45 protein-coding genes and 1 riboswitch (1 of these 46 running past the window's edge) are annotated in these 57,671 nt (G+C 73.0%); of the genes, 27 read left to right on the plus strand and 18 right to left on the minus strand.

Features of this window, described 5'->3' with window-relative positions:
• The coding region (locus tag ACIBEJ_RS00005) for an ABC transporter substrate-binding protein (protein ID WP_397180306.1) at positions 1 to 509 on the minus strand (509 nt) is incomplete at its 3' end.
• A 94-nt stretch (positions 510 to 603) separates the two neighbouring features.
• Between ACIBEJ_RS00005 and ACIBEJ_RS00010 the strand changes: the two genes are divergently transcribed.
• Positions 604 to 1,704 carry an ROK family transcriptional regulator gene (locus ACIBEJ_RS00010; protein ID WP_397180307.1) on the plus strand — a complete coding sequence of 367 codons (1,101 nt, stop codon included), beginning with the start codon at positions 604 to 606 and terminating at the stop codon, positions 1,702 to 1,704.
• 7 nt (positions 1,705 to 1,711) lie between these two features.
• Here ACIBEJ_RS00010 and ACIBEJ_RS00015 read toward each other — a convergent pair whose 3' ends face one another.
• The 11 genes from ACIBEJ_RS00015 to ACIBEJ_RS00065 form a co-directional block, all read right to left on the minus strand.
• On the minus strand, positions 1,712 to 2,197 hold the full coding sequence (locus ACIBEJ_RS00015) for a GNAT family N-acetyltransferase (RefSeq protein ID WP_397180308.1): 486 nt from the start codon (positions 2,195 to 2,197) through the stop codon (positions 1,712 to 1,714).
• Between the two features lie 18 nt (positions 2,198 to 2,215).
• The gene (locus tag ACIBEJ_RS00020; RefSeq protein WP_397180309.1) at positions 2,216 to 3,112 is read right to left on the minus strand and encodes a M56 family metallopeptidase; all 897 of its coding nucleotides are present in this window, start codon (positions 3,110 to 3,112) and stop codon (positions 2,216 to 2,218) included.
• Positions 3,109 to 3,474 (minus strand): BlaI/MecI/CopY family transcriptional regulator, encoded by a 366-nt coding sequence (locus ACIBEJ_RS00025; RefSeq protein ID WP_397180310.1) that lies wholly within the window; start codon positions 3,472 to 3,474, stop codon positions 3,109 to 3,111. Before ACIBEJ_RS00025 ends, ACIBEJ_RS00020 begins: the two co-directional genes overlap by 4 nt.
• Entirely contained in the window at positions 3,471 to 4,604 is a 1,134-nt protein-coding gene (locus tag ACIBEJ_RS00030; protein WP_397180311.1) for an MFS transporter, read from the minus strand. The genes ACIBEJ_RS00025 and ACIBEJ_RS00030 overlap by 4 nt, the downstream gene beginning before the upstream one ends.
• A gap of 70 nt (positions 4,605 to 4,674) precedes the next feature.
• Complete coding sequence (locus ACIBEJ_RS00035; RefSeq protein ID WP_397180312.1) at positions 4,675 to 5,598, minus strand: ABC transporter ATP-binding protein; 924 nt, start codon at positions 5,596 to 5,598, stop codon at positions 4,675 to 4,677.
• Positions 5,595 to 6,539 (minus strand): ABC transporter ATP-binding protein, encoded by a 945-nt coding sequence (locus tag ACIBEJ_RS00040; protein WP_397180313.1) that lies wholly within the window; start codon positions 6,537 to 6,539, stop codon positions 5,595 to 5,597. Before ACIBEJ_RS00040 ends, ACIBEJ_RS00035 begins: the two co-directional genes overlap by 4 nt.
• Positions 6,536 to 7,519, minus strand: a complete 984-nt coding sequence (locus ACIBEJ_RS00045; RefSeq protein WP_397180314.1) for an ABC transporter permease — start codon at positions 7,517 to 7,519, stop codon at positions 6,536 to 6,538. Before ACIBEJ_RS00045 ends, ACIBEJ_RS00040 begins: the two co-directional genes overlap by 4 nt.
• Positions 7,516 to 8,436, minus strand: coding sequence for an ABC transporter permease (locus ACIBEJ_RS00050; protein WP_397180315.1), 921 nt, complete (start codon positions 8,434 to 8,436; stop codon positions 7,516 to 7,518). The genes ACIBEJ_RS00045 and ACIBEJ_RS00050 overlap by 4 nt, the downstream gene beginning before the upstream one ends.
• Positions 8,433 to 10,103, minus strand: a complete 1,671-nt coding sequence (locus ACIBEJ_RS00055; protein ID WP_397180316.1) for an ABC transporter substrate-binding protein — start codon at positions 10,101 to 10,103, stop codon at positions 8,433 to 8,435. Before ACIBEJ_RS00055 ends, ACIBEJ_RS00050 begins: the two co-directional genes overlap by 4 nt.
• A 225-nt stretch (positions 10,104 to 10,328) precedes the next feature.
• Positions 10,329 to 11,501 carry a glycosyltransferase gene (locus ACIBEJ_RS00060; RefSeq protein WP_397180317.1) on the minus strand — a complete coding sequence of 391 codons (1,173 nt, stop codon included), beginning with the start codon at positions 11,499 to 11,501 and terminating at the stop codon, positions 10,329 to 10,331.
• Positions 11,498 to 12,340 carry a sulfotransferase family protein gene (locus tag ACIBEJ_RS00065; protein WP_397180318.1) on the minus strand — a complete coding sequence of 281 codons (843 nt, stop codon included), beginning with the start codon at positions 12,338 to 12,340 and terminating at the stop codon, positions 11,498 to 11,500. Before ACIBEJ_RS00065 ends, ACIBEJ_RS00060 begins: the two co-directional genes overlap by 4 nt.
• A gap of 126 nt (positions 12,341 to 12,466) precedes the next feature.
• On the opposite strand from ACIBEJ_RS00065, the gene ACIBEJ_RS00070 reads away from it, so the two are divergent.
• The 7 genes from ACIBEJ_RS00070 (at position 12,467) to ACIBEJ_RS00100 (ending at position 19,327) form a co-directional block, all read left to right on the plus strand.
• The gene (locus ACIBEJ_RS00070) at positions 12,467 to 12,604 is read left to right on the plus strand and encodes a hypothetical protein (protein ID WP_397180319.1); all 138 of its coding nucleotides are present in this window, start codon (positions 12,467 to 12,469) and stop codon (positions 12,602 to 12,604) included.
• A gap of 117 nt (positions 12,605 to 12,721) precedes the next feature.
• Complete coding sequence (locus ACIBEJ_RS00075; RefSeq protein WP_397180320.1) at positions 12,722 to 13,441, plus strand: GntR family transcriptional regulator; 720 nt, start codon at positions 12,722 to 12,724, stop codon at positions 13,439 to 13,441.
• Between the two features lie 2 nt (positions 13,442 to 13,443).
• Positions 13,444 to 13,671 carry a ferredoxin family protein gene (locus ACIBEJ_RS00080; protein WP_397180321.1) on the plus strand — a complete coding sequence of 76 codons (228 nt, stop codon included), beginning with the start codon at positions 13,444 to 13,446 and terminating at the stop codon, positions 13,669 to 13,671.
• A gap of 11 nt (positions 13,672 to 13,682) precedes the next feature.
• Positions 13,683 to 15,095, plus strand: coding sequence for an ABC transporter substrate-binding protein (locus ACIBEJ_RS00085; protein WP_397180322.1), 1,413 nt, complete (start codon positions 13,683 to 13,685; stop codon positions 15,093 to 15,095).
• On the plus strand, positions 15,092 to 15,862 hold the full coding sequence (locus ACIBEJ_RS00090) for an ABC transporter permease (protein WP_397180323.1): 771 nt from the start codon (positions 15,092 to 15,094) through the stop codon (positions 15,860 to 15,862). Before ACIBEJ_RS00085 ends, ACIBEJ_RS00090 begins: the two co-directional genes overlap by 4 nt.
• Positions 15,859 to 16,587, plus strand: coding sequence for an ABC transporter ATP-binding protein (locus ACIBEJ_RS00095; protein ID WP_397180324.1), 729 nt, complete (start codon positions 15,859 to 15,861; stop codon positions 16,585 to 16,587). The genes ACIBEJ_RS00090 and ACIBEJ_RS00095 overlap by 4 nt, the downstream gene beginning before the upstream one ends.
• A 1-nt stretch (position 16,588) precedes the next feature.
• Positions 16,589 to 19,327, plus strand: a complete 2,739-nt coding sequence (locus ACIBEJ_RS00100) for a fumarate reductase/succinate dehydrogenase flavoprotein subunit (protein WP_397180325.1) — start codon at positions 16,589 to 16,591, stop codon at positions 19,325 to 19,327.
• Between the two features lie 66 nt (positions 19,328 to 19,393).
• On the opposite strand, the gene ACIBEJ_RS00105 is transcribed toward ACIBEJ_RS00100, so the two are convergent.
• The gene (locus ACIBEJ_RS00105; RefSeq protein ID WP_397180326.1) at positions 19,394 to 19,996 is read right to left on the minus strand and encodes a PepSY domain-containing protein; all 603 of its coding nucleotides are present in this window, start codon (positions 19,994 to 19,996) and stop codon (positions 19,394 to 19,396) included.
• Positions 19,997 to 20,134: 138 nt separating this feature from the next.
• A riboswitch (cobalamin riboswitch) is annotated at positions 20,135 to 20,264 on the plus strand.
• Between the two features lie 39 nt (positions 20,265 to 20,303).
• On the opposite strand from ACIBEJ_RS00105, the gene ACIBEJ_RS00110 reads away from it, so the two are divergent.
• Genes ACIBEJ_RS00110 through ACIBEJ_RS00120 form a run of 3 tightly spaced genes read left to right on the plus strand, consistent with a single transcriptional unit; the run spans position 20,304 to position 23,118 of the window.
• Positions 20,304 to 21,314, plus strand: a complete 1,011-nt coding sequence (locus ACIBEJ_RS00110) for an ABC transporter substrate-binding protein (RefSeq protein WP_397180327.1) — start codon at positions 20,304 to 20,306, stop codon at positions 21,312 to 21,314.
• Complete coding sequence (locus ACIBEJ_RS00115) at positions 21,311 to 22,348, plus strand: FecCD family ABC transporter permease (RefSeq protein WP_397180328.1); 1,038 nt, start codon at positions 21,311 to 21,313, stop codon at positions 22,346 to 22,348. The genes ACIBEJ_RS00110 and ACIBEJ_RS00115 overlap by 4 nt, the downstream gene beginning before the upstream one ends.
• The gene (locus ACIBEJ_RS00120) at positions 22,345 to 23,118 is read left to right on the plus strand and encodes an ABC transporter ATP-binding protein (protein ID WP_397180329.1); all 774 of its coding nucleotides are present in this window, start codon (positions 22,345 to 22,347) and stop codon (positions 23,116 to 23,118) included. The genes ACIBEJ_RS00115 and ACIBEJ_RS00120 overlap by 4 nt, the downstream gene beginning before the upstream one ends.
• Here ACIBEJ_RS00120 and ACIBEJ_RS00125 read toward each other — a convergent pair.
• The gene (locus tag ACIBEJ_RS00125) at positions 23,115 to 26,534 is read right to left on the minus strand and encodes an AAA family ATPase (protein ID WP_397180330.1); all 3,420 of its coding nucleotides are present in this window, start codon (positions 26,532 to 26,534) and stop codon (positions 23,115 to 23,117) included. The two genes, ACIBEJ_RS00120 and ACIBEJ_RS00125, sit on opposite strands and share 4 nt — an antisense overlap.
• Positions 26,535 to 26,633: 99 nt before the next feature.
• On the opposite strand from ACIBEJ_RS00125, the gene ACIBEJ_RS00130 reads away from it, so the two are divergent.
• Genes ACIBEJ_RS00130 through ACIBEJ_RS00140 form a run of 3 tightly spaced genes read left to right on the plus strand, consistent with a single transcriptional unit; the run spans position 26,634 to position 29,985 of the window.
• Positions 26,634 to 27,632, plus strand: coding sequence for a GTPase family protein (locus ACIBEJ_RS00130; RefSeq protein WP_397180331.1), 999 nt, complete (start codon positions 26,634 to 26,636; stop codon positions 27,630 to 27,632).
• Positions 27,633 to 27,647: 15 nt separating this feature from the next.
• Positions 27,648 to 27,857, plus strand: a complete 210-nt coding sequence (locus ACIBEJ_RS00135) for a hypothetical protein (protein ID WP_397180332.1) — start codon at positions 27,648 to 27,650, stop codon at positions 27,855 to 27,857.
• Between the two features lie 4 nt (positions 27,858 to 27,861).
• Positions 27,862 to 29,985, plus strand: a complete 2,124-nt coding sequence (locus tag ACIBEJ_RS00140) for a PKD domain-containing protein (protein WP_397180333.1) — start codon at positions 27,862 to 27,864, stop codon at positions 29,983 to 29,985.
• Between the two features lie 168 nt (positions 29,986 to 30,153).
• On the opposite strand, the gene ilvD is transcribed toward ACIBEJ_RS00140, so the two are convergent.
• Complete coding sequence (ilvD, locus tag ACIBEJ_RS00145; protein WP_397180334.1) at positions 30,154 to 32,001, minus strand: dihydroxy-acid dehydratase; 1,848 nt, start codon at positions 31,999 to 32,001, stop codon at positions 30,154 to 30,156.
• Between the two features lie 83 nt (positions 32,002 to 32,084).
• Here ilvD and ACIBEJ_RS00150 point away from each other — a divergent pair, with 83 nt between their 5' ends.
• The 5 genes from ACIBEJ_RS00150 to ACIBEJ_RS00170 are packed head-to-tail and all read left to right on the plus strand — an operon-like array spanning position 32,085 to position 34,779.
• On the plus strand, positions 32,085 to 32,891 hold the full coding sequence (locus ACIBEJ_RS00150; protein ID WP_397180335.1) for a helix-turn-helix transcriptional regulator: 807 nt from the start codon (positions 32,085 to 32,087) through the stop codon (positions 32,889 to 32,891).
• A 31-nt stretch (positions 32,892 to 32,922) separates the two neighbouring features.
• Entirely contained in the window at positions 32,923 to 33,345 is a 423-nt protein-coding gene (locus ACIBEJ_RS00155; protein WP_397180336.1) for a hypothetical protein, read from the plus strand.
• A gap of 59 nt (positions 33,346 to 33,404) precedes the next feature.
• Positions 33,405 to 33,968: a hypothetical protein gene (locus ACIBEJ_RS00160; RefSeq protein WP_397180337.1), complete on the plus strand. Its 564-nt coding sequence runs from the start codon at positions 33,405 to 33,407 to the stop codon at positions 33,966 to 33,968.
• Positions 33,961 to 34,575, plus strand: a complete 615-nt coding sequence (locus ACIBEJ_RS00165) for a hypothetical protein (RefSeq protein ID WP_397180338.1) — start codon at positions 33,961 to 33,963, stop codon at positions 34,573 to 34,575. Before ACIBEJ_RS00160 ends, ACIBEJ_RS00165 begins: the two co-directional genes overlap by 8 nt.
• A gap of 6 nt (positions 34,576 to 34,581) precedes the next feature.
• Positions 34,582 to 34,779 carry a hypothetical protein gene (locus ACIBEJ_RS00170; RefSeq protein ID WP_397180339.1) on the plus strand — a complete coding sequence of 66 codons (198 nt, stop codon included), beginning with the start codon at positions 34,582 to 34,584 and terminating at the stop codon, positions 34,777 to 34,779.
• Between the two features lie 36 nt (positions 34,780 to 34,815).
• Here ACIBEJ_RS00170 and ACIBEJ_RS00175 read toward each other — a convergent pair whose 3' ends face one another.
• Both ACIBEJ_RS00175 and ACIBEJ_RS00180 read right to left on the minus strand, forming a co-directional pair.
• A complete protein-coding gene (locus ACIBEJ_RS00175) occupies positions 34,816 to 35,247 on the minus strand; it encodes an ATP-binding protein (RefSeq protein ID WP_397180340.1) in 432 nt (143 codons plus the stop codon).
• Between the two features lie 16 nt (positions 35,248 to 35,263).
• Positions 35,264 to 36,034 carry a SigB/SigF/SigG family RNA polymerase sigma factor gene (locus ACIBEJ_RS00180; protein ID WP_397180341.1) on the minus strand — a complete coding sequence of 257 codons (771 nt, stop codon included), beginning with the start codon at positions 36,032 to 36,034 and terminating at the stop codon, positions 35,264 to 35,266.
• A 174-nt stretch (positions 36,035 to 36,208) separates the two neighbouring features.
• Here ACIBEJ_RS00180 and ACIBEJ_RS00185 point away from each other — a divergent pair, with 174 nt between their 5' ends.
• The gene (locus ACIBEJ_RS00185; RefSeq protein WP_397180342.1) at positions 36,209 to 36,538 is read left to right on the plus strand and encodes an anti-sigma factor antagonist; all 330 of its coding nucleotides are present in this window, start codon (positions 36,209 to 36,211) and stop codon (positions 36,536 to 36,538) included.
• Here the strand turns inward: ACIBEJ_RS00185 and ACIBEJ_RS00190 are convergent.
• Positions 36,535 to 37,233, minus strand: coding sequence for an ANTAR domain-containing response regulator (locus ACIBEJ_RS00190; protein ID WP_397180343.1), 699 nt, complete (start codon positions 37,231 to 37,233; stop codon positions 36,535 to 36,537). The genes ACIBEJ_RS00185 and ACIBEJ_RS00190 overlap by 4 nt on opposite strands.
• A gap of 60 nt (positions 37,234 to 37,293) precedes the next feature.
• Here ACIBEJ_RS00190 and ACIBEJ_RS00195 point away from each other — a divergent pair, with 60 nt between their 5' ends.
• From ACIBEJ_RS00195 to ACIBEJ_RS00225, 7 genes are all read left to right on the plus strand, one after another.
• Positions 37,294 to 39,123 carry a SpoIIE family protein phosphatase gene (locus tag ACIBEJ_RS00195; RefSeq protein ID WP_397180344.1) on the plus strand — a complete coding sequence of 610 codons (1,830 nt, stop codon included), beginning with the start codon at positions 37,294 to 37,296 and terminating at the stop codon, positions 39,121 to 39,123.
• 95 nt (positions 39,124 to 39,218) lie between these two features.
• On the plus strand, positions 39,219 to 40,328 hold the full coding sequence (locus ACIBEJ_RS00200; RefSeq protein WP_397180345.1) for a glycosyltransferase: 1,110 nt from the start codon (positions 39,219 to 39,221) through the stop codon (positions 40,326 to 40,328).
• Between the two features lie 242 nt (positions 40,329 to 40,570).
• Positions 40,571 to 41,143 carry a GNAT family N-acetyltransferase gene (locus ACIBEJ_RS00205; RefSeq protein WP_397180346.1) on the plus strand — a complete coding sequence of 191 codons (573 nt, stop codon included), beginning with the start codon at positions 40,571 to 40,573 and terminating at the stop codon, positions 41,141 to 41,143.
• On the plus strand, positions 41,137 to 42,423 hold the full coding sequence (locus ACIBEJ_RS00210; RefSeq protein ID WP_397180347.1) for a lysine N(6)-hydroxylase/L-ornithine N(5)-oxygenase family protein: 1,287 nt from the start codon (positions 41,137 to 41,139) through the stop codon (positions 42,421 to 42,423). The genes ACIBEJ_RS00205 and ACIBEJ_RS00210 overlap by 7 nt, the downstream gene beginning before the upstream one ends.
• The gene (locus ACIBEJ_RS00215; protein ID WP_397180348.1) at positions 42,420 to 45,830 is read left to right on the plus strand and encodes an amino acid adenylation domain-containing protein; all 3,411 of its coding nucleotides are present in this window, start codon (positions 42,420 to 42,422) and stop codon (positions 45,828 to 45,830) included. Before ACIBEJ_RS00210 ends, ACIBEJ_RS00215 begins: the two co-directional genes overlap by 4 nt.
• Positions 45,827 to 57,556 (plus strand): amino acid adenylation domain-containing protein, encoded by an 11,730-nt coding sequence (locus ACIBEJ_RS00220; RefSeq protein ID WP_397180349.1) that lies wholly within the window; start codon positions 45,827 to 45,829, stop codon positions 57,554 to 57,556. The genes ACIBEJ_RS00215 and ACIBEJ_RS00220 overlap by 4 nt, the downstream gene beginning before the upstream one ends.
• A protein-coding gene (locus ACIBEJ_RS00225) for an MbtH family protein (protein ID WP_397180350.1) crosses the window boundary here: on the plus strand, positions 57,553 to 57,671 show its 5' portion. The gene runs 88 nt beyond the window's last position; only the first 119 of its 207 coding nucleotides appear in the window; its start codon is at positions 57,553 to 57,555; its stop codon lies beyond the right edge, outside the window. Before ACIBEJ_RS00220 ends, ACIBEJ_RS00225 begins: the two co-directional genes overlap by 4 nt.

Genomic DNA, 57,671 nt, shown 5'->3' on the forward strand with positions numbered 1-57,671 from the left:
GTCTTCGGCGGCGCGCTGATCCCGGCCTGCGCGAACAGCTTCTTGTTGTAGTAGACCAGCGGTGTCGGCTGCGAGTTGTAGGGAAGCTGGTAGATCTTCCCGCCCAGCGGGTTGGACCGCGGGTACTCATACGCGGCCAGTTCCTGCTCGGTCCAGGCGTGCAGGTTGCCGCTCTCGGCGAACCCCGCCGGCGCGATCGCCTGCATCACATCCGGCAACTGCCCCGACGCCAACAGCTGCTTGGCGTAGGCGTTCCGCTCCCCGGCCGACGGCGCGACGATCTTCTTCACCACCAGGTCCGGATGCTTGTCGGTGACCCGCTTGATCGCCTCGTCCCAGTACTGCGGAGTCAGGTTCGGCGTCTCGAACACCAGGAACGAGATCTCCTTCTTCCCGCCCGACGCCGACGCGCCGCCAGGACTACCGGCGGTCGGGCCGGAACCGGCAGGCGCGCACGCGGCCAGCGCGCTGACGGCCAGCACGCCCAGGCACAGGGCCTTCTTGCTCATGGGGGGCTCCCTTGGCGAGTTATTAAACCCAAGGTTGTTTAATAATGTGCATATGGTCTAGCATCGTGGCCGCTGTGTTGGCAAGGGGGAGCTCATGGTCAAGTTGTCGGGTGGAGATCCGGCGCTGCTACGCCGCCTCAACGTGGTCGCGGTGCTGCGGGTGTTGCATGCCGCCGACGAGCTGACCTTCACCGAGCTGGTGCGCGGCAGCCAGCTCTCCCGGCCCACCGTCGAGGAGATCGTCTCCGACCTGGAACAACAGGGCCTGGCCGAGGAAGTGCGGCCCGCCCCGGACGGGCCCCGCCCGGTCGGTCGCCCGGCCAAGCGCTACCGCTTCCGGCCCGAGGCGGGGCATCTCGCGGGCGTGGACATCGGCCCGCACAAGGTGCTCTGCCTGGTCACCGACCTGCGCGGCGACATCGTCAGCAGTGCCAGGGCCGAGGTGGACCCGGAGATGAGCGCCGCCGACCGGCTGGCCGCGGCCCGGGAGGTGATCGAGCGGGCCACGCGTGGCCACCGGCTGCGCGCGCTCGGGGTGGGCACGACCGGGGTGATCTCGGAGGGCAAGGTCGTGGTGAGCGACCGGCTGCCCGACTGGCAGGGCCTCGACCTGGCCGGTGAGCTGGGGTCCGGCCGGCCGTACCCCGTGCTGGTCGCGAACGACACCAAGCTGGCCACGCTCGCCGAGCACTGGCGCGGGGCGGCGCGGTCCGTGAGCGAGGTGATCTACCTGATGGTCGGCCGCAGCATCTCGGTCGGTGTGCTGATCGGCGGCCGGCTTCATCTCGGCTACAACGGCGGCGCGGGGGAGATCGGGGTCCTGCGCGAGGTCGGCTGGTACACCGCGCTCGACCGGGTTCGCTCCTACGGGCCCGAGCGGCTGTTCGCCGCCGTCCGCGCCGGTGATCCGGAGGCGGCCACGATCGTGACCGCGTTCGTCAAGGACCTGGCGACCGGCGTCGCCGCCACCGTCCTGACCGTCGATCCCCAGCTCGTCGTCATCGGCGGCGGCCTGTCGCGGGCGGGGCAGCAGCTCGCCGAGCGGCTGCGGGCCGAGCTGGCCCGGCTCCTCCTCTTCCCGGTCCAGGTCGAGACCTCCATCCTGGGCGAGGAGTGCGTCGCCCTGGGCGCGGTACGGCTCGCGCTGGACCAGGTGGAGGCCGAACTGTTCATCGTCGAGGAGGCGAGGCGGTGACCGGCGCTCAGAGCGCCTTCGTGTAGTTGACATGCGGGTAGGGAGTGAACCCGAACGACTCGTAGAGGGCGCGCGCCGGGGCGTGGAAGTCGTCCCCGCCGGTGCCGACCGAGACCACGTCCACCACTCCGGTGGCCTTGATCTCGCGCAGCGCGTGCTCGACCAGGGCTCGTCCGATTCCGTGCCGCCGACGTGCGGGGGCGACGGCCACGATGTCGATCTCACCGTGCCGCTCGGCCTCCTGCACGACCCACCCGGCGAACCCGGCCACCTCGTCCCCGGCCCAGGCGACGGCGGCGTACCTCCCCTGGGCGGGGTCGTGGACGCCGGCCAGGTGGCGGCGGTAGTCCTCTTGCCAGTCGCCGTGCCGGTTGGCGAAGACGATCTCGCCGGCCAGCGGCCGGAACGAGTCCAGATAGAACGGCCCGAAGACCGCGCAGGCCAGATCCACCAGGGCGGGAAGGTCGGCGGGCTCGACCGGTCGAATGTCCATGATGCAGGATACGGGAGCTCACAGGGGGAGCAGGAACAGGCTGATCGGGGTGCTGAGCAGGGTCAGGGCGGTCGTCAGCAGCGTGGTCCTGAACAGCGGGCCCGCCCCGCCGGGCAGCCGGCCGAGGCGGCGGATCCTGGCGTCCAGCGCCGCGCCGGCGCCGAGCGTGCCCGCCGGGGCCAGCACGTCGTCCCGGTCGCGGAAGCGGCGCAGCGCGCCGGCCAGCAGCCGCCGGTCGTGCTCGCGGGCGGCGCGGTCGTCGGCGCGCATCTCGACGAGCAGCGCCACGGCCTCCAGCACCGTACGCGCGCCGCGGCTCCACGGCAGCGCCCGGCACAGCGCCGTGAACGGCAGCAGGACCAGGTCGTGCCGCTCGCGCGAGTGGGCGCGCTCGTGGGCGAGCACGGCGGCCAGTTCGGAGGGGGCCAGCAGGCCGAGGGCGCCGGTGCTGACGACGATGGAGGACTGGAGGCCGGGGACGCAGTACGCGGCGATCGCCGGATGGTCGATCACGGACACGCCGCCGCCCAGCCCCGGCTGGGCCCTGGCGACCAGGAGCAGCAGGGCGCGGTGGCGGCGCCGTACCGCCATCACGGAATGGGCGCTCAGCGCCAGCGCGGCCAGCAGCCACAGCAGCAGCGCCACGCCCGCGGCGGCGGTCACGCTCTGCGCGGCGGTGAGCCGGTGCTCGCCGGTGGCGAGCGCGGCGAGGGCCGTCACCGTGCCGCGGTGGTAGGGGGCCAGGCCCACGGCGAGCGGCAGGCCGATCGCGGCCGTCACGCCGGACAGCGCGATGGCCTGCCAGACCAGCAGCGCCGTGGCGGGCGCCCTGGCCGGCCAGGCCGCGCGGAGCATCGCGCGGGCGGCCGCCGCGGCCAGCGCCAGGACGACCAGGTGGTGGGCGGCGTAGGTCACGTCGGCTCCTCGCCGCCCGGCAGCGACTCGCGCAGCGCCTCGGCCTCGGCGTCGGTGACCGAGCGGGCGAAGTGGCTGAGGGCGGCCAGGCGGTCGCCGGTCTCGCCGAGCGCGGAGAGCATGAGCTCGGCGATGTACGCCTCGCGCCCGGCCGCCGCCTGATAGACCCAGGTACGCCCGTCGTCGTCACGTTCGCGGCGGATGAAGTCCTTGCGCACGAGGCGGTTCATGACGGTCATGACCGTGGTGTACGCGAGCTTGCGCCCGGTGATGGCGTTGACCACGTCGCGCACGGTGAGCGGGCGGCCGCTGTCCCACAGCACGTCCATGATGGCCCGCTCAAGGTCGCCGAGGCTGTTCACGTGGGCACCCTATCGGCGTCCCCGGCCGCCAGCACCGACGCCGCCGTCAGCCCCGCCAGCGCCGCCCCCGCCAGGTACGGCACCGCCGTCCCCACGTCGAACAGCACCCCCGCCCCGGCCGGGCCGACGGCACGGGCCGCCGCCTGGGCCGCCTGCCCGATGCCCATCCGCGCGCCCTGCCGCTCGGCGGGCCCGCAGGCGGCGAGCAGGCTGGTCGCGGCCGGCGTCATCACCCCGTGCCCGGCGGCGAGCACGCACACGGCCACCACGCACCACACCTCGGGCACGAACGGGATCGCCACCATGGCGGTCAGCATCACCGCGGCGCCGAGGGCCGCGACCTTGGCCTCGCCCCAGCGCGCGGCCAAGGCCGTGACCGGCCCCATCTGCACGAGCGACATCGCCAGCCCCGCCGCGGCCAGGACGAGGCCGAGCTGGGTGGCGTCCCAGCCGAACGTCGCCCTGCCGAGGAAGGCCAGCGTGGTCTCCATCCCCACGAAGGCGGCCATGGCCAGGAACTGCGCCCCGGCCAGCAGCCGGACCCGCCGGTCGGACTCGCGTCCCGGCTGCGCGGGCGGCGCCGTCCTGGTGGGCTCGGGCAGCAGGAAGGCGGCGAAGGCGAGGTTGACCACGGCGACACCGGCGGCCGCGTACGCGCTGCCCGACAGGCCCCACGAGCCCAGCGCCGCCCCGATCGCCGGTCCCACGATGAACGCCATGCCGGTCGCGGCGCCGAGCCCTGCCATCGCCGCGGTCCTGCGCTCCGGGGGCACGGCGTCGCCGACGTACGCCTGGGCGACCGCGATGGCCCCGCCGAACAGCCCGGCCAGCACCCGGGCGGCCAGCAGCCACCACAGTGTGTCGGCCAGGCCGGTCAGCGCCAGCGATACCGCCGATCCGGCCAGGGTGACCAGCAGGACGGGACGCCTGCCGTACCGGTCGGAGAGCCGGCCGAGCACGGGGGCGGCCACGAACTGCGCCAGCGAGTACGCCGTCATCAGCGCCCCGAACCACAGACCGGTCGCGCCCAGGCCGGCGGCGAAGAAGGGGAGGGACGGAAGGATCATCGTGAAGCCCAGCAGGTCCACGAAGACCGTCAGGCAGACGACTAACAGGGCGGATCTGCGCACCACGCACTCCCGAAGGCCGGAGGTCTACTACGGTGTGTAACGCTACACCGTGTAGTAGGCGCTCTCGGGGTCAGGCCAGGTGGCAGGCGACCTGCCGGCCGTTCACCTCCCGCAGGTCCGGCGCGCTCACGCGGCAGAGCTCCTGTGCCACGGGGCAGCGCGGATGGAAGGAGCATCCGGGCGGCGGGTCCGCCGGGCTGGGCGGGTCGCCCTTGAGCACGATCCGCTGCCGGGTGGCCTCGGTGTCGGGGTCGGGAACCGGTATCGCCGACAGCAGCGCCCGGGTGTAGGGGTGCGCGGGGTCGTCGTAGAGCCGCTCGCTCGGGCCGATCTCCACGATCCGGCCCAGGTACATGACCGCGACCCGGGAGCTGACGTGCCGCACCACGGCCAGGTCGTGCGCGATGAACAGGTACGCCAGGCCCAGCTCCGCCTGCAGGTCGGCCAGCAGGTTGACGATCTGGGCCTGGACCGAGACGTCCAGGGCCGAGACCGGCTCGTCGCAGACGACCAGCTTCGGCCGCGAGGCCAGCGCCCTGGCGATGCCGATGCGCTGGGCCTGGCCGCCGGAGAACTGGTGCGGGAAGCGGCCGGCGTGCTCGGGCGAGAGCCCGACCTTGGTGAGCAGTTCGGCGGTGCCCGCGTGGTCGAGCAGGCGGCGCGGGCCGGAGACGATCTGGTGGACCGTCTGCCGGGGGTTCAGCGAGGCGAACGGATCCTGGAAGATCATCTGCAGGTCCTTGCGCGAGGACAGCAGTTCGCGCCGGCCGGCGTGGGTGATGTCGCGCCCGTCCAGGCGGACGGTTCCGGCCGACGGCTCCACGAGGCGGACGATCGCCCGCCCGGTGGTGGACTTCCCGCAGCCGGACTCGCCCACCAGCCCCAGCGTCTCGCCCGCCGCGATCTCGAAGCCGACCCCGTCCACGGCCCTGACCTCGATACGGCGTCCGGTCTTGAAGCTCACCCGCAGGTCGTGGACGGACAGCAGCGTCATGGCCGCGCTCCTTCGAGATGGCAGGCGATCATGCGGCGGGTGCCGGTCAGCGCGGGCGGCTCCTGCGCGCAGACCGCCAGGGCCGACGGGCAGCGAGGATGGAAGCGGCAGCCGGGCGGGAAGGCCCGCGGCGAGGGCGGGGCGCCGGGGATGGCCCTCAGCCGCCCGCCGTCGTCCTTGCCGACGCCGGGGATCGAGTCGAGCAGCCCCCGGGTGTAGGGGTGGCGTGGATCCTTGAACAGCGGCCTGGCGTCGGCTCTTTCGACGGCGCGCCCGCCGTACATGACGAGGATCTCGTCGGCGACGCGGGCGACCACGCCGAGGTCGTGCGTGATCATGATGACGGCGAGCCTGCGGTCCTCCTGGATCCGCCTGATCAGTTCGAGGATCTGCGCCTGGACGGTCACGTCGAGCGCGGTCGTCGGCTCGTCGGCGATGAGCAGGTCGGGCTCGCAGGCCAGCGCCATCGCGATCATCACGCGCTGGCGCATGCCGCCGGAGAAGCGGTGCGGGTGCTCGCCGGCCCGCCGCCGCGGGTCGGGGATGCCGACCTCGGCGAGCATCTCCACCGCGCGTTCCCGAGCGACCTTCCTGCTGGTACGGCGGTGCAGCCGGTGGGCCTCGGCGATCTGTTCCCCCACCGTGTAGAAGGGATGCAGCGAGGTCAGCGGATCCTGGAAGATCATCGCCATCCGGGAGCCGCGCAACCGGCGCAGCCGCTCGGCGGGCGCCCCCACGAGCTCGTCCCCGTCGAACAGGATCGAGCCGGTCACGGTGGCCGCGCGGTGCAGGCCCATGACGGCCAGCGACGAGACGGACTTGCCCGAGCCGGACTCGCCGACGACGCCCAGCGTGCGGCCGCGGTCCACCGAGAGCGAGAGGCCGTCGACCACCGTGGTGGCGCCGAAGCTCACGGTCAGATCGGTGACGTCGAGGATCACGAATACCTCACCCTCGGGTCGATGACGCCGTAGAGCAGGTCCACGGCCAGGTTGGCGAAGGTGACGAAGAACGCCGCCAGGAGCGTCACCCCGAGCACCACCGGCTGGTCGGATCTGGCGATCGCGTCGAAGGTCAGCTTGCCCAGGCCGGGCAGCCCGAACATCGTCTCGGTGATCATCGCGCCGGCCAGCAGGCCGCCGAGGTCGATGCCGAAGACGGTGAGGATCGGCGTCATGGTGGCACGCAGGCCGTGTTTGACCACCACCGTCCGCTCGGGCAGGCCCTTGGCGCGGGCGGTCCTGATGTACGCCTCGGCCATCGTCTCGATCATCGAGGCGCGGGTGAGGCGGACGTACATGGCCGCGTAGAGGGCGGCCAGCGCGATCCACGGCAGGATCAGGCTGGTCAGCCAGGCGGCCGGGTCCTCCAGGAGCGGCTGGTAGTCGGGGAAGGGCAGCAGTTCGCCCTGGAGGACCACGACGTAGAGCAGGAGCGCGGCGACCAGGTAGACCGGCACCGAGGTGGTGGTCAGCGCCGACAGCACGATCCCGCGGTCCAGCAGTGAGCCCTTGCGCAGGGCCGCCACGACGCCCAGCGCGACGCCCACCACCAGCCACAGTACGGCGGCGCCCGCGGCCAGCGAGGCGCTGACCGCCAGCCGGTCCAGGAGCAGGTCCCTGACGGGGGTGGCGAACTGCCAGGAGTATCCGAAACAGGGCGCCGCGCACTCCAGCCCGGTGGTGCCCAGCGTGCGCCCGGTGAAGATGCCGGCCACGTAGGTCAGGAACTGGACGGCCACCGGCCGGTCCAGGCCCATCGCGTGCCGGACGTCCTGGAGCCGCTCGGCCGTGCAGCTCTTGCCGCAGGCGTCCAGCGCGGGGTCGTCGGGCAGCAGGTAGAAGACCGTGAAGGTGATGGCGCAGATGGCCAGCAGGATGAGGGCCACGGCGCCCAGTCGGCGCAGCGCGTACGCGATCACGTGGCCGCCTCCTTCGGGTCGAAGGCGTCCCGCAGCCCGTCGCCGAGCAGGGTGAAGGCGAGCACGGTCAGGCCCAGGAACAGGCAGGGCACGGCCAGGTACAGGGGATCGGTCATGAACCAGCCGCGGGCGTTGTTGATCATCTGGCCCCACGACGGGGTGGGCTGCCTGACGCCGACGCCCAGGAAGCTCAGCGCCGCCTCCGCCCCGATGTAGGCGGGAATGGCCTGCGTGGCGTAGACGAGGATCGGCGCGGTCAGGCCGGGCAGCACCTCCTTGCGCAGGATGTGGCCGGTCATCGCGCCGCCGACCAGGGCGGCCTCGACGTACTCGCTGTGCCTGAGCGTGAGCACCTGGCCGCGCACGATGCGGGCCATCACGGTCCAGCCGAAGATCGACATGACGGTCACCAGCAGCACGATCCGGTTGATGTCGCGCACCACGGACAGGATCGCGATCATGAAGATCAGGCTCGGGAAGGACATCAGCAGGTCGGCCAGCCTGCTGATCACCGTGTCGGCCCAGCCGCCCAAAAACCCGGCCAGCAGACCCAGGACGACGCCGGTGAACACCGTGATCACCGTGGCGAGCAGGGCGATGAGCAGTGAGATCTGCCCGCCGTACAGGATCCTGCTCAGCACGTCGCGGCCGGTCACCGGCTCGACGCCGAGCAGGTGCTCGGGACCGATGCCGCCCCACGGGCCCCTCGGCAGGCCGCCGAGGTCGGGGTCGACGGCGGCCTTGTCGAGGGTCTCCGGCGCCCAGCCCGTCCACGCGGTGATCACCGGAGCCAGGGCGGCCAGCGCCACCAGCGTGGCGGCGATGGCGAGGCCGGCCATCGCCGGCCGGTCCGCGCGCAGCCGCGCCAGGGCGATGCGTCCGGGAGAGCGGGGGCGGGCCGTGGTGGCCGCGCTCACTTCTTGACGCCGATGACGGCGTAGTCGAGCTGGGCGGCCCAGACCGGGTGGTTGACCGCGCCGACGACGTTCTTGCCGACCAGGTAGCCGCGCTTCTCCAGGTAGAGGGGCGCCTGGGGCAGGTGGCGCATGATCTCGGAGTCGAGCTCCTGCCACGCCTTGTTCGAGGCGTTCTTCTCGATGATGGCGTAGATGTCGTCGATCTTCCGGTCGATCGCGGCGTCCTTGAAGTAGGCCACGTTGCCGCTGTTGCCGGTCTTCTTGATGCCGCGGCTGTCGAAGAGCGGCGGCAGGAAGCTGGAGCCGTTGGGGTAGTCGGGGCACCAGCCGTAGACGCCCATCTCGTCGGCCTTGGACTGGTCGCCGAGCAGGTCGTAGTAGACCGAGCCGTCGACCGCGTTGATCTCGACCTCGATGCCGATCTTCTTCAGGCTCTCCTGGATCGCCACCTCGACGTTGTTCGAGGATCCGGTCGTCGCGGTCAGCCTCATCTTCAGCGGTACGGTGACCCCGGCCTCGGCCAGCAACGCCTTCGCCTTGGTCACGTCGCCGACCGGCGGGATGCCGTACACGTCCTGCCGGGCGCCGCCGGTCATGGCGGGCGGCAGGTAGGCGGTGGCGATGTCGGCCATGTTCGGCCCGCCCATCGCCGTCTGCACCGACTCCTTGTCGATGGCGTGGTGGATCGCCTGGCGCACCTTCGGGTCGTCCAGGGGCTTCTTGTTCATGTTGAACACCAGCGTGCTGGTGCAGCCGGTGACGCCGGTGAACAGGCGTTGCTTCGCCCGCGGGTCGGGCAGGATCTTCGACAGGCTCTGCGGCCCCGCCGGGCCCCAGGCCACGGCGGCGGCGTCCGCGCCGGAGGCGGCGATCAGGCGGTCGGTGACGGTGTCCTTGTCCTGGCCCTGCTTGACGTGGACGCGGTCGGGCAGCGCGAGCCGTACCGGGTCGGTCTTCCGGTCCCAGTGCTCGTTGCGGACCAGGACGAGCTCCTTGCCCCGGTCGTATTTCTCGATCTTGTACGGGCCGGAGGAGAAGGGGCGGTTGTCGTACTCGACCTTGGTGTCCTTGGCCTTGGGCACGGGGGAGAAGGTGGTCAGCGTGACCGTGTACGGGAACTCGCCGGCCGGGCGCTTCAGCTTGAAGACGATCGTCCTGTCGTCGGGCGTCTCGATCGAGTCGAGGCTCTTTCCGTCGTAGGGGCCCTTGTACGCGGTGCCGCCGACGAGCAGCTTCTGCGCGTAGTCGGGCCCGCTGCTGATGTCGGGGGACATCGAGCGCTCGACGTTGTACTTGATGTCGGCGGCCCTGATCGGCGTGCCGTCCTCGTACTTGAGGCCGTCCTTGAGGGTGTACGTCCAGGTCTGGCCGCCGTCGGCGGAGGTGCCCAGGTCGGTGGCGAGGTCGGGGACGATCTCCGAGCTGCCTGCCTTGTAGGTGGTCAGCGTGCGGTAGAGCAGGCGGGTGCCGAACATCATGTCCGGCATGGTCCAGTTGCGGGCCGGGTCCAGGTGACCGAAGTCGCTGATCGCGAGGACGGTGAGCGTGCCGCCCTTGGCGCCGCCGTCGTCGGCGGTCTCACCGCTGCTCGCCTGCCGGACGCCGCCGCAGGCGGTGACGCCGGCGCATAAGAGGGCGGCGAGGAGCTTCTTCGGCATCGTGGTCATGATCGCTCCGTTGCTGATCTTGGTGCCTTGTGGTGTGCGCCGGACCCGGGATGGCTGCTGTATAACATTGCACATACCACATGGCACTACAAGGCCCAGCGATCACCCGTGTGAAGGGCAGCCGCTGGGCGCCGATCCGGTGTGGCAGGCTTACTGGAACGGCGGAGTGGCCGGTGGTGCGGGCCGTACAGGACCGCCCCGGCCGGCTGACGCTTCAGGGCGTGATCAGGGCCAGTAGCTGTCGGTGACGTGTTCGCCGCTGAGGAGTTCGCCGAAGAAGTCCTCCCACATCGGCATCACCACCTCGACCGCGTACCCGCCGGCGGTGCGGGCCGCCGCCGCGCCCATGCGCAGCCGTTCGGCGCGGTCGGACATGAGGCGGCCGAGAGCGGCCGCGAAGGCGTCCACGTCGCCCGGCGGGATGATGAGGCCGTCGCGGCCGTCGGTCAGGACGTCGGCGGGGCCGGTCGGGCAGTCGAAGGCGACGACCGGCAGCGCGTGGCTCATCGCCTCGATCATGACCATGGGCAGGCCCTCGAAGCGCGAGCTCAGGGCGTAGACGGAGGCGCCGGCGAGCTTGGCGTCCAGGGCGCGGGTGCGGCCCATCAGGCGGGCCCGGTCCTGGAGGCCGTGGTCGCGGATGAGGGTGGTGAGCTGGGGGTGCTTGGGGCCGGTGCCGTAGATGCGGAGCTTCCACTCGGGGTGCCCCGCCGACGCCTGGGCGAAGGCCGGGATCAGCAGGTCGAAGCCCTTCTGGTGGACCAGGCGGCCGGCCGCGATCACCACGGGGTTGTCCTGGGTGGCGGCCGTGGTGTCGGTGGTGTAGACGGCGTTGGGGATGCGGACGACGGGGGTGCCGGGCAGGGCGTTGTGGTATTCGTCCCGGCTCGCGGAGGTCAGTACGGCGATGGCGTCGAGCTTGCCGTAGTGGCGCAGGATCTGCGCGCGCACCGGCTCCCGGTACGCCGACAGCGGCATGTGCTCCTGCGCGACCCGGATCACCCGGCGCGAACCGCGGCGGGCCGCGATCAGGCTCAGCGCGGGCCGGGTGGTGACCAGGACGCCGTCGCGCACGCCGGCCACGTAGTCCATGACGGAGCGTTCCACCCGCTCGGTGAAGTAGTCGGCGGCGAACTCGCCCAGCGGCACGATCTTGCCGCGCACCCGCCGCCACGCCCTGCGCGCCGTCGAGTCGGCGGCGACCCCGGCCCGCTGGTCGACCAGCGTGGACACGCGCAGGCGCGGCTCGAAGGGGAAGTGGGGCTCCTCGCGGCGGCGCACCACGCTGACGACCTCCACCTCGTGCCCGAGGCGGGCCATGGCCCCGGCCTGGCCGAGCACGGTGCGGACGGTGCCGCCCATGCCGTAGGCGTGCAGGAGCAGATAGCGGACTTTCATGGCGTGTATCCCCATGCCTCGCAGATCGGCTTGAGGATCTCCGGGGTGCCGGCCGGGGTCTCGCGCGCGGGCTGGACGACTCCCGAGGCGATCTTGTCCTTCCAGTCGCCGAGGCCCTTGCGGATCACCTCGGGCCGGCCGTACGCGAGCATGCCCGGCTCCCACGGCAGGCCGAGGTAGTCGCAGACGGCGCGGGTGGCGCGCTCGGGGTCGGCGGTGAGGTCCTCGTAACGGACGGTCGGTCCCGGCAGCGCCTTCCTGGCGCGCTGGACCGCGGTCATGTAGCGCAGCGCGTCGGCCGCCGCCTCCTCGCGGGTACGCCGGTCGGGCGCGGCCTCGTACCAGGAGGCGGCGATCGCGCCCGGGTGGCGCGTCAGGAACACGAACCGCGCGTCCGGCCAGCAGGTGGCGAGCCGCCGGTAGGCGAAGGCATTGGCGGGCGTCTTGTCCACCAGGTACGGCTTGCCGCTGCGCACCAGTTCCCTGTGCAGGACCCGGTCCCAGAGCAGGTGTTCGAGATCGGCCCGGTTGTGCCCGAGTTCGGTCATGGCGTGCTCGGCGAGCTTCGTACCGAATCCGACGGTCAGGCGGCGGATGTGCAGCTCGTGCGGGGCGTGCAACTGGGAGTGCGCGTTGAGCATCGAGCGCAGCAGCGTCGAGCCGGAGCGCACCGGGCAGATCACGAACACGGGCGCGACGAGCAGCCGGTCGGTGCTGGGTTGGGCGGGCGGCCGGACGGTCCCAAGCTCGGCGGGGCCGGTTTCTTCCTTTTCCGGGCGCTTGAGTTGGTATCCCGTGTACCTGGCCAGCGCCTTGTTGAATCTGCGCTGCCATGTCATGCCGCCGGAGGCTACTCCGCGAATCTGAAGCTGAGCTGGCAGCTTCATCCTTTGCCCTTTTTAGGTTGTTTGCCGGGTTCCTTCTGTTAAGAATCTTTCGAGAAACCAGGGCAAGGGAGCAGGACAGTGATCGCCTGGATTGTGCTGATCTATGCAACGCTCACGGTCGTCGGAGTACTGGCGACCCTGCGGCTGACGCGCCCGCGTCACGAGAACCCCGCCACGCCGGCCAAGCCGGCCCGCCTGCCTGCCCGCACCTCCTAGCGGAGCCGCCGCCGGCAGGTGGCGGATCTCGGGTGGGGGTGCTGGTGGGGGGTGGGGGCGGGTGGCGCAATCCAGCCGTTATCCCTATTAACCTACCGGATTGCTAGGTTAGGCCGTGTGGAGACACGGCGGCGGGCGGATCGGGCCCGGCAGGCAGCCGATCTGCTGCGCGGGCAGATCGTGGGCGGGCAGTTCGGGCGGGGCAGGCTGCCCAGGGAGGCGGTGCTGGCGCGCGAGTACCGCATCTCGCGCAACACCGTCCGCGCCGCCCTGGACCTGCTGCGGGAGGAAGGGCTGGTCGAGCGGTGTCCCGGCGTCGGGACCACCGTGGCGGCCGAGAAGTACCCGCACGGGCTGCACCGGCTGCTCGGTCTCGCCGAGACCCTCCACGAACACGGCCAGGTGGTCAACCTCGTACGGACCATGACCCTCATCGAGGCTCCGGCGGCGGTCGCGGCGCGGCTGCGGGTCCCGGCGGGGGAACAGGTCGTCTATCTCGAACGGCTGCGCAGACTCAACGGCGTGCCCCTCTCCCTCGACCTCACCTACCTGGTGCGCGAGGCGGGGGAGCCGCTGTTCGACGCGGACCTGGCGCACAACGACATCTTCGTCCTGCTCGAAGCCGTCACCGGCCAGCCGCTCGGCACGGCCGAGCTCAGCCTGGAGGCGGTCAACGCCGACGCCCACACCGCCGCCGCCCTCGAAGCGCCACGCGGAGCCGCGCTGCTCATGGTGGAGCGGCTCACCCACCTGTCCGACGGCCGCCCGGTCGACCTGGAGTTCATCCGCTTCAGGGGCGACCGGCTGACCATGCGCGGCCACCTCAACCGGGAGTAGCCATGGCCCTGATCACCCAGCGGGCCGAGGTGCCCGTCACCATCGACGAGTCCCTCTGCATCGACGGCTGCACGCTCTGCGTCGACGCCTGCCCGCTCGACTCGCTCGCGATCAGCGACGTGACCGGCAAGGCGTACATGCACGTCGACGAATGCTGGTACTGCGGGCCGTGCGCGGCCCGCTGCCCCGTCGACGCCGTCACCATCGACATCCCCTACCTGCTGCGCTGAAAGGACGAGCCATGCGCGTGGCGCTCGCCGCCGCCCTCCTGCTGTCCCTCGCCGGCTGCTCCCTGGCCGGTACGGCAGCCGCCCCCGGCAAGAAGCGGCTGGTGGTCGGCTACCAGTCCAAGACCATCAACACCGTGACCGCGGGAACCCTGCTGCGCGAGCTCGGCTACCTGGAAAGGCGCCTGGGCGACGGGTACTCCGTCGAGTGGCAGGACCACGACACCGGCGCCCCGATCACCGCCAAGATGGTCGCCGGGAAGATCGACATCGGCTCCATGGGCGACTACCCGCTGCTGATCAACGCCTCCCGCGCCAAGGACACCGAGCTGATCTCGATCACCGGCTACAACCTGCGCGGCGGCCTCAACATGGTCGTCGTCCCGCCGGAGGCGAAGATCGCCACGCTCGCCGGGCTCAAGGGCGCCAAGGTCTCGGCCAGCGTGGGTTCCGCCGGGCACGGCACGCTGGTCCAGGCGCTGGAGAGGGCCGGGACGGCCGGGGTCGAGGTGGTCAACCACCAGCCGCCGGTCGGGGCGGCGCAACTGGAGGCGGGCGGCGTGCGGGCGTACGCGCAGTTCGTGGCCTGGCCGGGGCTGCTGGTCTTCCAGGACAAGGCCAGGCTGCTCTACGACGGCTCCGCCCTGGGGGTGCCGACCTTTCACGGGGTGGTGGCGCGCCGGCCGTACGCGAAGGAGAATCCGCAGGTCGTGGACGCCTTCCTGAAGGCGCAACTGGACGCCACCCGCTACCTGCACGCCAACCCGCTGCGCGCGGCGGAACTGGTGGCGAAGGTGACGGGGCTGCCGCCCGAGGTGGTCTACCTGTACAACGGGCCCGGCGGCATCGCGACCTTCGACGCGACGCTCAAGCCGCAGCTCAGGGCCGCCCACCAGCACGACATCCAATACCTGAAACGCATAAGTCCGGACTTCGCCGGGGTAGATCTCGCCCGTTTCGTCAACGACTCCTACCTCCGCACCGCGTACGGCCCCGCCTACGACGCCGACACCGCCTCCACCGCCAACCCCGCGAAGATCACCGGCACCGACCCGGCCTGCGGCGTCCCGGTCACCGACCCGCGCACCGCCTCGGAACTCTGGCCCGTCACCGGCCCCATCCAGCCCGCCGCCACCCCCACCTGCCTGCTGCGCCAGATCGCCGCGGCCGGCACGGGCCAGGTCCGGGCCGCGTACGTGCCCGACACCGCCACCGGGACCCGCTGGTTCGCCGACAAGTCGGTCTGGCTCCAGGACAAGGACGCCTTCCTGCCCTTCACCACCCGCGAAGGCGCCGACGCCCACCGCGCGGCCCACCCATCCGCCAAGCCGATCACCTACGCGGAAGCCGTGCGGAAAGCCGGCGCTTTGACGAGCGCCGGAGCCTTGACGCGTGCCGGAGCGCAGGAGAAAGGGGCGCTGCGATGAGACAGGTCGCCAGGATCGGCTCGCTGCTGGCCGCCGCCGCCCTCTGGCAGGTGCTCACCGTCACCGACGCCCGCCTGTGGCTGCGCTTCGACCGGCTGCCGTCGCTGGACGAGGTCGCCGCGCGCTTCGCCACCGAGCTCACCACCTCCCTGTACTACCTCGACCTCCTCCAGAGCCTCCTGCGCATCCTCACCGGCTTCGCCATCGCCGCCGTCGCGGGCGTGGCCGCGGGCGTACTCGTCACCCGCTCGCGCCGGGCGGGCCCGTTGCTGCTGCCGCTGCTGGAGGTGGTGCGGCCGATCCCGGCCATCGCGCTGGTGCCGATCGCGATCCTGCTGTTCCCCGCCGACGAGCAGGGCATCGTCTTCATCACCTTCGCCGCCGCGTTCTTCCCGGTGATGGTGAGCACGCGGCACGCCGTACGCGCGCTGCCGACCCTCTGGGAGGACGCGGTCAGGACCCTCGGCGCCGGCCGCCGCCACGTGCTGTGGCACGTCGTGCTGCCCGGCATCCTGCCCGGCGTGTTCGGCGGGCTGTCGGTCGGCATGGGCGTGGCCTGGATCTGCGTGATCTCCGCGGAGATGATCTCCGGCGAGTTCGGCGTCGGCTACCGCACCTGGAACGCCTACACGCTGGTCGACTACCCCGCCGTGATCGTCGGCATGGCCACCATCGGCCTGCTCGGCTGGCTCACCTCGGCCGCCGTCGAACTGGCCGGGCGCAGGGTCACCCGCTGGCTGCCACGCGGCGAAGGGAGCGCGGCGTGACCACGCTGACCGAGCGGGCCCCGGCCGTGCGCGGGCTGGCCCTGACCGCCGAGAAGCTCACCCTCGGGTACGGCCGCGCCCCCGTGCTGCGCGGCCTCGACCTGGCGATCCGGCCGGGGGAGGTGCTGGCCGTCGCGGGCGCGTCGGGGTCGGGCAAGTCCACGCTGCTGCGCGCCCTGGCCGGGTTGCTGCGACCGGCCGCCGGCCGGGTCCTGGCCGACGGCGTCGAGGTGGCCGCCACCTCCGCCGAGCGCGCCATGGTCTTCCAGGACGACGGCCTGCTGCCCTGGCGTACCGTGCGGCGCAACGTGGAGCTGCCGCTGGTGCTGCGGAAGGTGCCGCGGGCCGAGCGCCGCGCCGCGGCGGCGTCCTGGCTGGCCCGCGTCGGGCTCACCGAGTCGGCCGGCCTGCTGCCCCGCGAACTGTCCGGCGGCATGCGGCAACGGGTGCAGCTCGCCCGCGCGCTGGCCGGGGCGCCGCGGGCCGTACTCATGGACGAGCCCTTCGGCGCGCTGGACCCGCAGACCCGCGCCGGCATGCAGCGGCTCCTGCGCGGAGTGCTGCGTGAGACCCGAGCCACCGTCGTGTTCGTCACCCACGACGTGGACGAGGCGCTGCTGCTCGGCGACCGCGTCGCGGTGATCGGCGGCGGTGCGCTGCGCACAGTCATCGAGGTCGGCGAAGAAGACGACGACCTGCGCGCCCGCGTGCTGAAGGAGCTGTGAGATGGAGATTCCCGAGCCCGGCGACCGCCTGGAGCTGGAGTGCGAGGTGCTCGTCGTCGGCGGCGGCACCGCGGGCACGATGGCCGCGATCACCGCGGCCGAGCGCGGCGCCCGCGTCCTGCTCCTGGAGAAGGCCCACGTACGGCACAGCGGCGCCCTGGCCATGGGCATGGACGGCGTCAACAACGCGGTCATCCCCGGCAAGGCCACCCCCGAGGACTACGTCGCCGAGATCACCAGGGCCAACGACGGCGTCGTCAACCAGAAGACGATCTACCAGACGGCCACGCGCGGCCACGAGATGGTCCGCCGCCTGGAGAGCTACGGCGTGAAGTTCGAGAAGGACGAGTACGGCGAGTACGCCGTGCGGCGCGTGCACCGCTCGGGCAGCTACGTGCTGCCGATGCCGGAGGGCAAGGACGTCAAGAAGGTCCTCTACCGGGTGCTGCGCCGGCGCGACCTGCGCGACAGGGTCCGCGTGGAGAACCGCGTCATGCCCGTCAGGGTCCTGGTCGAGGGCGGCCGGGCGGTGGGCGTCGCGGGCTTCGACACCCGTTCGGGCGCCTTCGTCACGGTCCGGGCCGGCGCGGTGATCCTGGCCACCGGCGCCTGCGGCAGGCTCGGCCTGCCGGCCTCCGGCTACCTGTACGGCACCTACGAGAACCCGACCAACGCCGGCGACGGCTACGCCATGGCCTACCACGCGGGGGCCGAGCTCAGCGGCATCGAGTGCTTCCAGATCAACCCGCTGATCAAGGACTACAACGGGCCCGCGTGCGCGTACGTGGCCAACCCGTTCGGCGGCTACCAGGTCAACAACAGGGGAGAGCGTTTCGTCGACTCCGACTACTGGTCCGGCCAGATGATGGCGGAGGTCGCCGCCGAGATCGCCTCCGCCCGCGGGCCCATCTACCTCAAGCTGACCCACCTGCCGGAGGAGACTATCAGCGCGGTGGAGTCGATCCTGCACTCGACCGAGCGGCCCACCAGGGGCACCTTCCACGCCGGGCGCGGGCACGACTACCGCACCCACGACGTGGAGATGCACATCTCGGAGATCGGGTTGTGCGGCGGGCACTCCGCCTCGGGTGTCTGGGTGGACGAGCACGGCCGTACCACCGTCCCCGGCCTGTACGCGGCGGGCGACCTGGCCTGCGTCCCCCACAACTACATGATCGGCGCCTTCGTCTTCGGCGACCTGGCCGGAGCCCACGCCGCCGCCGAGGCCGTGCCCGCGCCCGCGGTCCTGCCGGAGGGCCAGGTGGCCGCCGCCCACGAACTGGTCTACCGCCCCCTGCGCAACCCGGACGGTCCCCCGCAGCAGCAGGTCGAGTACAAGCTGCGCCGCTTCGTCAACGACTACGTCGCCCCGCCCAAGACCGCGGCCAAGCTGGACCTGGCGCTGGAGGCGTTCGAGCGCATGCGCGCGGAGATCGCCGCGATGGGCGCCCGCACCCCGCACGAGCTGATGCGCTGCGCCGAGGTGGACTTCATCCGCGACTGCGCGGAGATGGCCGCCCGCGCCTCGCTCACCCGCACCGAGAGCCGCTGGGGCCTCTACCACGACCGCGCCGACCTGCCCGCCCGCGACGACGGCGCGTGGCTGTTCCACCTGAACCTGCGCAGGCGCGCCGACGGCGCCATGGAGTTCCTCAAGCGCCCGGTCGAGCCCTATCTGGTGCCGGTCGAGGAGTTCGCGCCGACCGCCGCCGCCCCCGCCGTCCTGGCCGCGCACTCCTCCGCCCCGGTACGGCAGGCCGCCCCCACGACCACCGCACCCACCGGCGTCGGCCGCCGCTCCCCGCGCATCCTCGAACTCCACCGCCTGGCCGAGGACCAGCCCACCACCGCGCGACTCGCCCCCTACCTGGCCGACCCCGACCCGAAGGTGCGCAGGGCCGCGATCGCCACCCTCACCGAGACCGTTCCCGACGGCACGGGCCCCGCCCTGGCCGCCGCGCTCGCCGACGACCACGGCACGGTACGGCGGGCCGCCGCCACCGGCCTGCGCGAACTCGCCGAGGTGCTCCGCCCGCCCCTCGCCCTGGAGCCGGCGCTGGCCAGTGGCGACCCGTTCGTCCGCGCCACCGCCCTGGACCTGCTGCGGGCGCTGCGCCTCGGCGACCGGACCGTCTTCGCCGCCGCCACCGGCGACGCCGACCACCGGGTGCGCATCGAGGCGGTCCGCGGCCTGATCTCGCTGGACGAGCCCGCTCTGTTGGCCGCGTCCGCGCAGGACCCGTCACGCGAGGTAAGGGTCTGGGTGGCCAAGGGCCTCGGCCTCATCGGCAAGCCCGCCCCCGCCCTGCGAACACTGGCCACCGACCCCGACCCCCTGGTCAGAGCCGCCGCCCTGGAGGCGTGGGGCCTCACCGCGAACCTGGATGCGCGGGCAACCGCCGCGGAGCGGCCGGGGGCCGCAGCGGAGGCGTCGGGCAGTGCTGGTGGCGTGCTGACGGAGGCAGCCGTGTTGGCGGCGGCAGCCGTACCGGCGATGGGTGATGAGCGGTGGGAGGTGCGGGTGGGCGCGGCCCGTGCGCTCGCCGCCGCCGACCCCGCCGACGCGCTGCCCCCGCTCGTGGCGGCGCTGTCGGACGGCAACCTCGACGTGCGCAAGGCGGCCGTGCTGGCGCTGACCCGCTGGGCGGGCACGCCGGAGGCGGGCACGGCATTGGAGACGGCGCTGGACGACCCGGACGCCGACGTGCGCGCCTACGCGCGACGTGCGCTGGCGAGGTAGCGCCGCGTCGCCTGCGCGCGACGGGCACCGGCCGGGTAGCGCCGCCTCCTCATCCGCCCGTAGGTGTCAGCCGGTCGACTCCGGTGAGGCCGACGGCGAGACCACGCTGCCGTCATCGGCGTTGACCTTGACCTTCGCCTTGGCGCCGTCGGCGGTGGTGACGTCGGCCTCCCACACGACCGTGCCGTTGTCGCGGTCCAGGGACAGTTCCTCGATCGTGGCGTCCGGGTACTCGCCCGCGACCTTCTCCGCGGCGTCGGAGTAGCTGATCTTGGCCGCCTCCGCCCTCGCCTTGTGCTTGGCCTTCTCCGCGTCGTCGTCCGCCTCGGCCGACGGGGTGCCGACGACCTTCCACGTCATCGCGTCGACCCGGACCTTGCTCTCGGCGCCGTCCGCGCCGACGACGGTCACCTTCCAGACGCCGTCGTCGGAGTCCAGGCCGGTGACGGTGCCCTCCACCGCGGCCAGCGCGGCCTCGCCCGCCTTCTTGACGCCGTCGGCGCCCGGACTGGCCGAGGCGCTCGGCGAGCCCATGTCACTGGGATCGGCCGGCGGCGTGGCAGGGCTCTGGACGGCGAGCCCCGCCGTGTTCTGGGTGCCCCCGGAACCACAGGCCGTGATCGTGAACAGCGCGGCGGCGGCCGCGGCCGCGCGGATAGCGTGCTTCATTGAATTTTCCCCCATGACGTGCACGCTGCCCGGGATATCTCCTAGGCATTCCCGCAGGTCAGTAGATCATGAACGCGATCCGCAGGGCCGCCAGCGCTCCGGATATGCCACGATAGATCCCGAAATAGGCGACGGCGGAACGAGGAAGCCGGTGTGAATCCGGCGCGGTCCCGCCACTGTGATCGGCGAGCGGACCCCGATGACGCCACTGCCCTCTCCCGAGGGCGGGAAGGCCGGGGCGAGCGTTGACCCGAGAGCCAGGAGACTCACGCGGTCGCCACCTCACGACCTTGGGGCGGATCTCCCCATGAGAGGAACGGTGGACGGCATGCCCTTCCCCGCGAGCCCGCGCGCGCTCGTACCCCTGATCGTCGCCTCGGCCCTGCTGGCCGGCTGCGCGAGCACCCGGAAACCCGCCGCACAGGAGGCGGACCGAGCCCCCGCCGGATTCCCCGTCACGGTCGTGAGCTGCGGCGTCAGCACCACCTACGAACGCCCGCCGCGCCGGGCCGTCGCGCTCAACCAGCACGCCACCGAGATCATGCTCGCGCTCGGGCTGGAGAGGTCGATGGTCGGCACGGCTTACCTTGATGACGCGATCTTGCCCGAGTACAAGGCCGCGTATGACCGGATCGCGGTGCTGGCCAAGGAGTACCCCTCCTTCGAGGCGCTGCTCGCGGCCGAGCCCGACTTCGTCTACGGCGGCTTCGAGAGCGCCTTCGACGCCAAGGAGGGCCGGGGCAGGGACGTGCTGGCCAAGTCCGGGATCGACACCCACGTCAACTCCGAGGAGTGCCCGAAGGGCCCGGTGACCGCGGCCCAGGCCGAGGAGGAGATCCGCGCGATCGGCCGCGTCTTCGGCGTCCCCGGCCGAGCCGAACGGCAGGTCAGCGCCATGCGCACGGTCCTGGACGAGGTCAAGAAGCGGCTCGGCGAGGTGACCCCCGCCAAGGTGTTCGTCTACGACTCCGGCGACAAGACCGCCTTCACCGCCGGCGGCGCCGGCATCGGCAACGAGATGATCAAGCTGGCCGGCGGGACCAACCTCTTCGCCGACCTGCCCAAGGCGTGGGGCAACGTCTCCTTCGAGCAGGTCGCCGAGCGCGCGCCCGAGATCATCGTCATCTACGACTACGGCGACACCACCGTCGAGGCCAAGAAGAGCTTCCTGCTGTCCAGCCCGGCGCTCAAGGACGTGCCCGCGATCAAGAAGCGGCGCTTCGCCGTGCTGCCGCTGTCGTCGGCGGTGCTCGGGGTCCGGGTGCCCGCGGGAGTCGAGGCGCTGGCCAGGCAGATCCATCCGGACCGGTTCGGGTGACGGGGGCGGTGCGGCGGGCGCCGTACCCGCTGGTCCTGCTCGTGCTCGCCGCCGCGCTGCTGCTGGCCGCGACGGCGGGCGTCGCGGCCGGGTCGGTCGCCCTGCCGTTCGGCGAGGTCTGGTCGATCGTGCTGCACCGGCTCCGGTTACCGCTGGGCGAGGCCACCTGGCCGGCCGTTCGCGAGACGATCGTCATGGACGTACGGCTGCCGCGCGTGCTGCTCTGCGCGGTCGTCGGCGCCGGGCTGTCGGTGTGCGGCATGGCGCTGCAGGCGCTGGTGCGCAACCCGCTGGCCGACCCGATGCTGCTCGGCGTCTCCTCCGGCGGCACCGTCGGCGCCGTCGCCGTGATGGTGCTCAACCTGTTGTTCTTCGGCGCGCTGACCCTGCCCCTGGCCGCCTTCGCCGGCGCCCTGCTCGCGCTCTTCCTCGTGTACGGCCTGGCCAGGGCCGGCGGCCGGATGACCACGGTCAGGCTCGTGCTGGCCGGAGTGGCCACGGCGGAGGTGCTGTCGGCCGTGGCCAGCTTCCTCATCGTCACCTCCGACGACCCGCACAAGGCCGACTCGGCGCTGCGCTGGATGCTGGGCGGCCTGGCCGGCACCACCTGGGACCTGCTCTGGGTCCCCGCCGGCGCGGTGCTGGCCGGCACTGTGGTGCTGCTGGGCGTCAGCCGTCCGCTGAACCTGCTGCTGGCGGGGGAGGAGGCCGCCGCCTCGCTCGGACTCGACGTGCACCGCTTCCGCGGCGCGATGTTCGTGCTGGTGGCGCTGATGATCGGGGCGATCGTCGCGGTCAGCGGCTCGATCGGGTTCGTCGGGCTGATGCTGCCGCACGTGGTCAGGCTGCTGGTCGGCGCCGACCATCGGCGGGCGCTGCCGGCCGTGGCGCTCATGGGCGCGGCCTTCCTGATCGCCGCCGACCTCGCCGCCCGCAGCCTCATCGCCCCCGAGGAGATCCCGATCGGCATCCTGACCGCGGTGACCGGCGGGCCGTTCTTCCTGTGGCTCATGCGGAGAAAGGCGGCGCGATGAAGCCGGGTGAGCTGCGCGCCGAGGGCGTGAGCGTCGTCGTCGGCGGGCGGGCCCTGGTCAGCGAGGTCACACTGGCCGCCGCGCCGGGCGAGGTCGTCGCGCTCGTGGGGCCGAACGGCGCGGGCAAGTCCACGCTGCTGCGCACCTTCTACCGGGCCACGCGGCCCACCTCGGGGCGGGTGCTCCTGGACGGCGAGGACGTCTGGCGCATGCCGGGCAGGCGGCTGGCGCGCACGCTGGCCGCCGTCCTGCAGGAGGCGCCGGGCTCCTTCGAGCTGACCGTGCGCGACGTGGTGGCGATGGCGCGCACGCCGTACAAGCGGCCCTTCGAGGGCGACGACGAGAACGACCGCGGCGTCGTGCGGCGGGCGCTGGCGGAGCTGGACGTCGCCGACCTGGCCGAGGCCCCCTTCGACCGGCTGTCGGGAGGGGAGAAGCAGCGCGTCCTGATCGCCCGCGCGCTCGCCCAGCAGCCGGGCACGATGATCCTCGACGAGCCCACCAACCACCTCGACCTGCGCCACCAGCTCGACGCCCTGCGGCTGGTGCGGCGGCTGGGCGTGACCGCCGTCGTCGCGCTGCACGACCTCAACCTCGCCGCCGCCTTCTGCGCGCGCATCTGCGTGATGGACGGCGGGCGGCTCGTCGCCGACGGCCCGCCCGCCGAGGTGCTCACCGAGGACCTGCTGGCCGAGGTCTACCGGGTCTCGGCCGAGGTACGCCCACACCCGCGCACCGGAGTGCCGCAGGTCAGCGTGGCCGGCGACTAGGTGAGCAGGGCCCGCGCCCGGGACGCCAGCGAGGTCATGCCGGCGGCGAGCGCGCTGCGCAGCACCTGGTCCACCAGGGGCGCCGCCTCGCGCGGGCGGCCGTCCAGGACCAGCGCCCTGGCCCGGTCGTAGCGGAGCCTGGCGAGCTGCGGCTGCACGCCGTCGGTGAACTCCTGCGCCGTCCGCAGCCGGCTCAGGGCCAGGTCGTGCTGTCCGGCGACCATCGCCGCCACCGCGCCGAACCGGGCCGCCGGGCCCATGAGCACCGTCGGCCACCCGGCCAGCGCGACCTCCCGCTCGTGCGGTGTGAACAGCTCCGACACCCGCGCGGCCAGCGCGGTCAGCTCGCCGCCGCCCACGCCCGCCTCGTGCAGGTTCCCGCACGTCTCGGCCAGCAGGCTCAGCGTCGGCACCCGCCAGCCGTGCGGCGGGAACGCCGCGAACCCCCGGGTGTCGTCGGCCAGTTGCGTGAGGCCGTCCATGGCCTCGTCCGAGCGGCCGGTCTCGGCATGGGCCAGCACCAGCGCGGCCCGCCAGATCGGGAAGTAGCCGTGCTGCTCCACCCGTCCGGCCAGGTCGGAGCGGAGCAGGACCTCAAGCTCGCCGCGCTCGCGCAGCAGCCAGTAGACCTGGCCGTCCCAGGTCTGGCGGAGCGTGCCCGCGGGCAGCACCCTGGCCTCCTCCAGTTCCTTGACCGAGCGCTCCGCCTCGCCGAACAACCGGGCCGCCGCCTCGTCGTAGCGTCCGCGCCACAGGTCGAGCAGCGTGTCGAGGGTCGTCTGCAGCCATTCCCCCAGCACCCGCGGATGGTCGGCGATCTGCCTGCCGTGCCTGTCCACCAGGGCGGCGGCGGCCTGCACCTTGCCGAGCCGCATCTGGTCGATGGCCAGCGCCACCAGGGCCTCACTGTGGAAGTAGGCCGAGCCCGCGCGCAGGCCCGCGTCGTGCAGGGCCTTGGAGATGCCCAGCAGCTCGGCCGGCGGTGCGAAGTCGTACAGGCCCCACCGGCACTCGTTGAGCACCTCGCAGCGCACCTCGGGCGGGCAGCCGGGACGCAGCCCGGCCAGCGTACGGCGGGCCAGCTCCGGCCCGTCCACCCCGCCTTCGGAGACCGGACCCTGACCGACCGCCATCGTCGCCTTCTTCGCCAGATGGGCGCTGAGCTGGGAACGCAGGTCGGCGGCCTCCTCCTCGTCGTCGTCGGCCAGCGCCGCCAGGGCGTCCCGCAGCAGGCGCAGCAGTTGCTCGTCCACCTGCCCGGGATCCGACCAGCGCCGGGCGAGCTGGACGGCGGCGGTCGCGCGCAGCCGGGGCAGCTCCGCCGCCGCGTCGTGGGCCTCGCGGTAGTGCACGCCCGCCGTGTGCATGTCGCCCTGGGCGTTGCGGGCGTCGCCCAGCGTCATGAGCAGGCCGAACCTGGTCACCGGTCCGCTGGGCAGGCGCAGGCCGTACTCGGCCCAGGAACGCGCGGAGCCGACGCCGAAGGCGGTGAGCTCGGCGCGCGCGGCGGTCAGGCAGGCGGTGGCCACCTGCTCGTCCGGCACGTCCGGCCGGGCGGAACGGGCGTGCACGGCCATGCGCACCGGCAGGTCGGCGGTCACCCGCTCGGCCGTGCGCAGGTGCTCACCGAGCACCTCGAACGCCCGCCGGTGCAGCCGCCTGGCCAGCGCCGGGTCCTCCTCCAGGGCGGCCAGGACCTCCTCGCGCCACAGCTCGTAGCGGAAGCGCACGCCGCTGTGCGCCTCGACCGCGCGCAGTGCGACGGCCTCGGCCTGCTGCCGGTCGGCCGCGGCGGGCTCCAGACCGAGCACGGCGGCGACCAGCGCGGTGTCGATCTCCCCGCCGCCACAGGTGATCGCCGCCGCCGCCAGCCACGGCAGCAGCGGGCCCGGCCGCCGGCCCAGGCCGGGCAGCACCGACAGCTCGCCGCCGGCGTCGCGTACCTCGCACAGGCGCTGCGGCAGCCCGCCGGTGAGACGGAACGCCTCGGCGACCTCCCGCTCGGCCGGCTCGCGCCCCCACACCGCCGCCAGCCAGGCGGCCACGTCGAGCGGGCCCAGCGGGCCCAGGTTCACCGGCGCGGCGGGGGCCTCCCGCCACGGGCCCTCGGGCCGCCCGGCCAGTACGAAGCCCACGGCCGCCTCGCCGAGCCCGCGGCGCACCTCGACGAGCAGGTCGCAGGCGGCGCGGCTGAGCAGTTCGGCGTTGTCGAAGGCGACGACCAGCCCGCCGCCCCTGGCCGCCCAGCGCAGCAGGCCGGACAGCAGCGACAGCAGCCGCTGGCGGAAGTCCTCCAGGACCGCGGGCGCGGGGGAGCCCGGCATGGCCGAGACGAAGTCGACCAGCGTGCGGTGGTCGGCGCGGGCCAGCGGGTTGTCGCCCGTGCCCAGGTCGCGCTGGAGGCGCGCGTACAGCATGCCGGCCAGTGAGCGCCACGGCTGCAGCTCGCCGCTGTCCTGGCAGCTCACCACCACCGTGCGCGGACGGCTGGCGGCGGCGTGCGCGGTCAGCTCCGACAGCAGCCTGCTCTTGCCCGCGCCCGGCACGCCCCGCACGGCCAGCAGCCCCGGCAGGCTCTTGCGCAGCGCGAGCAGGGCGGCCAGGTGCTCCTGCCTGCCGACCAGCTCGCCGGGAACCTCCGGAGCCCGGGTCTCGGTCCGCGTGCCGTCCGGCGGGCGGTGCACGTCCACGCCGTGCTCGTGCAGCAGCAGCAGCGAGAACGCCCGGTCGACGGCGGCGTCGCGCGGGCGCCGCTCCTCCAGGAACACCTCGGCCGCCGCCGCGCCCTCGTCGCGCAGCGTGCGCATGAAGCGCAGCAGCCAGACCGCGCCCAGGCCGTCGTGTCCCTCGCCGACGGGGCCTGCCAGCAGCGCGGCGACCTCGTCGTAGCGGGCCAGGCGCAGCGCGGTCTGGGCGAGGTTGCGCACGAGGTCCAGCCGCAGTCCCTCCAGCCTGCGCGCGTGGCGGGCGCAGGCTTCGGGCCGGCCTTCCGTCCACGACGCGTACGGCCGGCCGCGCCACTCCCCGGCCGCCTTCGCCAGTGCGGCCAGCGCCCGCGCGTCCTCCCCCGCCCCGAGCCCGCGCAGCCCTTCCTTGACCGCGCGCTCGAAGCGGTGGGCGTCGACGACCTGCGACAGGTCGCCGTCCAGCACGTACTCGTTGGAGCCCCGCTTGGAGCCGATGCTGAGCCCGCCCCGCGCCAGCGTCGGACGGAACCGGGACACCAGCGGCGCGATGCCCTCGCTCAGCGGCGCCTTGCCCTCCTCCCACAGGGCGTCGGTGAGGATGTCGCGCGAGACGGATCTTCCCGCGGCGATGAGCAGCGTGAGGAGTCTCGCGGTCTTGCCCGGCACTTGCTGCGGGCGCCCGTCCACGATCACTTCCGTCCGGCCGAGCACCCGAATCTCAAACGTCACAGCGTCTCCACCCATCAATGCAAGATCATTGCAATGAGCGGCCCGCACAGTAGTAAACACGGCGATCGATGAAGTTTCTACCTGTTGCGGGAGGCGTTGATGTCATCTCATTTCTCGGCTGAGCAGCTAGAGCGCATAAAAGCGGATGTTCTGCATAAATACGAAAAAGAGGCGGCTAAGCCGCTTTCTGTGGTCATTATGGGGCAGACGGGGGCGGGGAAATCCTCGCTGCTCAACGTCCTGTTCGGCGCCGACCTCCCGACCGGTGACGTCCGCCCGGTCACCCGAGAACCGGAACCCATCCACCTTTCCGGAAAATCAGGTCATTCACTTACTTTCTGGGATATGCCGGGAATAGGGGAATCGGTCGGCGCGGACGTCGATTATATGGCGATGTATAAGGAGAAACTCCTCGGGTGTGACGTGGTCATCTGGGCCCTCCATTCCGACAACCGCTCCACCACCTACGAGGCGTCGTGCCTGCGCCGCCTGCTGGGCGGGGAGGAAGGGGCGGCCCTGGTCAACAAGCTCACGTTCGTGATGACCAAGGTGGACATCCTCACGCCGCCGTCGTGGATCTTCGCCCTCCAGCGCGACAGCGGCGTCTTCGCCCCCGGCGCCCGCCTGGCCGACAGGCTCGCCGCCAAGGCTCTCCACTTCGAGGAGGTGTTCGTCCGGCCCTGGGCGCACGCGCTCGTCTCCTCCACCTACAACCCCGGCGGCTTCGCCCTGCGCGACGACCGGCTCGGCTTCGACGAGCACACCATCCACTACCGCGGCTACGTCAGCGCCCAGGTGTGCCAGGACTACCAGCGCCGCTTCCCCGCCGAGGCCGAGGCGTTCGCCCGGCTGCGCGACAACCACCGCGTGCTGGCCTGCTCGGCGCTGTTCCGCTTCAACCTGGCCCAGTTGCTGGTCGCCGTCGTCAACAAGCTCGGCCCCGGCGCCACCGCCCGCTTCCGCCGCCTGCTGGGCGAGGCCGAACGGCTGGCCGAGGTGCCCGTCGACACCATGCGCGGCCTCGGCAACTTCCTCATCTGGGACGGTGCGCGCAAGCTGCTCGACCTGTCCGACCCGACCCTCCCCCCGAAGCTCTGAGAGGAGCGCCGCCCCATGGCGACGATCAGCGACGACGACATCCTGTACGCGGTCAACCAGCGCAGCAGGCAGGACTCCGAATACCGCCGCCAGCTCGACAAGGCCATCAAGCGCAAGGACGAGGACGACATCGCCCGCCTGGTCCGCAAGGCCGTCAAGAAGATCCTCGGCATCATCGTGGACGTCACCTTCGACATCATCGAGCGCATCCTGGGGCGGTGGTGACCCGATGCGCAGACGGCGCTCCCGCGTCCTGTCGGCGGCGGTGGTAATGCTGAGCTGGCTGACCACCGTCTCCCCCCAACCGACCGTCTCACCCACCCCCACCGTCGCGCCCACGCTCGCCCCGACGGTCTCGCCCGCGCCGACCGTCTCTCCCGGCCCCACCGCCTCGCCGACCGGCTCCCCGGCACCGAACGGTCCCGTCCCCCTGGCCTCCATGCCGCTCCACCGGGTCGGCGGCATCGGCTGTGACGGGCGTCCGCACCAGGAGGAGGCCGGGACCGTCACCCTCACCCGCGACGGCGCCACCATCAAGGTCGACGTCGAGGTCCGCGACACCCTCTACCCCTCGCGCGCCTTCACCGTGGAGGCGTGGGAGGAGGCGCCGGGCTGCTACCCCGACAACGCCCTGCGGGTCCCCGGCGCCGGACTGACCACCGACGCCTCCGGCTCCGGCTCGACCTCCTTCACGCTCGCCCTGCCCTGGAGCAGGCTCTTCCCCGACGGCAGCACGGTCGTGCTCGGCGACGGACAGGGCAGCGAGAGCCTGGTCGTCGTCCTGGACAGGGACAACTCGACCGGCGCGGGCGACAGCTACGCGGCCGGCCCCATCCGGATCGACCCCGGAGGCCAGGCACACGCCGACTTCACCACCACCCCGGAGGACTCGGGCACCGGCATCAGGTTCGACGCCTCGGCCAGTACCGTGCCCGAGGGGGCCACGGCACGCTACCGCTGGGACTTCGACGACGACGGCGCGTACGACGAGGAGAGCACCACCCCCGTGACGCGCCACACCTACCCCGACAGCGCCGAACGGCGGGCCACGCTCACCGTCGTCCCGAGCCAGGGCGGCCCCGACACCGTCACCAAGGACGTGGCCGTGCCCGCCGACACCGTCGTCGTCCTGTTACGCGGCATCGAGGCCCTCGGCGTCACCCCGAAGGAGAGCGCCTACAAGCTGGTCACCGAAGCCTTCCGCGACCTGCTCCACCGGCTCGGCTGCACCGACCTGGCCGAGGTGAACAGCGTCACCAAGCGCTGCAACACCACCGACCGGGCCAGGCTGCACTGGTCCCCGTACTCCTACCGCGGCCCGAACGGCCAGGCCGCCCCCCTCACCTACGGCGGCGCCGACACCTGGCCCGCGCTGGCCACCACCTCCGCCCACCTTGGCCGCCAGATCCGGGAGATCACCCTCAAGCACCCCGGCGCCAACGTGGTGCTGGTGGGCTTCAGCGAGGGCGGCACCGTCGCCACCCGCTGGGCCGCCGACACCTCCGGCACCGGCACCCCCGTGGTGACCGTCGACTCCCCGCTCCACGGTTTCTGGCCGGAGGACCGGACCAGCTTCTGGTCCGAGGACATCCTCAACTACTGCGGCGTCTCCGTCCCCTACAACAAGGTCGCCGCCCCCGGGCCGGACTGGACGTTCTCCCAGGTGTGCTCGCGCTGGGACCTGGCCGCCTTCCGCAGCCCCGTCTCCTACGACTGGCGGGCGGGACGCTCGTTCGGCGCGGGCGGGCAGTCGTCTAGGGCGGTGCCCCTGCAGTTGTTCAGCGCGACCAACCTCAACGACCTGGTCGCGCCGCCGTGGTGGGCCGTGTCGCCGCTGGCCGACGGCAACCGGATCGCCACCTGCTCCAGTCTCGCCGACGGCCACCACGGCTGCGCGCTGCGCGACCCGGGCATCCTGACCTCGGCCAAGGGCGTCGTGGACGCCGCGCTCGCCGCCGCCAAGCTCCGCGAACGCCCGCAGGTAGCCCAGACCAGGGCAGGCTGGGGCGCGACGGCGGGCTCGGCGTGGTTCGACGGCCACACCGCCACCGTCACCGCCAGGGGCGGCGCGGGCGCGATCGTCTCCGTCGGCCACTTCGGCTCCGGCGACGGTCCCGCGGCGGGCCGCCTGACCTGCACGTGGACGCGTAGCCGGCCGGCGGCGAGCGTCGCGCTGACCGTCACGGAGTGGACCGCGCGCTCGTACGTGGTCTTCTGGCGCGCGCCGGGCTCCACGACTCTGCTCCGCAGCCGGGTCCGCGTGCTCCCTTACGGCAGCGGCGACAGCTACACCGCCGACGTCACCTGGGACGACATCAGCCTGCGCCAGGTACCCGACCCCTGCCGCCCCTGACCCGGCCCGCCGCCCCCGCGGACCGGCCGGGCCGGGCAGCCCCCGGCAACCTCGGATAAGCCGGGGGCTGCCCGGCCTGGGGTCAGCGGTACACCTCGGCTACGTCGGAAACGCCGGGCCTGGGGCCGGCGGTACACCTCGGCAACTTCGGAAACGCCGGGCCTGGGGTCAGTGGTCTGCGATCTCGCGGACGGCGCCCCTGTCGGCGGACAGGGCGAGGGAGGCGTAGGCGCGCAGGGCGGTGGACACGGGCCGGTCGCGGTGGCGGGGCCGGTAGCCGCCGCCCCGCTCCAGGCGCTCGCGGCGCGCGGCGAGCTCCCGCTCGGGCACGTCCAGCCGGAGGACGCCCGCGGAGATGTCGACGCTGATCGGGTCGCCGTCCTCGACCAGAGCGAGTGTGCCCCCGGCCGCGGCCTCCGGCGAGGCGTGGCCGATCGACAGCCCGGAACTGGCGCCGGAGAAACGCCCGTCGGTGACCACCGCGCACACCTGCGCGAGCCCCCGGCCCTTGAGATAGGCGGTCGGATACAGCATCTCCTGCATACCCGGCCCACCACGCGGACCCTCGTACCGGATGACCAGCACCTCGCCCGGCGACAGGCGGCCGGACAGGACCGCCTCGACCGCCTCCTCCTGCGACTCGGTGACCACCGCCCGGCCGGTGAAGACGTGCAGGCCCGCGGGGACGCCCGCGGACTTCACCACCGCGCCGTCGGGGGCCAGGTTGCCGCGCAGCACCGCGAGCCCCGCCTCCGGCGAGTAGGCGTGGGCGACGTCGCGAACGCAGCCGCCCGCGGCGTCCAGGTCGAGGGACTCCCAGCGCGCCGACTGGGAGAACGCGGCGGCCGAGCGGGCGCCGCCGGGCGCGGCGTGGAACAGCTCGACCGCCTCGGGCGAGGGGTCGGCGCCGCGCAGGTCCCAGTCGGCCAGCCACGCCTCCAGCGAGTCGGCGTGCACCGCGCGCACGCCGGGGTGCAGGAGCCCGGCGCGGTGCAGCTCGCCCAGAACGGCCGGCACGCCCCCCGCGCGGTGCAGGTCCTCCATCAGGTGCGTGCCGTTGGGCGCGATCTTGCACAGGTACGGCACGCCGCCGGTCCTGGCCTCGATGTCGGCCAGCGTGTAGTCGAGCTCCGCCTCGTGGGCGGCGGCCAGCAGGTGCAGCACGGTGTTCGTGGAGCCGCCCATGGCCAGGTCGAGCGCCATGGCGTTGTCGAAGGCGGCGCGGGAGGCGATCGCGCGGGGCAGCACGCCGGCGTCGTCCTTGTCGTAGTAGCGGGCGGCCAGCTCCACCACGGTACGGCCGGCCCGCTCGTACAGCCCGCGGCGCGCGGTGTGCGTGGCCAGCGTCGAGCCGTTGCCCGGCAGGGCCAGGCCGAGCGCCTCCAGCAGGCAGTTCATGGAGTTGGCGGTGAACATCCCCGCGCACGACCCGCAGGTCGGGCAGGCCGCCTCCTCGATCCTGGCGAGATCCTCATCCGGCAGGTCCGGGTCGGCGGCCTCGGCGATGGGGTTGACCAGGGTCAGGCCGGTGCGAACCGTGCCGTCGCTCAGGACCGCGCGGCCGCCCTCCATGGGACCGCCGGAGACGAACACCGTGGGGATGTTCAGCCGCAGCGCGGCCATCAGCATCCCAGGGGTGATCTTGTCGCAGTTGGACACGCACACCAGCGCGTCGGCGCGGTGCGCCTCGACCATGTACTCGATGGAGTCGGCGATCAGCTCGCGCGACGGCAGCGAGTACAGCATCCCGGAGTGCCCCATCGCGATGCCGTCGTCCACGGCGATCGTGTTGAACTCGCGCGCGATGCCGCCCGCGGCGTTGACGGCCGCGCTGACGATGCGGCCCACCGGCTGCAGGTGGGTGTGGCCCGGCACGAACTCGGTGAAGCTGTTGGCCACCGCGACGACCGGCTTGACGCCGATGTCGGCGGCGGGGACGCCGGAGGCGCGCATCAGGGCGCGGGCTCCGGCCATGTTCCGCCCGTGGGTGACCGTATGGGATCTGAGCTGAGGCATGCGGCCATGCTCACGCCGTACGGCCGCGCGGCGAAGACGCCCGTGGTGCTAGTACTCCCGCTACCAGCACTTATCCTTGGCCGATGAGCACTGCGGCGGACCGGCGCGGGGAACTGGGCAGCTTCCTGCGCGCCGTCCGCGCCCGCCTGGACCCCACCGCGGTGGGCCTGCCGCCGGCCGGGCCGCGCCGCAGGGGCGGCCTGCGCCGCGAGGAGGTCGCGACCCTCTCGGGGGTCAGCGCCACCTGGTACACCTGGCTGGAGCAGGGCCGCGACATCCAGCCCTCCCGCCAGGTCCTGGACGCCCTGGCCGCCACGCTGCGCCTGACCCCGGCCGAGCACGCGTACGTGCTCTCGCTGGCGGGCTACGCGCCGCTGCCCGCGGACCCGGACGACGCCGAGCCGGCCGCGCCCGGCCACGTGCGGCGGCTGCTCGACGCGCTCGCCGGCTTCCCCGCCTACGCCATCGCCCCCGACTGGACGATCACCGGCTGGAACCGCGCCTACGCCACCCTGTACCCGAACGTGGACACCGTCGCCGCCTCCGAGCGCAACCTGCTGTGGCTGGTGTTCACCGACCCCTACGTCCGCGACCTGCTGCCCGACTGGGAGACCACGAGCCGCCGCTTCCTGGCCGAGTTCCGCGCCGAGGCGGGACCCCGGCTCGGCGACCTGGCCCGCTCCCCGGTGATCCAGCGCCTGCTCGCCGCCAGCGAGGAGTTCCGTGCCGCCTGGCAGGACCACCACATCAAGGGCTTCACCTCCCGCGAACGGCTCTTCCACCACCCCACGGCGGGCGTCCTGCGCTACGAGCACCACCGCCTGGCCCCCGCCGACCACCCCGACCTGCATGTGGTGATCTACACCCCGGCGGCGGCCCGTACGGCATAGCCTTGGGCGCACAGCCGAGCGGAGGTGCGGGTTGGGGCGCAGGCCGACGATCGACCGGGACGAGCTGGCCAGGCTCGTCGCGCGGGGGCTCAGCGTGGCGGAGCTGGCCGGGCACTTCGGCGTCAGCGAGTCCGGGGTGCTGCAGGCCAAGCGTTCGGCCGGGCTGGTGAAGGGCCTGCTCGACCACAAGGCGGCCCTGCCGTGGAAGGTGGCGCGCGAGCACACCCAGTCCGGTCCCGCGACGAACCTGCGCAACCTGTCGGCCGCCGCGCAGGGCCGCCCGCCCCAGCAGGAGCGGCTCAACACCGCCCTGCGCTGGGCGCAACGGCTGGTGGACAACGATCTGGACGTGGCCTACGACCCGGCCCAGGGCTTCCGCGAGGTGCCCGCCTCCGGGGCTTCGCACGTCGCGGCCGTGCTTTCCGCCGCCAGACAGGCGATGTCGCGGGAATAAACCCTCTCATTCAGGGCAGCCGAAGGTCTCAACCGAAGAGAGACCGGAGGCGATGAGAGATGACCGCCGAGACGTGGATCTGGGTGGCCGTTGTCGTGATCGTCCTGGCGGCGATCGCCGCCGTGGGTTACGTGGTACTGCAGCAGCAGAAGCGGAGCAAGCTTCGCTCGCGGTTCGGCCCCGAATATGAGCGCATCATGTCCGAGCATGACACCCGGCGCGAAGCCGAGCAGGACATGATCGCACGTGAGCAGCGGCACGCCGAGCTGGACATCCGGCCGCTCACCCCCGAAGCCCGCGACGCCTACGCCAGGCGCTGGACCGAGGTGCAGGAGCGCTTCGTGGACGCGCCCGGCTTCGCCGTCACCGAGGCCGACCAGCTGGTCACCGCGGTGATGGCCGATCGCGGCTACCCGACGGAGGACTTCGGGCAGCGGCTGAGCGACCTGTCGGTCACCCACGCCGCGACGCTCGACCACTACCGGCAGGCCCACGAGATCAGTGCACGAGCCGCCCACAAGGAGGCCTCGACCGAGGAGCTGCGCCAGGCGATGGTGCACTACCGCGCGCTGTTCGAGGAGCTGCTGGAGGAGACGACCCGGGAAGGGCGACGAGATGGCTGACCACGAGCGCCGCGAGGACGAACTGCTGGTCCCCGCCCCGCGCGACGACGAGACCAAGAACGAGACCAGGGACGACGAGATCAGAAACGAAGAGATCAGGAACGACGAGGCCAGGAACGACGAGATCAGGAACGACGAGCTCAGGAACGACGAGGCCAGGAACGACGAGCTCAGGAACGACGAGGCTCGTGACGACTACGCCACGAGTGCCGTCTACGACACGCAGCCCGACGCCGCCCACACCGCTCACACCCGTGAGCCCTACGCGATGCCGGCCGACGACAGCGTTCCGCCGGCGCCGCCGTACCCCGAGGCCGTGGAGACGGCGCGGGGGAGCGGCCAGGACGTCGGGGACGGCGCTTACATGAGCGGCGACCAGATGGCCGACCGCTGGCGTGACGTCCAGGCGGGCTTCGTGGACGACCCCAGGGCCGCCGTGGAGCGCGCCGACGACCTGCTGGAGGAGCTTCTCCAGGAGGTCACCCGCAAGACCGGCGAGATGCGCGAGAGCTGGAAGAGCCAGCAGGACACCGAGCAGCTCCGCCTGGCCCTGCGCGACTACCGGTCCGTCATGGAGCGCCTGATGGCGTTCGCAGAGAGGAAGTGACCCCCCATGCTGGCGATCGTCTCAGCGATCATTTTCGGCCTCGGCTTCCTGCTCGACCTGCTGAACACCAGGATCGCGGGCGGAATCTCCGGGACCACGTTCATGCTCCTGGGCCTGTGCCTGCTGGCCCTTCACCAGGCCGGCATCGGCACGGCGAGCATTCGCAGCAGCTACGGCTCCTGGCGAGGCCGCTCCAGGCGGTGAGGCGCGCAGTGAAGGGGGGACCGCACAGCGGTGCGGTCACCCCTTCACGGAGAAGCGGAGGATCACCGTGGTTCCCTCCCTTTCGGGATGGAACTGCACGTTCGTCGACAACAGCCGCGCCACCCACAGGCCCATGCCGCGGGTGGCGTTCGGGGCGGGACGGGTCCTGCCGTAGTCCTCGTCGGTCCAGACGCCGCTGTCGTGGATCTCGATGACGAGGTCGCCGCCGTCGATCCAGGCGCGCACGCGGGCGGCGGGCGAGCCGTGGGTGACGGCGTTGGTGGCGACCTCGTTGACGGCGAGCACGAGGTCGCCGGTCTCGTCGTCGGGCAGGCCCGCGTGACGGGCCTGCGACTCGGCGAAGAACCTGACCTCGGGCAGGCCGTCCAGGGTGAACTCGAACCCGGACACGGGCACGCCGGGCGGCGGGCTGCTCGCCCTCGTACGCGGGTCGGTCTCTCCGTTCACCCCGGTGGCCTGCCAATCAGCTGGTGAGGTCCTGACGCAACTGGTCGAGGACCTTTCTGAGGATGCGGCTGACGTGCATCTGGGAGATGCCGAACTCGGCCGCGATCTCGGCTTGTGTGAGATTACCGAAGAAGCGCAGCAGAAGGATGTTCTTCTCCCGGTGCGGCAGCGCGTCGATCAGCGGTTTGACGGACTCGCTGTCGACGAGCTTGCTGAGCGAGTCGTCCGTCTCCGGGATGACATCGCCCAGGGACGCGGCGTCGTCGTCGCTGCCCAGCGGCGCGTCGAGCGAGAGCGTGCTGTACGCGGCGGAGGCGTCCAGCGTGAGCAGGACGTCCTCCTCGCTGATGTTCATCTTGGCCGCCAGTTCGGCGACCGTGGGCGAGCGCCCGAGGTCCTGGCTGAGCTCGGAGACCAGGCGGTTGAGCTCCGAGCGGCGCTCCTGGTAGACCCGCGGGACCCTGATGGCCCAGGTGCGGTCGCGGAAGTGCCGCTTGACCTCGCCGGTCATCGTGACGACGGCGTAGCCCCTGAAGGCGTGGCCCAGCGTGGGATCGAAGCCGTTGACGGCCTTCATCAGGCCGACGTAGGCGGCTTGGAGGAGGTCCTCGATGGGTTCGCCTCGGTAGCGGTAGCGCCGGGCGATCTCCATGGCGAGCGGGCGGTGCATCTCGACGATGCGTTCGCGCAGCCGCTCCTTGACACTGTCGGGGGTGCCCAGATCAGTCATCTCGGCCAAGAGCTGCTCTGCGGTCAGCTCTTCGAGGGCGTATTCCTTCACAGCCATTGCTGCTCCTTGGTCCAAGCCGAAGGCCGTACCCCCGCCCAAAAAGCAAAAAAGCCCAGGCAGAGGAACGCCTTACGGCGTTGCAGACGGAAGCCCTCTGCTGGACTTCGAGACCATTATCCCCACATTCGCCGGAAGTATTCCACCGTTCTCCAGTGACAGTAAGGTTGCCTCGTGACACTGACCCTGACGTCCTCGCCTCAGGAGGGGCTGACGGTGATCCGGGTGGACGGCGTCCTCGACGCCACCACGCGCGATCAGTTCGCCGACTACCTGTCGGCCGCCGGCTCCGACCTCGTCCTGGACCTTTCCGGCGTCACGTTCATGGACTCACGCGCGCTGGGCCTGATCGTGCACCAGTGGCAGACCAGCATCGAGCGTGGTGCCCGGTTCGCCCTGATCGGCGTGCAGTACAGCACCGCGAAGGTGATGTGGATCACCGGGCTGGCCAGCCGGCTGCCGCTCTACGACACGCTGGAGGAGGCCAAGCGCGCCCTCGCCTAGGGGGTGTCGCGGCCGTGCTCCTCCACCAGCAGCTTCGCCAGATCGGCGACCTTGATCTGGTGGTGTTGTGAGATGCGTCGCAGTTCCTCGAACGCGGCCTCGGCCGAGCAGCCGCTCGACTTCATGATGATCCCCTTGGCCTGGTCGATGATCGCCCGGCCGGCCAGCGCCTCCTGCATCTGGGCGGCGTCGGTGCGCACCTGCTCGAAGTCCCACAGGTTCGCCATGGCCACGCCCACCTGCTCGGTCAGCATGCGGGCCAGGGCGGGGGCGTCGTGGCGGGGCAGGACGCCGGGCCGTACCGCGTAGAGGACGACCACCAGTAGGACGGGATCGATCCTGATCGGCAGGGCCAGCACCGAGCGCACCCCCCAGCCCACCGCCAGTCCCGCGTACTCCGGCCAGCGGGGCTCGCTCAACAGGTCGGGGGCGCTGACCGGCTGGCCGGTGCGCCGCGCCTCGACGCTCGGGCCCACCCCCAGCTCACGCTCGCCCTCGACAAGGCTGATCAGCTCGCTGTGGGAGCTCGCGACGAGCACGCGCTCGCCCTGCCAGTGCTCGGCCGAGCCGCCGGAACAGCCCGGCACCCCCGCCGCGACCGCGTTCGTCAGCCCCCGGAGCACGCTCTCGGTAGAGTTCTCATCGCCCAGACGCCCGAGAGCCGCAAGCTCGCGGGCCAGCACCATCGTGTCCATAACGAGTAGGACCCTTCCCTGTATGGCCGTTGTAATCCCGGATGGCGTAGCGTCGGCCTCATGACGACCCCACTCGAACGTGCCCTCGACTCGCTCACCGAGCGGGTGTCGTCACTTCGCGATGCCAGAACCGCCTACCCCGAGCAGGCGGGTGAGACACTGAGCGCCGCTCTCGCCGAGCTCGACACCGCGCTCGAACTGCTGGCCGAGGCGCGTAAACAACTCCGCCAGGCACCCAAGCAGCAGAGCGCCAAGGGCGGCGCGCAACGCGAGCTCAAACTCCTGCGCCAGGTGTTCCGCGTCTTCCCCGTCCCGGTGTTCGTCCTCGACGGCGGAGCCGTGATCAGGCGGATCAACGCGGAGACCTCCCGGGTGCTCGGCAGCCCCGACGGCTACCTGGTGGGGCGTTCGTTCCCCCTGCTGGTGGAGACCTCGCGCCGGGCGGCGTTCCGCTCCCACCTGACCGCGGTGCTCCAGACCGGGCAGTCTGCCACGTTCGAGACGCGGCTGAGCCATCAGGGCCGCACCCACACCGTCCAGATCGTGCTCACCAGGCTCACCCTGGCGGGTGAGCCGCAGCCGCTGGTCGCCGCCGTCGCGCTGCCCACCGAGATCCAGGTCCACGGGTACGGCGCCGCCGCCCCGGCCGCCCGCCCCGACGCCGCCCTGCTCCTGGCCGCGGCCCGCCGGCAGGAGCTGCTGGCCGAGATGGCCCGCATCCTGCTGGACGAGGAGAGCCTGCGCCGCCCGGTCGCCCTCGCGCGCGCCGCGCGGCTGCTGGCCGCCGACTGGGCCGACTGGGTGATCGCCGACGTCGTCCGCGACGACGTGGCCCGCCGCGCCACCGTGCTCGCCCCCAAGGCCGAGCCGGTCGGCGAGCTGGTCCGTCTCGTGGAACGTGCCGAACCGCTGGCAGGTCCGCTGGTGGCCCAGGTCATGCAGCAGGGGACCGGCGTCCTGCACGAGATGCTCGACGACGAGCACGTCTTCGGCGCGCACGCCGACGGGCCGCTGCTGACCGCCATGGGCGCCGTGTCGGTGATGTGCGTGCCGATCGGGCCGGGGGAGGGGGCGCTGACGCTGGTCAGGACCCACGACCGGGCGCCGTTCACGCTGGGCGACCTCGGCCTGATGGAGCAGGTCGGCGTCCAGCTCGGGCTGGCCCTGCGGGCCCAGCGCAGCTTCCAGAGCAGCTCACGCGCGGCCGAGTCGCTCACCGCGAGCGTGGTGCCGCGCACGATCCCCGAGACGCCCGGCTTCGAGGCGGCGGCGATCTACCACCAGGGCTCGTCGGTCGGCGCCGAGTTCTACGACGTCTTCCCGGTCTCCACCGGCTGGGGCTTCGCGCTCGGCGGCGCCGCGGGCAAGGGTGAGGCCGCCGCGTCGGTCAGCGCCATGGTCAAGGGCGGGCTGCGCGTGCTCAGCGTCTGGGAGAAGGACCCCGACCAGGTGGTCAGGCGGGTCAACGAGGCCATGGTCGCGCAGGGCGGCGGGATGTTCGTGATGGCGCTGGCCGGGTTCGTGAACGGCCGCCGCCTGACCCTGTCGTCGGCGGGCCACCACCCGGCCGCGCTGGTCTCGGCCGACGGCGCGGTCCGCTTCGTCTCGGGGGGCGGGGTGCCGCTCGGCATCGCGCCGGCCGCCGAGACCGCCAGCGAGGAGCTGACGATGTCCTCGGGGGAGACGCTGGTGCTCTACTCCGACGGGCTGGTGTCCTCCAGGAACGAGCGCGGCGAGCCGTTCGGTGAGGAACGGCTGGCCGACGTGCTCGGCCGCCACGCGGGCCGCCCGCCCGCGACGGTGGCCAAGGCGATCGAGGACGAGCGGCACGCCTTCTCCGGCGGCCGGGTGTGGGACGAGATCGTCATTCTTGCCTTCCGACCTGCATAGGTTTGCGAATCAGGCGAAACAGGGTAAAGATAGATACGTAGTTCACGTGCCTAAGACGCAGGCACACCTTCAACGCGCTATCGCTGAGGTGTGCCATGAACATCGCCATCGTCGCTTCGACCACCGGCAACCAGCGTCGTCATATTCTCGCCGCCGCCCGTGAGCTCGGACACGACCACCGCGTCACCATCTACTCCCGCCGCACCAGCGCTGAGCCCAAGCAGCGCACCAGGATCGCGCAGGGTGTGACCATCGAGCACATCGACGCCGGCCCGGCGCGGGACCTGCCCGCCGACGACGTCGTCTCCTACCTGCCGGAACTGGGCCGCTACCTGATGCGGAGCTGGAACGCCGAGCGGCCCGACGTCATCCACGCCCACTCCTGGACCGCGGGCCTGGCCGCCGTGGCCGGTTCCGAGGGAATGGGCGTCCCGGTGACGCAGACCCTGCGCCCGTCCGGCGCCGCCCACCTGAAGCTGGAGCAGGCGCTCGGCCGCCGCGCCAGCGCCGTCGTCACCGGTTCCGGCGACGAGGAGTCGGCGCTCATCCGGCTCGGCGTGCCGCGCCGCAGCATCGCGGTGATCCCCGCCGGGGTCGACGTCAGCAAGTTCCGCCGTCAGGGCGCGGTCGCCGCCCGCGGCACCCGCGGCCGGATCCTGCACGTCGGCTCGCTCGGCGCGGGCACGGGCGCGCAGACCGCCGTCCGCGCGCTGAGCGCGATCCCCGACGTCGAACTCGTCATCGCCGGCGGGCCCGACCCCGCCGACCTGGCCGCCGATCCCGACGCCCGCCGCCTGACCGAACTGGCGGAGACCCTGGGCATCGCCGACCGCGTGCGCCTGCTCGGCCGGGTGCCGCGCTCGCAGGTCCCGCGCCTGATGCGCAGCGCCGACGCGGTGATCACGCTGCCGCGCGAGGTGCCCAGTGGCGTCGTCGCGCTGGAGGCCATGGCCTGCGGCGTCCCCGTGATCGCCTCGGCCGTCGGCGCCCACCTCGACTCGGTGGTGGACGGCGTCACCGGCCTGCTCGTGCCGCCGGACCGGCCCGGCCGTACCGCGCGGCTGGCCCGGACGCTGCTGACCGACGTCACGCTGCGCACCGCGCTCGGCTACGCGGGCGCCGACCGCGTCCGCTCCCGCTACTCGTGGGAGCGCATCGGCCAGGAACTCCTGCGGGTCTACGAGGACTCTCTCGTCCGCGCATGATCCCCCAGAGGTACGGCGGCGCCGCCCGGGACCCCCGGCGGCGCCGTCCGCATGTTCCGGTCGGGCCGAAACAGGGGCTTAACGGAACGCGTGTCGGCGATTGTCCATGTCAGGTGGGATATGGCCTGTCTAGGGACATCACACGTGATTTTTCCGGCGTTGACAGCCTTCGCAAGGGATGTTTATTTAGGCATGCCTTGCCTAAGTTCGGTAAGGCGAGCCTAACCTTTGGAGTGGTAAGCGTGCTGAAGGACCTCATAGGGCCGCCGCCGCTGCCCGTGACGGGCGTCAGATGGCAGGTCACCCTCGTGGATCCACCCGCGGGCGACGCCGAGATCGTCCACACGTGGATGAACGAACCGCACGTGGCCACGGCCTGGGACCAGGCCTGGCCGCTGGAGCGCTGGAGCTCCGAGCTCGGCAGGCAACTCGGCGGCGATCACTCCCGCCCCTGCCTGGCCTACCTGCGCGGCGAGCCGGTGGCCTACCTGGAGATCTACCGGGTCGCCCGCGACCGCCTCGCCCCGCTCTACCCCCACCGGCCCGGCGACCTCGGCGTACACGTCGCCATCGGCGCCCCGGGCAACATCGGCAGGGGCCTCGGCCGCGACCTGCTGCGCACCGTCGCCGAGGGCCTGCTGGCCGCCGACGAGTCCTGCACCCGCGTCGTCGCCGAGCCGAACATCCTCAACACCGCCTCCATCCGCGCCTTCGCCGCCGCCGGGTTCCACCGCGCGGGCGAGGTCACGATGCCGCACAAGATCGCCGCTCTGATGGTGCGCCCGCGCGACGAGGGAGACCTCCCCACATGGTGAACACGGTCCACGACCTGGTGGGGATAGGTTTCGGCCCCTCCAACCTGGCCCTGGCCATCGCCCTGAACGAGCCGGAGGGCGCCGGCCTCGACGCCGTCTTCCTGGAGAAGCAGGAGTCCTTCGGCTGGCACCGCGGCATGCTCATCGACGGCGCCACCATGCAGGTGTCGTTCCTGAAGGACCTGGTCACGATGCGCAACCCGGCCAGCCCCCACAGCTTCGTCGGCTACCTGCACGACAAGGGGCGCCTGGCCGACTTCATCAACCAGAAGAGCATGTACCCGAGCCGGCTCGAGTTCCACGACTACCTGGAGTGGGTGGCCGGCCGCTTCGCGCGCGTCGCCCGCTACGGGACCGAGGTCATCACCGTCGACCCGGTCGTCCGCGACGGCGTGGCGAGCCACCTCGACGTCGTCAGCAGGGCCGACGGCGAACTGGTCACCCACCGCGCGCGCAGCCTCGCCATCGCCGCCGGGCTGCGGCCGGTCCTGCCCGAGGGCGTCATCTCCGGCGAGCGCGTCTGGCACAGCCAGGAACTGCTGAACCGGCTGGAGGGGTTCGCCGAGCCGTACCCGCGCAGGTTCGTGGTCGTCGGGGCCGGGCAGAGCGCGGCCGAGGTCGTCGAGCACCTGCACAGCCGCTACCCCTCCGCCGAGATCTGCGCCGTCTTCTCCCGGTACGGCTACAGCCCCGCCGACGACAGCCCCTTCGCCAACGCGATCTTCGACCCGGCCGCCGTGGACCACTTCTTCGAGGCGCCCGGCGACGTCAAGCGCATGCTGCTGGGCTACCACGGCAACACGAACTACTCCGTCGTCGACCTCGACCTGCTGCAGGAGCTCTACCGGCGCATCTACCAAGAGAAGGTCGCGGGGCACTCGCGCCTGCGCGTCCTGAACATGTGCAGGGCCGCCGGGCTGGAGACCCACCGCTCGGGAGTGACGGTCGGCGTGCGCTCCCTGGTCACCGGCGAGGCCGAGACGCTGCGCGCCGACGCCGTCGTCTACGCCACCGGCTACCGTCCGACCGACCCGCTGGACCTGCTCGGCGCGGCGGGCGAGTACTGCCTGCGCGATGAGGACGGCGGGCTCAAGGTCGGCCGCGACCACCGCGTGGAGACCACGCCCGAGCTGCGCTGCGGCATCTACCTGCAGGGCGCGACCGAGCACACGCACGGCATCACCTCGACGCTGCTGTCGACCACGGCCGTGCGGGCGGGGGAGATCCTGCGCTCGCTGCGCGCCCACGCCAGGTCCGAGGTGGAGGAGCCGGCCCGGTGACCTCCTCCCTGCTGGAACTGATCGAGAGCCGGATCGCCGCCGCCCCCGGCATGGAGGCCGTGCGCCACGGGTCCGCCTCGCTCACCTACGTGGAACTGGACCGGGCGGCGAGCACGCTGGCCGCCCGGCTGGCCGAGCGCGGGGCGGGGCCGGAGCGGATCGTGGCGGTGTCGCTGCCCCGCTCGCTCGAACTCGTCGTGGCGCTGGTCGCCGTGCTGAAGACGGGCGCCGCGTACCTGCCGGTGGACCCGGACTATCCGCCGCAGCGGGTGGAGTTCATGCTCGCCGACGCCGCCCCCGTCGCGACCCTGCGCCCGCCCGACGTGGACCTCTCCGCCGTGGACCTCTCGGGCGCGGACCTCTCAGGCGGTACGGCGGCGCCCGCCGCGGGCCTGCTGGGTGGTGCGGCGGCGCCCGGCGTGCGTGTCGACCCGCGCGCCCCCGCCTATGTGATCTACACCTCCGGCTCGACCGGACGGCCCAAGGGCGCGGTGATCCCGCACGAGGCGATCGTCAACCGGCTGCTGTGGATGCAGGACGAGTACGGGCTGAAGCCGGACGACCGGGTCTTGCAGAAGACGCCGTCCAGCTTCGACGTGTCGGTGTGGGAGTTCTTCTGGCCGCTGATCGCCGGGGCCACGCTGGTCCTGGCCGATCCCGGCGGGCATCGCGATCCCGCGTACCTGGTGGCGCTCATCAGGCGCGAGCGGATCACGACGGTGCACTTCGTGCCGTCCATGCTGCGGGCGTTCCTGGCCGAGCCGGGGGCGGGGGAGTGCGTGTCGCTGCGGCGGGTCGTGTGCAGCGGCGAGGAACTGCCCGCCGACCTCGCCGCCGAGTTCCACCGGGTGCTCGGCGACCGGCTCCACAACCTGTACGGGCCGACCGAGGCGGCCGTGGACGTCACCTCCTGGGCGTGCCGGCCCGGCGCGACGGGGCCGGTGCCGATCGGGCGGCCCGTGTGGAACACCGAGATCCGCGTGCTGGACCCCGATCTGCGTCCGGCCGCCGAGGGGGAGTTGTACATCTCCGGCGTGCAGTTGGCGCGTGGGTATCTGGGACGGGCCGGGCTGACCGCCGAGCGCTTCGTGCCCGATCCGCACGGTCCGGCGGGCGGGCGGATGTACCGCACGGGTGACCTGGCGCGGGTGCGGGACGACGGCGCGATCGAGTACCTCGGACGGGCCGACGACCAGGTGAAGATCCGGGGGTTCCGGGTGGAGCCAGGGGAGATCGCCGCGGTGCTGGCCGGGTGCCCCGGCGTCCGGCACGCCGCCGTCGTCGCCAGGACCGCGGAGTCCCAGGCGGTGCAGCTCGTCGCCTATGTGGTACCGAAACCCGCTCCCTCCGTCCCCGCTTCCTCCGCCCCTGCTCCCGCTTCCTCCGCCCCCGCTTCCTCCGGCCCCGATAGCGTCGCCCCCGATCTTGCTGGGGCCGATCCCTCTGCGTCTTCTTCTCTTGCGCCGGATTTTTCGGGAAATGTCGAGGTTTGGCGGGAGTTTGTGGCGGCGCGGTTGCCCGCGCACATGGTGCCGTCGGCGTTCGTCGCCATGGCCGAGCTGCCCGTGACCGTGAACGGCAAGCTCGACCGTGCCGCCCTGCCTGAGCCCGAGCGCGAGAGTGGCGGCGAGGCCCCGGCCACGGACGCCGAGCGGACGCTGGCCAGGCTGTTCGCCGAGGTGCTTGGGCTGCCCGAGGCGGGCGCCGGTGACGACTTCTTCCGGCTGGGCGGCGACAGCATCCTGGCGCTGAGCCTGGTCGGCCGGGCCAGGGCGGAGAACCTGGCGCTGAGCGCCCAGCAGGTGATGGAGCTCGGCACCGTGCGCGCCCTGGCCGCCGCCGCGCGGGCGGGCGTCGTCGAGGAGCCACCCGAGCAGGCCCTGGGCACCGTCCCCGCCACGCCGATCATGCGCTGGCTCCTGGAACGCGGCGGTCCCGTCGAGGGCTTCAGCCAGTCCGTGGCGCTACGCCTGCCCGCCGACGTGGACCAGGACCGCCTCACCGAGGCCCTCCAGACCGTCCTCGACCACCACGACCTGCTCCGCGCCCGCCTGGTGGACGGCCACCTGGAGGTCCCCCCACCCGGAACCGTCAACGCCGCCACCATCCTCCGCGAACTCCCCACCCTCCCGCCCGACGCAGCACCTTCACCTCAGCCGACCGCCGCGCCTGCACCTCAGCCGACCGCCGCACCTCCACCTCAGCCGACCGCCGCGCCTTCGGCAGCGGCAGAAGGCGTGCGTCCGCCTTCGGAGGTGCCTGCGGTGGACGAAGCCGCTGTGCCCGCGGCCTCACGGGCAGACGCGGATGCGCCCGCGGAGCGTGGCGCTCTTGCGACGGATGCGGATGCGGATGCGGATGCGAAGGCGGATGCGGATGCGAAGGCGAAGGCGAAGGCGGATGTGGAGGTGGAGGCGGCGCGGCGGCGGTTGTCGCCCGAGGAAGGGGTGATGGTGCAGGGTGTGTGGTCGCCGCAGGCGCGGGTGTTGCGCCTGGTCGCGCACCACCTGGTGATCGACGGCGTCTCCTGGCGCATCCTGGCCGAGGACCTCGCCCGCGCCTACGACGGCGCCGGCCTGCCCAGATCGGGGTCCTTCCGCCGCTGGGCCAGCGGGCTGCCCGAACGCGCGAACCCCGACGAGCTGCCCCACTGGGTCGCCACGCTGGGCGGCGAGCGGACCGGCCCGCCGCCGCACGGACCCGCGCGACGGCTGACGCTGACGCTGGAGGCCGACCTGGGCCGGACCGGGACCGCCGAGCTCCTGCTCACCGGCCTGGCCGCGGCGCTGTCCCGGGACGGCGGCGACGCCGTACTGCTGGATCTGGAGGGGCACGGGCGGGAGGACGAGCACGCCGACCTCTCGCGCACCGTCGGCTGGTTCACCAGCATGTTCCCGGTGCGCCTCGACCCGGGCCGCCCCGAGTGGGACGACCTCGTCGCGGGCGGGCCCGCCGCGGGCCGCACGCTGGCGCGGGTCACCGAGCAGCTCGCCGCCGTGCCGCGCAAGGGCATCGGGTACGGCATCCTGCGCCACCTGCACCACCACCCCGAGCTGGAAGACCTGGCCCGGCCCGCGATCTGCGTCAACTACCTGGGCCGCTTCACCGACACCGCCGCCGACTGGTCCATGATCAACGAGCCGGGCGGCCTGGCCGACGCCGCCGACCCGGACCTGCGGCCCGCCCACGAGCTGACGATCGACGCCGCCGTGGTCGAGACCGCCGCGGGCCCGCGCCTGGACGCCACCTTCACCTGGGCGGCCGGGTCCGGCGCGTTCGGGGACGAGCGGGCGGTGCGCGAGCTGGCGGCCGGATGGTTCGCCGCGCTCGGCGGGCTGGCCCGTCCCGAACCCCTGGTCGCGCTCGGCCAGGACGAACTTGACGACTTCGAGGAGATGCTCCGTTGAGCCGTGTCCAGGATGTCTGGCCACTGACCCCTCTGCAGGAAGGCCTGCTCTTCCACGCCCTCGGCGACGAGGCCGACCCGTACGTCGTGCACACCGCGCTCGACCTGCACGGCCCCCTCGACGCCGCGGCGCTGCGCGCGGCCGCCGAGCGGCTGGTCCGCAGGCACGACAACCTGCGCGCCGCCTTCACCCACCGCAGGAACGGCGAGCCCGTCCAGGTGATCGCCGCCACGGCGACGGTGCCGTGGCGTGAGGAGGACCTGACCGGGCGGCCGGAGTCGGCGGCGGAGGAGATCGGCGAGCGCGAGCGGGCCGCGGGCTTCGACCTGACCGCGCCGCCGCTGCTGCGCTTCGTCCTGCTCCGGCTGGCGCCGGACCGGCACCGCCTGCTGGTCACCAACCATCACCTGCTGCTCGACGGCTGGTCGCTGACCCTGCTGCTGCGCGAGCTCCTCGACCTGTACGGCGGCGCCGAGCCCCCGGCGGCCGTGCCGTACCGGGACTATCTGACCTGGCTGGCCGAGCAGGACCGGCAGGCGGCGGTCGCGGCCTGGCGCGACCACCTGGACGGGCTGCCCGGCCCCACCCACCTCGCCGAGGGCAGGACCGGCGGCGCGGTACGCGAGGTCGTCGCCGAACTGCCCGCGGACCTCACCGCAAGGCTCGGCGCGCTGGCCCGCGAGCGGGCGGGCACGCTGAACATGGTCGCGCAGACCGCCTGGGCGCTCGTGCTGGGCACGCTGACCGGACGCGACGACGTCGTGTTCGGCACCACCGTCTCGGGCCGCCCGCCCGAGCTGCCCGGCGTGGACCGGATGCTGGGCCTGTTCATCAACACCGTGCCGGTCCGGGTACGGCTGCGCCCCGGCACCCCGGTCGGCGAGCAGCTCTCCGGCCTGCGGGCCGAGCAGGCGGGGCTGAACGGGCTGTTCCACGTGAGCCTGGCCGAGATCCAGGCGGGCGGGCTGTTCGACACGCTGCTGCTGTTCGAGAACCACCCGACCGGGGGCCTGACCGGCGCCGGAGGGCTCGTGGTCGCGGGCGCCTCCGAGCGCGACGCGACCCACTACCCGCTCACGGTTTGCGTGCGGCCCGGCAAGCGGCTGCGCGTGGAGCTGTCCTACCGCGACGGAGCCTTCGAGGCCCCGGCGGTCGAACGGATCATGGGCTACCTCGTCCAGACCCTGACCACGATGGCCGAGGACCCCGAGCGCCCGGTCGGCGAGCTGGACGTGCTGCCCGCCGCCGAACGCGCCAGGATCCTCACCACCTGGGCGGGCGACCGCCCGGCCGCGCCGCCGGCCACGCCCGCACGGGCGTTCCGCGCCCAGGCCGAGGCCACCCCCGGCGCGAGCGCGATCGTCGGCCCCGACGGCGCCGCGCTCACCTTCGCCGAACTGGCCGCCGCGGCCGACCGGCTGGCCGCGACGCTCGTCGCCCGCGGCATCGGCCCCGAAGACGTCGTCGCGCTGAAGCTGCCGCGCGGCATCGGGATGGTCGCGGCCGTGCTGGGCGTCTGGCAGGCGGGCGCCGCGTACCTGCCGCTGGACCCGCGCTACCCCGCCGACCGCCTGGACCACATGCTGGCCGACGCCCGCCCGGCCCTGGTGATCACCGACCCTCCCGACCTCACCCCGGGCCAGGGCCCGGTGACGCCGGTCCGGCCGTGCCTGCCCGCGCACCCGGCGTACGTCATCTACACCTCCGGCTCCACCGGGACGCCGAAGGGCGTGAGCGTGACGAACGCCGCCGTCGCCAACCTGCTGGAGTCGCACCGCGGCGACGCCATCGCCCGCGCCGAGGCGGCGGTGGGCGGACGGCGGCTGCGGGTGGGACACGCGGCGTCGTTCTCCTTCGACGCCTCCCTCGACCCGCTGCTGTGGATGCTGGCCGGTCACGAACTGCACGTCCTGGACGAGGAGACCTGCCAGGACCCCGAACTGCTGGCCGCCTACACCGCCCGCGCCCGCCTCGACTACCTCGACGTCACCCCCTCCTACCTGCCGCCGCTGCTGGCCGCCGGGGTGTTCGGCGAAGGACGCCACCGGCCCGCCGTCGTGGCCGTGGGCGGCGAGGCCGTCGCCGACCCGCTGTGGCGCCGCCTGCGCGCGACCCCCGGCCTGGTCGCCAGGGACCTGTACGGCCCGACCGAGTGCACGGTCGACGCCTACCAGCGGCGCGAGGACGGCACCGCCGCGCCCGTCGCCGGTCACCGCGTGTACGTGCTCGACGCCCTGCTGCGGCCGGTGCCCGCGGGGGTGACCGGCGAGCTGTACGTGGCGGGCGCCGGTCTGGCCCGCGGCTACCTGCGCCGCCCCGCCCTGACCTCAGAGCGCTTCGTGCCCTGCCCTTTCGGGCCGCCGGGAGAGCGTATGTACCGCACCGGCGACCTGGCCAGGTGGCGGGAGGACGGGGTGCTCGAGTTCGCCGGCCGGGCCGACGACCAGGTCAAGATCCGTGGGTTCCGGGTAGAGCCCGGCGAGGTGGAGTCCGTGCTGGCCGGCCATCCCGGGCTGGCCCACGCCGTGGTGACGGTCAGGCAGGACCGGCCGGACGAGCGCCGCCTGGTCGCCTACGCGGTGCCCGCCGCCGGCCCCGCCGACGAGCGTGACCTGCGCGCCTACCTGGAGGCACGGCTGCCCGCCCACATGGTGCCCGCCGCGTTCGTGCTCCTGGACACGCTGCCGCTGCTGCCCAACGGCAAGGTCGACCGCCAGGCGCTCCCCGCGCCCGGCGCCTCCGGAACCGCCGAAGGCCGCGCGCCCAGGGACGCCGTCGAGCGGCGGTTGTGCGAGCTGTTCGCCGAGGTGCTCGGCCTCGACCGGGTCGGCGTCGAGGACGACTTCTTCGAGCTGGGCGGGCACTCGCTGCTGGCCGCCCGCCTGGCCGGCAGGGTCCGGGCGGAGCTGGGCGCGACGCTGCGGGTGCGCGCGGTGTTCGACGCGCCGACCGTGGCCGCGCTCGCGGGCCGGCTCGGGCCGTCGGGCGAGCGTCCCGCGCTGGTCGCGCAGGATCGTCCGGAACGGCTGCCGCTGTCGCACGCCCAGCGCGGCCTGTGGTTCCAGCAGCAGTTGGAGGGCCCTTCGGCCACCTATGCCATGCCCGCCACCCTGCCCATGGACGACCCGATCGAGCTCGTGCCGCTGCGCGCGGCGCTCGGGGACGTGATGGCCAGGCACGAGGCGCTGCGCACGGTGATCGGGCAGGCGGACGGCGAGCCGTACCAGGTGGTGCTGGGGGTGGAGGAGGCGCGGCGGCGGCTCGTCGTGGGCGAGGGCGCGGGCGAGCCCGCGGCGGCCTTCGACCTGGCGGCGGACCTGCCGATCCGGGCCTGGGCGGACGGGCGGCGGCTGCTGCTCGTGCTGCACCACGTCGCCGGGGACGAGTGGTCGATGGGGCCACTTCTGCGTGATCTGTCGGTGGCCTACGAGGCGCGGCTGGACGGGCGGGAGCCGGAGTTCGCGCCGCTGCCCGTGCAGTACGCCGACTACACGCTGTGGCAGCGGCGCCTGCTGGGCGCGGCCGACGACCCGGCGGGCCTGCTGGCGCGGCAGCTCGCCTACTGGCGGCACGCCCTGGACGGCGTGCCCGCGGCGATCGACCTGCCGGTGGACCGGCCCTGGCCCGCGGAGACGTCGTGGCGGGGCGGGAGCGTCGACGTGCGCCTGGACGCGCCGGGGCTGGACGCGCTGGCCCGGCGGGCGGGCGTGACGCCGTTCATGGTGATGCATGCCGCGGTGGCGGCGTTGCTGGGGCGTCTCGGTGCGGGGACGGACATTCCGCTGGGCACGCCGGTGGCGGGCCGGTCGGACGAGACCCTGACCGACTTGGTCGGATATTTCGTGAACACTGTGGTTCTGCGGACCGATCTCAGCGGCGACCCGACCTTCCTGGAGCTGCTGGAACGGGTGCGGGACACCGACCTGGCCGCCTTCGACCACGCGGACGTGCCATTCAACCTGGTCGTCGAGGGCATCAGGCCGGAGCGGGCACCCGGGCGGCACCCGCTGTTCCAGGTCATGATCTCCTACCAGCACGCTGCCGGCACCACTCTGCAGGACGTCGGGCTCGACGTCGCCAAGTTCGACCTCACCTTCGCCTTCACCGAGACCGGCGACGGACTGGCCGGGCAGGTCGAGTACCGCGCCGACGTGTTCGACGCCGCGACCGCGCGCGGGCTGGCCGAGCGGCTGGCGAGCGTGCTGGAGCAGGTCGTGGCCGCGCCCGAGCGGCCGATCGGCGAGCTGGCGGTGCGGGCCATGGCGTCCGCAGCGGTGCCCGCCTCCCCGGACGACGGCTCGCCCGACGCCCCGGAGACGCCGGTCCTGCGCCGGTTGTTCGCCGAGGTGCTCGGCCAGGCGGACGTGGGCGCGCACGACGACTTCTTCCGGCTCGGCGGGCACTCGCTGCTCGCGGTCAAGCTCGTGAGCAGGATCAGGGCCGCGCTCGGCGCCGAGGTCGCGCTGCGCGAGGTCTTCCGCCATCCGAGCGCCGCCGCGCTGGCCGGCCGGCTCGCCCCCGCCCGCGACGCCGGGCCCGTGCCCGTGGACAGGCCGGAGCGGGTGCCGCTGTCGCACGCGCAGCGCCGGTTGTGGTTCCTGCACCGGCTGGAGGGGCCGTCCGACACCTACAACATCCCCATCGCGCTACGGCTGCGCGGTCCGCTCCGGCCCGAGGCGCTCCGGGAGGCGCTGGGCGACGTGGTGGCCAGGCACGAGGCGCTGCGCACGCTGGTCGGCGAGGAGGACGGCCTGCCGTACCAGGTGATCCTCGACGTGGCGCAGGCGCGGCGGCGGCTCGCGGTGGTCGACGGGAGCGGCGACCCCGCCCATGCCTTCGACCTGGCGCGGGAACTGCCGATCCGGGCGTGGCTGCGGGCCGAGGCGCCCGGCGAGCACGTGCTGCTGCTCGTGCTGCACCACATCGCGGCGGACGAGTGGTCGATGGGGCCGCTGCTGAATGATCTGTCGCGGGCCTACGAGGCGCGGCTGGACGGGCGGGAGCCGGAGTTCGAGCCGCTGCCCGTCCAGTACGCCGACTACGCGCTCTGGCAGGCCGATCGCCCCGCCGACCCGGACTTCTGGACGCGGGCGCTGGCCGGGCTGCCGGACCGCGTCGAACTGCCCACCGATCGGCCGCGCGCCCACGACGACCGGGGCGGCACGGTGAGCTTCGCGGTGCCCGCCGAGGTGCGCGACGGGCTGGACGCCCTGGCGCGGCGGGCGGGCGTGACGCCGTTCATGGTGACGCACGCCGCCGTGGCGGCGTTGCTGGCCAGGCTTGGAGCGGGGACGGACATTCCGCTGGGTACGCCGGTGGCGGGCCGATCGGACGAAGCCCTGACCGACTTGGTCGGATTTTTCGTGAACACGGTGGTCCTGCGGACCTCGCTGGACGGCGATCCATCGTTCCTGGAGCTGCTGGAACGGGTGCGGGAGGGCGACCTGGCCGCCTTCGACCACGCGGACGTGCCGTTCGACCAGGTCGTCGAGGCCGTCAACGCCTCGGGACGCGACCTGTTCGAGGTCATGGTGGCCCACCACGCCGCCGCAGACACGGAACTGCGGCTGCCCGGGATCACCGTCACCGAGGAGCCGGTCGGGCACGCGAGCGCCAAGTTCGCGCTCACCTTCGCCCTCACCGAGACGGACGGCGGGCTCGCGGGGCTGGTCGAGTACCGCGCCGGGCTGTTCCGCGAGGAGACCGCGCGCCGCCTGGCCGGATACCTCACCAGGGTGCTCGCGCAGGTGGCGGCCGACCCCGCCACCCGGCTCGGCGACCTGGAGCTCCTGTCGGACGACGAGCTGCGCGAGGTGCTCGCCGGCGGCGACGGCGAGGCCGCCGACGGGCCGGACGCCACGCTGCCCGAGCTGTTCCGCGCCCAGGCCGCCGCCACCCCTGACGCGGTGGCCGTGGTCTGCGAGCGGGACTCGCTCACCTACGCCGAACTCGACGCGCTCACCGACCGGCTGGCGTCCGCGCTGGCCGCCCGGGGCGCCGGTCCCGAACGGGTGGTGGCGCTGGCGCTGCCCCGCGGGATCGGGCAGGTCGCGGGGGTGCTGGCCATCGCCAAGGCGGGAGCCGCGTACCTGCCGATCGACACGGCCTATCCGGCCGAGCGGATCGCCATGATGCTCCAGGACGCCGGGCCCGTGCTCGTGCTGGCCGAACCGGGCGGGCTGCCCGGGTCGCCGGTGCCGGTCGTCCACCCCGGCGACGACGGGGTGGGCGAGGTTACGGCGCCGCAGCCGCACAACCCGGCGTACGTGATCTTCACCTCGGGCTCCACCGGGCGGCCCAAGGGCGTCGTGCTGGAGCACGCGGGGGTTAGGCAGCTCGTCGCCACCGCCGTCGAACGCTTCGGCGTCGGGCCGGGCAGCCGGGTGCTGCAGTTCGCCTCGATCAGCTTCGACGTGGCGTTCTGGGAATTGACCATGTCGCTGTGCACCGGCGCGAGGCTGGTCGTCGTGCCCGCCGAGCGGCGCGTGGCCGGGCCCGAGCTGACCGGGTACGTCGACGAGCACCACATCACCCACCTGGCCCTGCCGCCCGCGCTGCTGTCGGCGCTGCCCCCGGACTGCGAGCTGCCCGAGGGCTCGACGCTGCTGGTCGGCACCGAGACCGTGACGCCGGAGCTCGTACGCCGCTGGAGCGGCAGGCACCGGCTCTTCGACGCCTACGGCCCGACCGAGGCCATGGTCAACTCCACGCTCTGGGAGGCCGCCGGAGACCTGGAGAACCTCACCAGCGTCCCCATCGGCCGTCCCGACGTGGGCAAGCGCGTCTACATCCTGGACGAGCGGCTGCGGCCGGTGCCGCCCGGCGTCACCGGCGAACTGTACGTGGGCGGCGCCGGTCTGGCCCGCGGCTACCTCGACCGGCCGGGGCTGACCTCCGAGCGGTTCGTGCCCGACCCGTTCGGCAAGCCGGGCGAGCGCATGTACCGCACCGGCGACCTGGCGCGCTGGCGGCACGACGGGGCCGTGGAGTTCGGCGGACGGGCCGACGGGCAGATCAAGATCCGCGGGTTCCGCATCGAGCCGGGCGAGGTGGAGTCGGCGCTGCTGTCCTGCTCCGGCGTGCGCGAGGCCGTCGTCGTGGCGCACGACTACGCGCCCGGCGACACCCGCCTGGTCGCCTACGTCACCGGCGCCCAGGACGACCCGGCCGACCTGCGCGCCCACGTGGCCGCCCGGCTGCCCGCGCACATGGTCCCCGCCGCCTACGTCGCGCTGCCCGCGCTCCCGCTCATGGTCAACGGCAAGGTGGACCGCAAGGCGCTGCCCGCCCCGTCCTCCTCCGGCGGCGCCGCCGTGGCCGCGCGCGCTCCGCGCACGGCCACCGAGCGGGCGCTGTGCGAGATCTTCGCCGAGCTGCTCGGGGTGGAGCGGGCGGGCATCGACGACGACTTCTTCCACCTGGGCGGACACTCCCTTCTGGCGGTACGGCTGGCCGCCAGGATCCGTGCCCGCTTCGGGGCCGAGCTGCCGCTGAGGACGCTGTTCGGCACCTCCACCCCGGCCGCTCTGGCCGCCGCGCTCCAGGGCTCGGGCGCGGCGGCCGGTCCGGGCACGGCCCTCCAGGGCCAGGGCACGGGCGCGCCTGCAGCACTCCAGGGCACAGGCGCGCCCGGCGCTCTCCAGGGTTCGGACGGGTCTGTGGCCCTTCAGGGACCGGGCGGGCCCGGCGCTCCTCAGGGCGCGGGCGGGCCCGGCGCGGGTCCGAAGCTGTTCGCGGCCACGCGCCCGGCGCTCGTCGCGGCCCCGCGGCCCTCGCCGGTGCCGGTGTCGTCGGCGCAGCGGCGGCTGTGGTTCCTGCAGCGGCTTGAGAGTGATTCGGCCGCCTACAACATCCCGATCCTGCTGAGGCTGGAGAACGCCTCCGCGGCCCTGGCGGCGGTACGTGATCTGGTGGCCAGGCACGAGGTGCTGCGGACGGTCATCGGGGAGCGGGACGGCGAGCCGTACCAGGTGGTGCTGGGGGCGGAGGAGGCGCTGCGGCGGCTCGCGGCGGACGAGACCGACCCCGGGGCGCCCTTCGACCTGGCGGCGGACCTGCCGATCCGGGCCTCCTTCCCCGCGGACGGCGAGATGCTGCTCGTGCTGCACCACATCGCCGCGGACGAGTGGTCCATGGGGCCGCTGCTGCGTGACCTCACGCGCGCCTACGAGGCGCGGCTGGACGGGCGGGAGCCGGAGTTCGCGCCGCTGCCCGTCCAGTACGCCGACTACGCGGTGTGGGAACGGCAGGTGCTCGGCGAGGCCGGAGACCCGGACGGCGTGCTGGGCCGAGGGCTGGCGTTCTGGCGCTCGGCGCTTGCCGGAATGCCGGAGGAGATCGAGCTGCCCCGGGCGGCGGGTGCGGGCGGGTCGGTGAGCTTCCGCCTCGACGCGTCCGGGCTGCGCGCGCTGGCGCGGCGGGCTGGGGTGACGCCGTTCATGGTGACGCACGCCGCGGTGGCGGCGTTGCTGGGACGTCTGGGTGCGGGGACGGACATTCCGCTGGGTACGCCGGTTGCCGGCCGCCCGGACGAGGCATTGACCGATTTGGTCGGATTTTTCGTGAACACGGTGGTTTTGCGGACCTCGGTCGAGGGCGATCCCACCTTCCTGGAACTGCTGGAACGGGTGCGGGAGAGCGACCTCGCCGCCTTCGACCACGCCGACACCCCCTTCGACCAGGTCGTCGAGGCCGTCAATCCGGAGCGCGCCCCTGGGCGGCACCCGCTGTTCCAGGTCATGATCGCCTACCAGCACGCGCCGGAGACCGCGCCGGCGGTGGAGGAGCCGGACACCGGACAGGACGCCAAGTTCGACCTGGCCTTCGCCTTCACCGAGACCTCGGACGGGCTCGACGTGCTGGTGGAGCACCGGGAAGGACTGCCCGGCGACGCCCTGGCCACGGCGCTGGCCGCGCTCCTCGAACAGGTCGTCGCCGACCCCGCCCGTCACCTGGCCGAACTGGACCTCCCCGGCGACATGTCCCCGGGAGGGCGGTCCGTGGCCGTCCGTCGTGCGGCCACGGTCCTGCGCAGGGAGCCGCGGGGGCCGGTCGAGAACCGGCTGGCGGAGATCTTCGCCGACGTGCTCGCCGTGCCCGGGGTGGGCGCGCTCGACGACTTCTTCCACCTCGGCGGCCACTCGCTGCTGGCCGTACGCCTGGCCGGGCGGGTCGCGGCCGAGTTCGGCACGGCCACCACGGTCAGGACCGTCTTCGAGGCCCCCACGGTCGCCGCCCTGGCCCACCACGTCACCGACACCGTCACTGGCTCCGTAACCGGCTCGGACACCGACACCGACGCCGACACGGGCTCCGGCTCCTGGTCTGGTTCCCGCCAGGGTGCGGGCAGGCCGCGGGTCACAGCGGTGGAACGGCCCGAGGTCGTGCCGCTGTCGGCGGCGCAGCGGCGGCTATGGTTCCTGCAGGCGCTCGAAGGCGCGACGGCCACCTACAACGTGCCGTTCGCGGTCCGGGTGCGCGGGCCGCTGGACCACGACGCCCTGCGTGCGGCGCTGGGTGACGTGGTGGCCAGGCACGAGGCGCTCAGGACGCTGATCGGGGAGCGGGACGGCGAGCCGTACCAGAGGATCCTCGACGCGGACGAGGCGCGGGGGCGGCTGGTCGTGCGCGGCGGGGAGGGCGACCCCGAACTGCCCTTCGACCTGGCCGCGGAGCTGCCGATCCGGGTGTGGGCGAGCGAGACGGGCCCCGGCGAGCACGACCTGCTGCTGGTGCTGCACCACATCGCCAGCGACGAGTGGTCCGTGGGCCCGCTGTGGGCGGATCTGTCCGCCGCCTACGCCGCGCGGCTGCGGGGGCACGAACCCGACGCCGAGCCGCTCGCCGTGCAGTACGCGGACTACACGCTGTGGCAGCGCGACCTGCTCGGCGACGAGGACTCGCCCACCGAGCCGGCCGTCCGCCAGCTCGCCTACTGGCGGGACACGCTCGCCGGACTCCCCGAGTGCCTGCCGCTGCCGCACGACCTGCCGCGCCCGCCCGTCGCCTCGCCGCAGGGGGACTCGGTCGTCTTCCGCGTCGACCCCGGCGGCCTGGCGGGGCTGGCGCGGGGGAGCGGGGTGACGCCGTTCATGGTGGTGCACGCCGCGGTGGCCGCGCTGCTGACCCGGCTCGGGGCCGGGACGGACATCCCCCTGGGTACGCCGGTGGCGGGCCGCCTGGACGAGGCCCTGACCGACTTGGTCGGATTTTTCGTGAACACAGTGGTTTTGCGGACCTCGGTCGAGGGCGATCCCACCTTCCTGGAACTCCTGGAACGGGTCCGCGAGACCGACCTCGCCGCACTGGACCACGCCGACCTGCCCTTCGACCGGGTCGTCAGGCAGACCGCGCCCGCCAGGTCGCTGGCCTGGCACCCGCTGTTCCAGGTCATGATCGCCCACCACGCGGCGCAGCCGCCCCTCGAACCGCTGCCCGGCCTGGACGTCGAGCCCGCCGAGGCGGGGACGGGGACGGCCAAGTTCGACCTGGCCATCGCGGTGGGCGAGGACGGCGGCGGGGTGATCGAGTACCGGACCGACCTGTTCACCCGGCAGCGCACGCAGGCGCTGGCCGACGCCCTGGCCGAACTGCTGGCCCGCGCCGCCGCCGACCCGTCCGCCCGCCTGTCGGCCCTGCTGCCCGCCCCACCCGCCTTCGCCCACCCGTCCGCCCCCTCCGCCCCGTCCGCTCGGATCGAGCACGACACCGGCGCGCACGACCCGGCCCTGGCGGAACGGCTGGCCGCCCTGTTCGGCGAGGCCCTGGCCATGACCGAGCCGCCCGGCCACGAGGCGAACTTCTTCGAGCTGGGCGGTCACTCCTTGCTGGCCGCCAGGCTGGTCAACCGGATCCGCGCCGAACTGGACACCCCGGTCACGATCCGGGACCTGTTCGAGGCGCCCACTCCCGCCGGAATGGCCGCGAGGCTGGCCGTGCCGCGACCGTCGGCGGGCGGCGCGCTCGACCCGCTGCTGCCCATCAGGACGACCGGAGAAGGGCCGCCGCTGTTCTGCGTGCACCCGCTGTTCGGGCTGGCCTGGTGCTTCATGGGCCTGGCCGGGCACATGGACGGCCCGGTCTACGGGGTGCAGGCACGAGGGCCGGCGGGGCCGTACCCGCTGCCGGGGACGCTGGAGGAGATGGCCGCCGACTACGTGGAGCGGATCCGCGACGTCCAGCCGCACGGTCCCTACCACCTGATGGGCTGGTCGTTCGGCGGCGTCGTCGCCCACGCGATGGCCGCCGAGCTGCTCCGGCGAGGCGAACGCGTCACCCTCCTCGCCATGCTCGACTCCTACCCGCTGCGCCCCGGCGAGGAGCCGGAGACCGGCGACGACGAGCAGGACGCGCTGCGCTTCCTGCTACGCCTGGCCGGACATCGGGAACCCGAGCACGCGGTCACCCGCCACGAGGTGGTGGCGACGCTGAGGAGCACCGGCGGCCTCCTGGCGGACCTGGACGAGACCACGATCGGTGCCATGATCGACGCGGCGGTGAACGCCGAGGACCTCATCCGCCCCGCCACGCACCCGGTCTTCGACGGTGACCTGCTGTTCGTCAGGGCCACGGCCGACAAACCCGGCACCACCCTGGACACCACCCGATGGCGCCCCTACGTGACAGGCGCCATCGAGGAGCACGAGATCGCCTGCGAACACTACGAACTGGCCGACCCGGAGCCGCTCGCCCGGATCGCCGCGATCCTGAAGGAGAGACTGCGATGACCAACCCGTTCGAGGACGCCGACGGCGTGTACGTGGTCCTCGTCAACGACGAGAACCAGCACGCCCTGTGGCCGCAGCGCCTGCCCGCCCCGGCCGGCTGGACCCAGGCTTTCGG

This window comes from Nonomuraea sp. NPDC050790 (assembly GCF_044456745.1).
Classification (GTDB): Bacteria; Actinomycetota; Actinomycetes; order Streptosporangiales; family Streptosporangiaceae; genus Nonomuraea.

What these genes read in the sequence shown, in the direction of transcription:
- ACIBEJ_RS00085 (WP_397180322.1), top strand. Translation starts at nt 13,683, where the DNA reads ATGCGCGTGGCGCTCGCCGCCGCCCTCCTGCTGTCCCTCGCCGGCTGC.
- ACIBEJ_RS00065 (WP_397180318.1), bottom strand. Translation starts at nt 12,340, where the DNA reads ATGACATGGCAGCGCAGATTCAACAAGGCGCTGGCCAGGTACACGGGA.
- ACIBEJ_RS00080 (WP_397180321.1), top strand. Translation starts at nt 13,444, where the DNA reads ATGGCCCTGATCACCCAGCGGGCCGAGGTGCCCGTCACCATCGACGAG.
- ACIBEJ_RS00055 (WP_397180316.1), bottom strand. Translation starts at nt 10,103, where the DNA reads ATGACCACGATGCCGAAGAAGCTCCTCGCCGCCCTCTTATGCGCCGGC.
- ACIBEJ_RS00060 (WP_397180317.1), bottom strand. Translation starts at nt 11,501, where the DNA reads ATGAAAGTCCGCTATCTGCTCCTGCACGCCTACGGCATGGGCGGCACC.
- ACIBEJ_RS00035 (WP_397180312.1), bottom strand. Translation starts at nt 5,598, where the DNA reads ATGACGCTGCTGTCCGTCCACGACCTGCGGGTGAGCTTCAAGACCGGA.
- ACIBEJ_RS00105 (WP_397180326.1), bottom strand. Translation starts at nt 19,996, where the DNA reads ATGAAGCACGCTATCCGCGCGGCCGCGGCCGCCGCCGCGCTGTTCACG.
- ACIBEJ_RS00150 (WP_397180335.1), top strand. Translation starts at nt 32,085, where the DNA reads ATGAGCACTGCGGCGGACCGGCGCGGGGAACTGGGCAGCTTCCTGCGC.
- ACIBEJ_RS00160 (WP_397180337.1), top strand. Translation starts at nt 33,405, where the DNA reads ATGACCGCCGAGACGTGGATCTGGGTGGCCGTTGTCGTGATCGTCCTG.
- ACIBEJ_RS00135 (WP_397180332.1), top strand. Translation starts at nt 27,648, where the DNA reads ATGGCGACGATCAGCGACGACGACATCCTGTACGCGGTCAACCAGCGC.
- ACIBEJ_RS00010 (WP_397180307.1), top strand. Translation starts at nt 604, where the DNA reads ATGGTCAAGTTGTCGGGTGGAGATCCGGCGCTGCTACGCCGCCTCAAC.
- ACIBEJ_RS00015 (WP_397180308.1), bottom strand. Translation starts at nt 2,197, where the DNA reads ATGGACATTCGACCGGTCGAGCCCGCCGACCTTCCCGCCCTGGTGGAT.
- ACIBEJ_RS00110 (WP_397180327.1), top strand. Translation starts at nt 20,304, where the DNA reads ATGAGAGGAACGGTGGACGGCATGCCCTTCCCCGCGAGCCCGCGCGCG.
- ACIBEJ_RS00165 (WP_397180338.1), top strand. Translation starts at nt 33,961, where the DNA reads ATGGCTGACCACGAGCGCCGCGAGGACGAACTGCTGGTCCCCGCCCCG.
- ACIBEJ_RS00130 (WP_397180331.1), top strand. Translation starts at nt 26,634, where the DNA reads ATGTCATCTCATTTCTCGGCTGAGCAGCTAGAGCGCATAAAAGCGGAT.
- ACIBEJ_RS00170 (WP_397180339.1), top strand. Translation starts at nt 34,582, where the DNA reads ATGCTGGCGATCGTCTCAGCGATCATTTTCGGCCTCGGCTTCCTGCTC.
- ACIBEJ_RS00180 (WP_397180341.1), bottom strand. Translation starts at nt 36,034, where the DNA reads ATGGCTGTGAAGGAATACGCCCTCGAAGAGCTGACCGCAGAGCAGCTC.
- ACIBEJ_RS00100 (WP_397180325.1), top strand. Translation starts at nt 16,589, where the DNA reads ATGGAGATTCCCGAGCCCGGCGACCGCCTGGAGCTGGAGTGCGAGGTG.
- ilvD (WP_397180334.1), bottom strand. Translation starts at nt 32,001, where the DNA reads ATGCCTCAGCTCAGATCCCATACGGTCACCCACGGGCGGAACATGGCC.
- ACIBEJ_RS00090 (WP_397180323.1), top strand. Translation starts at nt 15,092, where the DNA reads ATGAGACAGGTCGCCAGGATCGGCTCGCTGCTGGCCGCCGCCGCCCTC.
- ACIBEJ_RS00200 (WP_397180345.1), top strand. Translation starts at nt 39,219, where the DNA reads ATGAACATCGCCATCGTCGCTTCGACCACCGGCAACCAGCGTCGTCAT.
- ACIBEJ_RS00190 (WP_397180343.1), bottom strand. Translation starts at nt 37,233, where the DNA reads ATGGACACGATGGTGCTGGCCCGCGAGCTTGCGGCTCTCGGGCGTCTG.
- ACIBEJ_RS00210 (WP_397180347.1), top strand. Translation starts at nt 41,137, where the DNA reads ATGGTGAACACGGTCCACGACCTGGTGGGGATAGGTTTCGGCCCCTCC.
- ACIBEJ_RS00195 (WP_397180344.1), top strand. Translation starts at nt 37,294, where the DNA reads ATGACGACCCCACTCGAACGTGCCCTCGACTCGCTCACCGAGCGGGTG.
- ACIBEJ_RS00140 (WP_397180333.1), top strand. Translation starts at nt 27,862, where the DNA reads ATGCGCAGACGGCGCTCCCGCGTCCTGTCGGCGGCGGTGGTAATGCTG.
- ACIBEJ_RS00120 (WP_397180329.1), top strand. Translation starts at nt 22,345, where the DNA reads ATGAAGCCGGGTGAGCTGCGCGCCGAGGGCGTGAGCGTCGTCGTCGGC.